Origin of the sequence: Paenibacillus sp. GYB006 (genome assembly GCF_036577645.1) — a bacterium.
In the GTDB taxonomy this organism is placed as follows: domain Bacteria; phylum Bacillota; class Bacilli; order Paenibacillales; family Paenibacillaceae; genus Paenibacillus.
Genome location: NZ_JARBDA010000009.1, coordinates 1 through 57,671, shown reverse-complemented (window position 1 = coordinate 57,671; position 57,671 = coordinate 1). Strand labels below are relative to the sequence as shown.

Genomic DNA, 57,671 nt, shown 5'->3' with positions numbered 1-57,671 from the left:
ACTTTGAGATCTTTAAATTCAAGTGCATCTCCGTTTGCAAGTGCAAACTTCGTATCTTCACTCACATGAAGAACGATTCCTTTTGCACCATTTCCATTGATATGAACGGATTGTCTGCCTTCTTCGGATGATAAGGATGTGATAATTCCGCTTGCTTCTGTTACTTCTTGCTCTGAAGCATTAGCTTGATCTGTAGTAATTATAATTTGACTCCCTTCTACCGCTACGTTACCGTACAGAACCTCGCTGACAAAGTTCAAAGGTACATACTGCGTGTTATTTACTATTTCAGGAGCTTGGCCTAAACGAACAAGCATCTTATTTACATTATAAGCATCTTCCCCTGTCATAATGGAGGTCCACTTAATTCCTTTGGTAAGCTCACTTGCTTTAGTGTCTGGTACCCACTTTACTTCCATTCCAAGTGCTTCTGCCAGAGAACGGACAGGAATCATCGGTTGATCGGCTGTTGATAATTGGTAACCATCTTCGATTGCTTGTCCATTTACCGTGATAGTGTATGCCTGTTTAAGGTTGCTTGAGATCGGCACTGGAGCGCTGGCGTCGGCGTATGCGTAGAGGGAACTACCTCCTAGAGCAATAGTTAAAGCTGCAGCAGCTACACCGGTTTTCATTCGTTTGTTCATGTGTCTTCTCTCCTTCACTGATGTTTTTGTCATAAGATGATGACATCTTCTAGACGGAAAATATGGAGCAAGGTTGCATGGAGTAAGTGATCCTATACATGAAGTTGGTCCTTTGGATACTTAGTATATAATTAACCTGTTCAGAAATAATGAACAGTAATTCAGATAACAATCTAAATGAAAAACTCGGCCTGTATGAGGGGAAGCGGGAAAGAGGGACTTTATTGGAATAACATTACCATTTTTAGACAAAAAAATAAAAAATTCATATGTTTCTTTCGGTACGAAGAATATGACCGTTAATATTGTGACAGAAGAGTAGTGTTAGTATGGTATTCTTTAACCTTATTCACCAGTGTATCTGATGAGTGAGGTTGTTTATTTCTCCAAAAACGACTTTAACCCTGTGTATTCCAAAGGACCAATCGAAGAGAAACTGGCTCCTATAGAGGTAGTTTCTTCCCAAGAAAAAACCTTGAACTTTAGGGTTCAATTTTCACATTCGTAGCATACCAATGCCCATTCGTAAGCTTCAAATCCATGGTCAGCGGTTCCTTAAATCCGAAGTCAGGCTGATCGTATTCGTGAGTTACAAATACTTTAGAAACAAAAAAGAAATGGAGCGGAAACACGATACCTACTTTGTGTTTGGAAGAGTCATAGGAAAAGTCAGCAGTAGTCGCACCACTTGTAATCGGATTTATTCTATTTAAGACAGACGGATCCATATATTCTTGATCATTACGATCTGCTGCCATGGCTTTATCCAGAATAATGTTAGTATCTTTCGCAATCCAAAAACCAAATATGATGTACAGTAGTGCAAATGAAGCGATAAAAGCTGTGATCCACACTTTTTTATTCATATTTTTTCCTCCTTAACAATTGGTAGATATTATAAACTACACCAACTTTTCGATCGAATTATATACTGTTATATAAAAATATGGGTATAAGGATTTATAAACCAACTTGCGAGAAATAGATGAATGCCACAAAGAAAGGAACATAAAGGAGCCCGGGCTTTACAGCTCCAGGCTCCCTTATTTATTTTACCATCATAGAACGCTATGGCTCCCAAACTACCGTGGTATAAGGAAGTGTGTCATAACTGCTGGCCCAATAATACCCAGGTGCCATAATCCGGCGAGGCTGGAATCCAATCTCTCCGGAAGGAGCACTTACCGTTTCGGAAGAGGATTGGAATACCCCGTTTGATGTAGTCTTGGCAGTAACGTATTTTCCAGCCATCTGAGTGAATCGGCCGCTAACCTCTGCACTAAGCGGTGTCCCGGTTTCAAGATCCACGACTCGTAAGGTTACGATAGCCTTGCCTCCTGTGTATTCAAATGTCATTTCATCAATAATCATCGGTTTCAGCGTAGAAGACGCCGTTGTCGCAGAGATAGCTTCGCTAGGGGAACCTTCATTTCCCTGCAAATCGACCGCTGTGATTTTGTAATAATAAGTGGTATCTGCAAGCAGTCCTTTATCTTTGTAAGATAATCCTTTGGCTGTTCCTGCATAAGTAAGAGGTCCCGTTGTAAAATCAGGTTCTGTGCTCCGGTAGATCCGGTAGTCATTCACTGCGGAGTTGTCGAATGCCATACCATAACGCACATCAATCCGTTCGTGATCAAAAGTTATCGCGGAGAGGTTACCGCTGACTGTGCTTGGGGGTTCCGAATCCGATGGAGGAGACCACTTGATTCCTCCCGGTCCCCACTTACTTGGGAAGTCGATGAACGAGGTGTAGTGGTGAATGGCGATTCCGCCAAACGCCGGGCTCTCTTGCATAGCCGCATACACTTTATTCAGCTCATCCTCCATAAAGGTTCTGCCTTCCTCATGGAAGCTGATCGTTTCGGGATCTCCGCCATCGGCAATATCTTTGGTTTCTACACCGATGATGACGGAGTTTGGCTTGCCTATGGATTCCGCGTATGCAATTTCCCCAAGTGCTTGTTGGATAATACCTGCACTTCCGTCTGCCTGATCACGGTAATTCATAATAGAAATATAATCAGCTGTATCCTGAATGTGTTCGGACAGCCATTTTGTTGATCCCTTCCACGGAATCGCACTGGCATCAGCTGAACTGTCATACCATCTTGGAATGGCTGCGCCCACTGGGAAAGTGATACCCGCAGCATGTTTCCGTTCCATCAGTGCAGCGAGCATATCAAGATACTGGATCTGGACAGAAGGTTTTTCCGTCTTAAAATCAGGCAGGATATACGGCTCGGTATCGAGATTAATGCCATCAAACTTAGCGGAAGCTTCAGAAGCCATATTATAGTTCAGTACTTTTTCAAATTCCCGAACCGCTTGGGTGCGATATCTCTCGTAAGCTCCATAGTAGGGTGGTGTTGTGCCGCCAGCAATCAGCGCCTGTACTTTATACCCGTTATCATGTGCCCAAGTGACAAACTGCTGTACTTCTTCACGGTAATCTTCTAGCATCGAAGCTCCATTATAACGGTCAACGCCTAGATAGAGTGTGGTGATGGGACGGTCACTAAAAGTAGTAGTATCGGAAGTGAATTCAGCAAAAGTATCCCAGGAATTTGGATTCAGTATCAGATGATAGGATGCCGTTTCCCAGATCCAGATCGCTCGATCTTGAATGGGAAGAGGCTCGGTTTCTCCAGAATTAGAGGAGGAGTTACCTTGACCGATGGCTTGTGGATTGGGCGCTAGATAGGTAGTGAGACTGTATCCTGTGTTCCCGTTCTGATCTGTTGCCCTTGCCTCCAGGCTATACTTTTGTTTTTTGTTTAGATGTGCAACTTCCCAAGCATATTTATAAAATCCTTCTCCTTCCTTGTAAGCAGCAGGTTCCCAAGGACCTCCATTAACCCGAAGTTCAACCTGAGTGATCGTATTTTTGCCTTCTGCAGAAATATGAATGGGAATGGCACCTTTGTCACGAGGTAGGGGAGCATCTGTTTCGCCCGGACTTACAATACGTACTTCGGGTACACTCGCGGCTGGATTATCTACGTTGAGATGAATAAAAGGGGACCAAATCCCGTATCTCGTTCCGATATCTTTGGATTTGAGCGCAATCTCAATAGAGCCGTCTAATGAGGACGTATCTAATGAATAAGACCATGTTCCCCTGTTATCAGCATCAGGATCATCCATGTGAACGTCATTTACCAATTGACCATTGACCACAATTTCGACGTCGAATACATCTGTGTACGTACCATGAAGTTCCAGGGCTCCTGGGGAAACGTTCTGTTCATCCTGATGAGAATCAAAGGTCAAACGGGCGGCAGCTTTTACGGGAAGAGAGGGGAGGAGCATCGTAACGAGGAAGAACACCAAACAAAGTAATCCACATTTTCGCGAAAATGAAGTCATGTTCATCTCACATCCTTGTCAGTATGATGTAAATCTTATTGACGACATCTACTGGATAAATCACGAATACGACGAAGATGCGAATCCAAGTGTCAGCTTAAAGCGGTTACTTTTAATTATTACAAGAAAATAGGGATTAGAACCGACTGGGAGATTCATGGCAGGTTATTTTTGCGGAAACATGAAAAAGCCCGATTCATAATCATGAACCGGACCTCATTATTCTTCTAATTTATTTCCCTACTTATTAAGGGGGGAATCTTCATAACCCGTATCCTTGTAATCTGTGTGATCTAGCTTATTCAGCACCTTTTGCTGACGAATCATTGCCTTCGTTTGCTCCGTTCCCGTGTCATAAATAAGTTGATACAGTTCTTGAATGCGGTCCGTAAATTGCTCATTTGCATCATCATGATCTGCAGATTTGTATGGAACCGGTGTGCGCTGAAACGTATATTCGTCCTCTTTGCTAATCGATAACATCAGATCCTGCATTTGGGCAAGTTCATCTTGAGTCAGCTTTACCTCATAGTCACCCGATTCAATCGGTTCTTGATGAATGAGCTGCTGTGTGATGGAAACGTAATAAGTGTCCATTGGCTCTTTCCCCTTTCTATCTCATATATCCAGATAAAAGACAATTTACCTGTTTTATACACTAATAGGACAGGGGATGAATCATCCGCATAGATAGATTACTTCAGATGTCTCGGTAAAGCAGGTACTTCCCGCATCGTTTTTTTCATTTTTGATTTACAGAGCGGGCAAGGGGGCGCTTCCTCCTTCGGTTTACCGGAGTGCTGACGAATCCAGGCAGGACAGGTATCTGATGTGCATGACCATACCGGAACGGTTTCCATCCGCTGCGAGCTTCCTTTCATAAGGGAGGAAGAAGAGCTGTGTACCTTGCTTTTCGAGTGGAAGCGGTCTTTATCCGTATTTAAACGTTCTTTGGCACTCTGTTTCTTGTGGCCTGTATCTTTAACACCGAAGGCTTCCAGTAGAAATCTGGAGACAGGAGCCGGCTTACCATGCTGACTAGCAGGAGAGGTAATGAACAAGCGCTGCTTCGCGCGCGTGACAGCAACATAAGCAAGTCTGCGTTCCTCTTCAAGCAGAGCTTCGTCCACTTCTTTGGCAGCTGCGCCCGTCAGTGCCGCTTTTCGGTCTTCGGGCACTTCTTTGGTCAGAGCGGAACTATGCGGCAGAATCCCTTCACTAGCACCAATCCAGTATACACAAGGGAATTCAAGTCCTTTGGCCCGGTGAATCGTCATCAGCTGTACTGCATCCTCATTGGCTGCTTGAAGAGCTTCCATCTCTTTATGTCTTCTCGATAGTTCGTCTGCAAAAGTGATAAAACTCTCCACGGTCTCAAACCGTTTTACAGATGCCTCGAGCTCATCCAGTGTTTCCATAATCGTTTCTTTATAGTGCGTGTAGATACTTGGATCGCCGCTCTCAAGATACGAATCGTAGAACTGTCTGCGCATTTCCTGAATCGCCGCAAGCGGAGTCATCGTCTGCAGCTGCTTAATCAGTTTAATTCGTTCTTTAACCTGTTCTTGCTGAAAAGGTTTCAGACGATCCCATCTCGAAAAATGAATGAGCGGATATTTTTTAGGCTGCAGCTTCTCTTGTCCTGCCAAGTATTCGAGACCTGCTTCGCGCGAGATATATAAAGGCCCGAGTGTACTTGGAATCGCATCAAAATTACGCGGGTGAAGAGATAACCTTAGGTGATCCATCAGCGGCTTCACTAAAGTCTGATCATAGAAGACAGGGGTAGCCCCATATTGTACAAATGGAATCTCTTTTAGGACAAGCTGTTCAAAAATAGCACGGCTGCTGCTTGCTGTCCGGTGCAGAATCGCAATATCTTGGTACGAAAGCTGTGCTTCTTCTATAATCTCCTGAATATGATTGACGACCATCGCCGCCTCTTCTTCCACTCCAGAAGGAGTGGCAAACAATGGCTGATACCCAGGCTTACCAGCGGACACTAATTTCTTATACCGGCGTTTTTTGTTATAACGTACAATCTCTGTGCCAAGACCAAGAATGCGAGCATCGGAACGGTAATTAATATCCAGCGTAACGATGGATGCCCGAGGATAGACTTTATCAAAATCAAGGATCGCTTCTTGTCTTGCTCCATTAAAGGTGTATATCGTCTGGTCGTCATCTCCGACTACCATCAGGTTCCGGTGGGAAGCTGCAAGTTTACGTACAATCTCGTACTGAAGACTGTTGGTATCTTGAAATTCATCCACCATAATATATTGGAATCGTTTCTGAAGCGGACGCAGAATGGCAGGATCGTTTAACAGTTCCGCAGCCCGCAGCAAAATATCATCAAAGTCCATCTTGTGACGTTCTTTTTTCCATGCTTCATACCCGGTAAGAATCTGTTTAACGTCTCTTTCTTCTTGGGACGTCTCCGGAAGATCTTCGGTCCGTTTTCCTTCCATCTTCCAGGAAGAGAGGGAGGAGAGCAGGCTTTCCGGCTGAAATGCATCGCTTAATCCATGTTTACGCTGAATCATTTTAATGACGGTATGCTGTGCTCTCATGTCACCAAAAATATCTTCCGTTACCCCGTAGTGACGCAGCAGCATCAAGGCAAAAGAGTGGAAGGTTCTCGCTTGTACCGCTCGCGCAGCAGCAGAGCGAATGCCAGGGAGCGTCGAAATACGAGATTTCATCTCGGAGGCTGCCTTGCTGGTAAAAGTAACGAGCAGAATACTGCCTGCAGGTACGTTTCGAACTTTAATAAGATAGCCGGCTCTTGCAGCAAGCACGGTCGTTTTACCGCAACCAGCTCCTGCTAAAGTTAAAATAGGACCGTCGCCATGCCTTACGGCTTTAATCTGTGGACCATTCAGTAGAATACCGGCCTCTTCCAAAGATCGGAAGTATTCGGCATCCGGGTCCGTATCACGAACGAGTTCCAGGCTTGTTTGTTCGGGCGCTTCTTTCGCCTTAGGCATTCGGGCACTCGATGGGACCCCTAAAGGGCGAGGATAAAATATAGGATTTGTGCTATACATAAATGGTGTACACCTCATCTAAAATCAAAGTAAAACATTGCCCTTTTCACAAGAGGGTTGTAAATTTGGTATGATAGAGTCATAAAAACATCTGATGATTGATAAACTTTAGGGTGATTACATATAAGATGGTTACTTGTCTGCATGTAACAGACTGTTCTCTATTATACCGAAACTATCAATTCAAGCGAAGTATACGGTATAATTTGACGGTAAAGTTTAGCATAGGGTGTTATTGCTGTAATAAGGTACTGAAAGCTATAAGCTGCAATGTTTGCAAAGTGCAACTTGTTACATGGAATGAGGAGGAATTAATCGCATGAACTTTTTACAACGAATTAAAGACGGGGCAGGGCGTGCGACTGAAAAGGCGCAGCATGCTGTAGAGATTAACAAAATCAATTCGCAAATTGCGAACATCAAGCACGACATGTCCGTGAACTATACAGAAATGGGCCGCATCTTCTACGAAGGGTATCGTGCACAAGATATGTCTTTAGCAGAAGAAAGAATGATGGAACTTTCGGCAGATTGCGACACGCTTCAGGATGAGATTGATGAATTGCGCGAGAAGATTGCTCTACTCAAAAACGAGCGGGTTTGCGTCTGTGGTCATGTATCGGATCTGGATGCTAATTTCTGCCCAAAATGCGGCCGTGCTTTAACAGGAAACGAGAAGTCAGCTCCGGTAGCGCATGCACAAGCTAAACCGGAAGCAGCAGCTACCGTTGCTGAAGAAGAGATAGAAGAGGAAGAGCTTTTCCCGGATCTGCTTTTGTCTGAGGAAGAGATTCCTAGTGAAAATTACGATCTAGGAGACTTCCTGCCGGAAGAAAAAGAAGAGTTTGACGCAGAGTGGGAACGCAGACGCTTGGAAGAGATGCAACGCGAAAGCGAAAGGCAGCAGGAACTGGATGAGCGTATAAGGTACTGGAAAGAAAACAATCAGCACCAAGAAAAGGTAGAAACGGAACTTCCGCGAGAAACCGTAAAGTGTCAGATTTGTGCTGCGGAGCTGCCAAAAGGCTCTAAATGGTGTCCGCATTGCGGAGCGGAACAGATCTAATCTGCGGGGTGACCCTATAAACATAAGCATCAACGTTCCTGAACAGCATGGGAGGACTAAGGAATATGGACCAGTTGCTGCAGCATCTAAGAAGTCTTGGATTTACAGAGATGGAATCAAAAATCATGGTGCACTTGTCAAAGGAAGGAGCTTCTTCCGGATACGAAGTGTCCAAACGGCTTGGGGCATCTCGCTCTAATGTATACGCAGTGCTGCAGCGGCTGCATGCGCGCGGAATTCTCTGTTGCAGTGACAGTGAACCTGCGAAGTATACCATGCTGCCTGCAGAGGAGTTCGCACATATCATTTCTAATCATGTACAAGAATCGCTTGGGTATGTTGTGCAGGCAATGCCAAAACAGAAGACCGGCTCCCCTGGGTTTATTACGCTGCAAGGAGACCGCCAGATCATGGAGATACTTGCCAAGGAAATGGCCAGGGCCGAATATGAAATTATTATTGATCTGTGTTCGGAGGAAGCTTCCTTATTTCACGATGTGCTGAAGGATGCTGAAGAGCGAGGGGTTAGGCTGCTATGGTCCTGTGATGCAGGGAATGCAGAAAACAATCCCTTCTTTGGATGGCATCCATTTACAGATCAAGAGACTCCGTCTCTATTTGAAGGTCGAACCTTTTCATTTATTATCGACCGGAAGTGGAGCCTGCTTGGCAGCCGCGGCGATGAAATAGAACCCATAGGGCTTGTAACGGAACATCCCGTTATGATTCGCCTTCTTCTCGGATATTTTGCCCAGGAACTCATTATGTATGAATTGGAACAAGATTTAGGTCCGGAGATTCAAAGTAGATATGGTCCTCATTATGAACAGATTTGGAATAAGTATAGGTAACGTCTAAAAAACCCTTCTTTTCTATCCGAATAAGGATAAAGAAGGGTTTTACCTGTTTTGTGTTAACTTTTCATTTCCTTTAGTTTCTCAAATATGGTGAGGTAGTAACTAGGCTGCCTTGTCACAAACTGTTCTGCTCTAATGGTTTCCATGAAGAGTGCTTCTGGATTACCTTCGTTCTGACTAAGAATTCCAATTGCTTGCACTTCTGATACTTTATTCTCGAACAACTCCATCAGATCGGATAGAAGAGCTTCGTAAAGTCCTTGTACTTCACTTTGCTGCAGATGATATTGATATAGCGGCTGAGTATGAAGATAACCAAATACGGAGCTGATTTCTAGGTCTTTGAAGGGTATCCCGTTTACTTCACCATATAACTCCTCTTTTATCTCAAGCAGAGGTGTAAGCTGAGAGTAGGGAACAGCAAGTCCTAGTTCTTCCTCTAGTTCTCTTGCGGCATCTTGTACCGTTTCGCCTGCAGAGAGGTGCCCTGCAGCGGTAATATCATAGCAGGAAGGAAAGGTATCCTTACTGCTCACCCTTTTTTGAAAAAGCAGTTTACGCCCTTCTTCTGTATCTCGGATGAGCCAGCAGTGAAACGATTTATGCCAGTATCCTTTTGCGTGTACTTCAGAACGGGGGGAGGTGCCGATCCATTCTCCATCTTCATTGTAGATATCAAATTGCTCTTCTATTATCATAAGTTTGGTACCTCCCGTGTAATAATAACGTCTTACTACAGATTTACTGAGTTTTCTGTTAGCATGATTACATACAGTTTGGGGAAATGTAGTTATCATATAGGTTTAAACGAATAAGGGGGAGATAAAGAATGGAATGCATCGTTCGTTTTCAAGTTATCTACAAAAATGAAGAGACCAAGCACTTAAGAGGTCTTATTATCCTCGGAGATAAACAGGAAGCATCTACAGAACAATTGATCCCAATGTTTAAAAAAATAGGATTTGATGTCATGGTTGAAAATAAAGATGATCTTACTTTTAAACCGGTTCGTCCGGATGAACCGTATACTCGAATTCGTGTCACAGAACTCGATACCGGGGAAGAAGTCTACCGGGAAGATGCAAATCTAAGACAAATCCTCGAAAATCTCATTCCTAGATCCCCAGGGCTTTAAGCTTTTGCCTTTTCTGTTTCATGAATTGGCTCAACGAGGGATGTGCAGTATGAACAGCGTGTCGCTTCAAGCGGTATATCAGATATACAATAAGGGCATGCCCGTGTCGTTTTCTTCGGCTCGGGTTGTTCTTCTTTACGTTTAAATCGGTTAATCGCCTTGACGAACATAAAGATGCAGAACGCCACAATCATAAAATCGAGAACAATATTAATGAACTGACCGTACCGGAGTACGGGAATAGCGGCTTCTTCTGCCATTGCAAGTGTTGTATATTTGCTTCCTTCAAGGGTGAAAATCCCTTTTTCCAGCGGTAAAAACAGCTGTTCAAAACTGCGATTTCCTAGAATTAGTCCGATCGGCGGCATGAGTATATCGTTAACGAAAGACGTTATAATTTTTCCAAATGCCCCGCCAATAATGACACCAACTGCCAAATCAATGACATTCCCTCGTACGGCAAATTCTTTAAATTCACTTATGATTCCTTTCAAGCAGATGCACTCCTAACATCGTATTATCGCTACCTTCATCTATTTAATCATCTGATAGACTCTCTTGGAAAGCGAAAAGTGAAAAAAATACTGAAAATAACACTTTCTTTTGCAGTATCAATTCGGTATACTTCTACCATCGACCTAACATAAGCTGTCTGTACCTGGATTCAGGTAGATAAAGAGACGCTTTACATTATTTACAAAATACACTTACGTTATCTCGTATATGTGCTGGAATAGGCCAGCATGTCTCTACCCGATCACCGCAAATGATTGGACTACGGGAGAATTAATATAAGGTTACGATAGATAGAAGAGACTTATCCCTAATGTACCGTCAGTTCTGACGATAGTTAGGGATGGAATTTTGCTTGTATCAGATACCTATGTTCTTCTCCCTTGCTTTTCTGCCGGTTGGGACGGTGGAAGAGAAGGGACTTTTTTGCGTTTAGAGATAACAAACACGATAGCACCAAGGAGGAACAGATGATGAAGCTGTTAAAAGAGAAAGTATTAAATGAAGGAATTGTATTGTCGGATCAAGTATTAAAGGTGGATTCTTTCCTGAACCATCAGATGGATCCGATCTTGATGAAAGAGGTAGGCCGTGAGTTTACGCGAAGATTTGAAGGAGAAGAAATCACTCGTGTACTGACAATTGAATCCTCTGGTATAGCACCGGGCATTATGACAGCACTGGAGCTTGAAGTACCGCTTATTTTTGCACGCAAACAAAAATCACTGACTCTTCGTGAAGATATTCTGGTTGAGAAGGTGTACTCTTTTACAAAACAGGAATCCAATGAAATTACCGTTGCCAAAAAATTTATGAAGCCAGGGGATCGTGTGCTTATTATTGATGATTTCCTAGCGAACGGCGAAGCCGCTTTTGGACTTGCTCGGATCGTGGAACAGGCGGGAGCAGAGGTAGTCGGCATTGGTATCGTGATCGAGAAGGCATTCCAGCCGGGGGGTAAACTTTTGAAAGAGAAAGGGTACCGTGTAGAGTCACTTGTTCGTCTTGCTGCACTTAAGGATGGACAGGTTACTTTTGCCGAAGATGAGGTTCAAGTCTAATGACCCGTGAACGAATATTCGATCGTCATCGTCATCCAGCGAAGACATTTTCACTTGGTCTTCAGCACGTTTTGGCTATGTATGCCGGGGCCGTTATTGTTCCACTGATCGTGGGCAGTGCGCTTGAATTATCTTCGTCCGAACTAACTTACCTCATTGCAATTGACCTGCTGGCCTGTGGTCTTGCTACGTTATTGCAGGTCTGGGGAGGTAAATATTTTGGTATCGGACTGCCGGTTATGCTCGGTTGTGCATTTCAAGCCGTGGCTCCCATGATTCTAATTGGAAAAAACTTTGGCATGTCCTATATTTACGGAGCGATTATCGCATCGGGAATATTCGTTATGATTTTTGGCGGATTCTTCAGTAAACTGATCCGGTTTTTTCCGCCTGTTGTAACGGGGTCGGTAGTAACGATCATTGGCCTTACCTTGATTCCAACCGCTTTGAACGATCTTGGGGGAGGTCAAAATGAGGCCGATTTCGGGAGCATTCTGAATTTGTGTATCGGTTTTGGTGTTCTTATTTTTATCATTCTCATGAATCGTTTCACAAAAGGTTTCCTGCAATCTATTTCTATTCTGCTTGGTCTTGTTGTAGGTACCATCGTGGCCGGCTTCTTTGGTAAGGTAGACTTGACGCCAATGCTAGAAGCAAGCTGGTTCCGTGCACCAGAGCCGTTTCACTTCGGCACACCCAAATTTAATATCTCTGCGGTTCTGACGATGATCCTGGTTGCGATTGTCAGTATCGCAGAATCCACAGGTGTGTTTATGGCTCTGGGTAAGATCTTGGACAAAGATCTGAACTCGAAAGATCTAGCCCGCGGATATCGTGCAGAAGGTCTTGCGATTGTTGTCGGCGGTATTTTTAATTCATTCCCTTATACAACGTATTCTCAGAATGTAGGGCTTCTGCAAATGAGCCGCGTAAAGACGCGCGACGTCATCGCGGTGGCAGGCGGACTGCTTATTATCATTGGTTTTGTACCGAAGATTGCAGCTACCGCACAGATGATTCCTCATTCGGTACTCGGCGGCGCTACGGTAGCTTTATTCGGTATGGTGGTATCATCCGGTATTCGTATGCTTGCTGAACAGGTGGACTTTAATCGATATGAGAATCTGCTGATTATCGCTTGTTCTGTGGGAATGGGACTTGGTGTTACGGTCGTTCCTGATTTATTCGCACAGCTGCCAGAAGAGGCTGGGATTCTATTAAACAACGGAATTGTAGTCGGCAGCTTTACGGCAATTTTCATGAATCTCATCTTTAACGGGCTGGGTCCGGCAAAAGAAGCCCCTGGAACCAAGTCTACTGGTGAAGAAGCAGCTTAATGCATATGTAAAAAGCAAAAGCCGGTTACGTGATCTCTTTTTAGATCATGTAACCGGCTTTTTAATTACATTACACATTTTTTGATAAAAGACTAAGGTGTTTAATGAGATGATACATCCTCTATTACAGTTTACGCATTTGTTTATCAGCTAAATCCCCAACAATAGGCAGTTTTAGCCACTTTCCTTGCAGTGTCGTCACTAACATTACAATCCAAATAACAAAGCCGAGAAGAGATAACAGAGCTGCGAGCAGCGGACCAAATAAGGGAACAAGCCCGCTTAGAATGTGTCCAACTACGATAAAGCCAAAAGCAAACAAAGATTGCAGAGCATGAAACATGACAAATCGGCTTCGTTTCTCCAGTGCAAGCATCACAATTGCTCCTATAAAGGTGAACAGGTAGCATATTGCAGCAGCAATATTCTCATCAAGACCTGTAGATGATTTGAATGGAGACATTGTTCTTCCTCCCTTTGTACAAGGTGCTATAAGTTAGCATATGACGGGGGAGGAGATATTTGAACAGATACAGGAAAATTAATCGCCGATACAAAAATTAGAAAAAAATAAATTAGGGTACCCCGTGAACCGGCAAAGCGGCTTAAGTGGATACCCTAATTTCTATAGAAGTAAACTTACCTCACCTAATAAAAGTAAATTAGGAAGGATCTCCGCCTTGTTGCTGACGTCTTGGATTCGTGATTTTTCCTTGTTTATCTGTGTCATTTTCCTTAGGAACCAGTCTAGGATCGGTGATCCCCTCATGATGATTCTCAAACATAAACTCAGTTAATTCCCATTCTGTAGCACCCAATACTGGATCCGATGGGAAATGTTGACCTCTGTAAAGATGCTCTGTAAGTCCTCGTTCATTTGTATAAACTCCGTCAACCTCAACTGTTTCCTTGGATATCGGGAGCATCTCCTTATCTTTTCCGCTCATGATTGGAATGCCTCCTTGAAAGAAATAGTAACCATTATTTCATAAAAATCGTGAAGCGCCAGGCTTCTGGCTTTAAGGTAACCTGATTCAGACATAATTATTCCAAGTAGAGAGACAATAACCATAAAGGAAAGCCATCCGAGGCAAAAATTCGAACTTTGGTAGATAAAATGTAAATTAATTACTTTTTATAAAGTTGTAAAGCTGTACGACTGCTTTGAATATGATACAATGGAAGTGTGATTCAAAAGGAATCATATCGGGTAATTATAGTGTCAGGTACCTGTCTTCTCAGGAGTCCCGGCCTAAAGCTGAATATTGCCGCGCACACTTCTTCATGGTATCAATTTAGATCTTTCTTTTTGCATTCTCTAAACGGAGCATTCACTTTCAACGTTTTGGGAGGGAGTTATCATGACAACAAAAGGTCATAATGAGGTCAAAGAAAGTTTACGGGAAATGACTCGTATATTCAGGCCGAAGGATCCTAAAAAATTCGTGAAGGAGTATGTGAAAAAATACCGGATAACAGGAGGGTATGAAGAGGAACTGACGCTTGTAGTTGAGCGTGAATTAACCAGACTGAATTCCTCAGTCTCCTGATTCGTTTTTTTGTAAGGCATTCCCGTTGTATTTGCTGATTATATTGCTTTGTTGTTTATAGAACCGCCACCCTGATGAATTTGAAACAGAGAGGCGGTTTTTTTTGCGTCTTTCTCAGCATATATATGGTAAAGATTCCATAAATATAGAGGGGGACGGCCATATGTCGGTAAAGCTTAAAACAAAAGAAGAGATCGGTTACATGCGTGAGGCCGGACGAATCTTAAAAGAATGCCATCGTGAAATTGAGAGAAAACTTGCCCCAGATACGACAACCCAAGAGATTGATGAATTCGTAGAAACCTTTCTCGCTCGAAATGGAGCGGTTCCTGAGCAAAAAGGCTACAAAGGTTATCCCTATGCAACCTGCGCGTCGGTTAATGATATCGTGTGTCACGGATTTCCGAGTGAAAAGCCGCTGAAATCAGGTGACGTTGTCACCATTGATATGGTTGTTAACAAGGATGGATGGCTCGCAGACTCTGCGTGGACCTATGCCATCGGAAAAATCGATTCAAAAACCCAGCGTTTTCTTCGTCGAACCGAGAAAGCTATGTTACTCGGTATTGAAGAAGCGAGGCCGGGTAAAACGATAGGGGACATAGGATACGCCATTGAGAAAAATGTAAAACTATGGCGTTACGGCATTGTTAAACCGCTTGTAGGACATGGTATTGGCAGGTTAATGCACGAGCAGCCAGATGTGTTTCCTTACGGAAAAAAGGGAACAGGGATGAAGCTGGTTGAGGGTATGGTGATTACCGTCGAACCTGTTCTGACCATGGGAAGAACAGGCGCTGTTTATTGGGAAGAGGATGGCTGGACCGTTAGATCAGCAGATGGAAGTATTGGTGCTCAATATGAGCACACGGTAGCGATTACGAAGGATGGTCCGTTGCTTCTAACGATCTAGACTACCAAGTTGCAGGGAAGTGGTTAGGAATCCCGCTCTATCACAAAGCGGGTTTTCTTTTTTGTGGTAAATGATGGATAAAAATACAATAAAGCTCCGTGATAAATGCACATGACAGCATAGAATAGGGATTAGACTCTATAAAATGATACTAGGTTTAATATCTATTTATTTGCACTAATATACATAAATTAACCTATTGGAAAAATAGCTCGAATCCTCCCGTTTTATCCGTATATTGGAAGAAAACAATGGACAAACTCCGGTTTATATCAAACTGAAATCGTTCACAAATCGGGCAGTGGCGCGGTTTTTTTGACTTGGTGAACAATTTGTGAACATGTGTCTAAAGATTGACAAAAAGTTGACGTCAACTTATATTTAATAAGTGATTGTATTAATTGACAGGATTACAACAAAGGTACTAGAACAGGTAGAATAATCGCTTTCTGGAACCAGATGGTAATCAGCGAAAACGGGAAAAGTGGGGTAGATAGGTGATGAAAAGGTGGCAGTACGGAAAACGGATCCTCCTTTTACTGACAGCATTCTCTTTATTATTGTTGTCCGCTTGTGGTCGAGAGGATTTATCTGTAATGAACCCGCAAGGTCCTGTAGCACAAGGTCAGCTTGATTTGATGAAACTTGCTATAACGATCATGGTCGTCGTATTGCTTGTGGTATTTGCCATCTCAGCTTACGTATTGGTCAAGTTCAGACGCAAAAAAGGACAGACTGAAGTACCGGAACAAGTTGAAGGCAATTTCAAGCTTGAGGTGATCTGGACTGTGATTCCGCTCATTCTTGTTGTTGTACTCGCTATTCCTACGGTTGGACAGCTCTCCGCACTCGGTAAAGATTACACCAAAGACAAAAATGCCCTTCAGGTTAGAGTAACGGCTCACCAATACTGGTGGGAATTTAGTTATCCTGATTTGGGTGTGACGACCGCACAAGATCTTATTATTCCAACGAACAAGACGATTTCTTTTGTCCTTGACAGTCAAGACGTAATTCATTCCTTCTGGGTCCCATCCCTTTCCGGTAAGATTGATACCAACTTTGCAGGGGATGACGATACAAAAGGGACAACAAACAAGTTCCATTTTTCCGCACCGAATGAAGGCGTTTACCGGGGGAAGTGCGCAGAGTTATGCGGACCATCTCATGCTTTCATGGAATTCAAAGTCAAATCAGTAAGCCCGGAAGAATTCGATAGCTGGGTTGCTTCTATGAAAGCACCGGCCGTTCTTCCCGAAGATGAACAGCTTGCAGAGAAATTCAGATCTGCCTGCCTAACATGTCACGCTGTGGGAGATCAAGGGACTCCAGTCGGTCCGAATCTCACAGGAATCGGCAGCAGAGAATCAGTAGCCAGTATGCTTCTGAACGAACGTGAAGGCCAAGAGGGAGCTTCTGTTGAAGATAACATGAAACAGTGGCTTCATGATCCGCAAGAAGTGAAACCAGGCAACGAAATGCCGAATCCTAGTGATCTAGGACTCACGACAGAAGAAATTGATGCCCTTGCTGAATACTTGGCGAGTTATAAGCTTGAATATGAAACGAACAGTGCGGATTGAGAAGGAGGTACACAACGTTGGCTCACGCTCATACGGTTAAACGGTATACCGGACTGATGGATTGGATTACGACGGTTGACCATAAGAAAATTGCAATACTTTATTTGATGGCAGGCGCTCTGTTTTTTGGTATCGGCGGTATCGAAGCGATTTTGATCCGTCTCCAGCTGATGGAACCATATAGCAAGATTGTTAGTACACAGCTATTTAATGAACTGATTACGATGCACGGTACAACGATGATCTTCCTAGGCGTTATGCCGATTATCTTTGCTTTTATGAATGCAATCCTCCCTCTTCAAATTGGGGCGCGGGACGTAGCATTTCCATTCCTTAATGCACTGGGTTTCTGGACGTTTCTCTTCGGAGGAATCCTGCTGAACCTGAGCTGGGTGATGGGCGGAGCTCCGGATGCCGGATGGACTTCTTATGTGCCGCTGGCAAGTTCCGCATACAGTGAGACACATGGGGTTGATTTTTACACCATTGGACTGCAGATTGCGGGTCTCGGTACGCTGATCGGGGGGATTAACTTCCTCGCTACGATTATTACGATGCGTGCACCAGGGATGTCCTTTATGCGCATGCCGATGTTTGCTTGGACGACATTTATTACATCCGCTATGATTCTATTTGCTTTTCCAGCGATTACGGTTGGGCTTGTCCTGTTAACTTTTGACCGGATTCTGGGTGCAAACTTCTTTAGTATAGAAGGCGGCGGTAACCCTGTATTATGGCAGCATATATTCTGGATCTTCGGGCATCCCGAAGTATATATCTTGATCTTGCCGGCCTTCGGTATTATTTCAGAAGTTATTCCTACCTTCTCAAGAAAAAGATTGTTTGGATACAGCTCGATGGTATTTGCAACGATCCTGATTGCATTTTTGGGATTCATGGTATGGGCGCATCACATGTTTACGACCGGTCTCGGTACGATTGCTAATGCACTATTCTCTATTTCTACCATGCTGATTGCCGTACCAACCGGGATCAAAATATTCAACTGGCTCTTTACGATGTGGGGAGGACAGATTCGCTTTACAACAGCGAACTTGTATGCGATCGGTTTCTTACCTACCTTTGTAATGGGCGGGGTGACGGGTGTTATGCTCGCATCAGCACCTGCGGACTTTCAGTTCCATGATACATACTTCGTTGTAGCACACTTTCACTATGTTATTGTGGGTGGTCTCGTACTGGGCATATTTGCAGGACTCACCTACTGGTGGCCAAAAATGTTTGGACGTCTTCTTAATGAGACGCTTGGCAAAATTACGTTTTGGTTCTTTATTATTGGGTTCCATCTCACCTTCTTCGTTCAGCATTTCCTCGGTCTTTTGGGAATGCAGCGCCGGGTTGCAACCTATGCGCCGGATCAAGGGTTTGATGAACTGAACTATATTAGTACCATCGGAGCATTTTTGATGACTATCGGCGTTATTTTGTTCTTAATTAATGTGGTTATTACTTTCAGAAAACCAGCGGATGCACCTAATGATCCTTGGGAAGATGGCCGTACACTGGAATGGTCCATTCCATCTCCGCCTCCAGAACACAACTTTACGCAAATTCCGTTGGTACGTGGTCTTGATGCTTGGTGGAAAGAAAAAATGGCAGGCAACACAGAAATGACACCTGCAGAGCCGCTTGGTCCTATTCACATGCCTTCTGCCACACCGCTTCCATTCCTGATGTCTGTAGGGATTTTCATTGCAGGTCTGGGTTTTATGTTCTCAAACGACGAGTTTGGCAACGGATTTATGAACTTCCTATTCAATAATTATATCGTGGTTATCATTGGTCTTCTCATTACATTCGGATCTATGGCCGCACGTTCCTTGTTCGATGATCATGGATGGCATATTGATCCCGAGGAACTGGAAGATAAGGGGGCTAAGCTATGACATCACCACATACAGAAGCTGTAAACGGTCAGCTGCCTCACGAACCTGAAAAAGCAACACTGGAAGGACGCAACAAGGTCCTTGGTTTCTGGCTTTTCCTTGGAGGAGAGGCGGTACTGTTCGGTACTTTGTTTGCTACATTCCTTGCGCTTCGTAATCAGACAGTAGAGGGTCCTACAGCAAATGAACTGTTCCATCTGCCCCTTGTGGGAGCTGCCACATTCATTCTGTTAGTGAGTAGTTTAACGAGTGTTTTCGCTATTCAAGCCATGCACAAACATGATGTTAAAAAGCTGATTTTCTGGCTTATTGTTACGGTTATCCTTGGACTTGGCTTTCTTAGTTTAGAGATCTATGAATTCTATGAATACATTGTTCACAAGAACTTTGGTATGACAACAAGTGCTTTTAGTTCCGCCTTCTATACGCTTGTTGGATTCCACGGTGCTCACGTCGCATTTGGTATTGCCTGGATTGGCATACTAATAGGGCAACTGTACAAAAAAGGGTTGACGGTCGTCACCGCACCCAAGATCTATGTGTCTGCGATTTATTGGCACTTTATCGATGTGGTATGGGTATTCATCTTTACGGTCGTTTATCTACTGGGAAAGGTGGTTTAATCCATGGCAAGTCATGAACAGGCTGGCAATAACAGTGTCAAGCATCGTCATCGCCCGGAAGGGCCAGAAAAGCATGTGGTTGCCTTTATTTTCTCCATAGGTTTAACTTTGATCGCTTTTGGAGCAGTGGCTGCAGGCGGAGTGAACACAACCTTTACGATCATTCTCTTGCTCACAATGGCGGTTCTACAAGTGGTTATCCAGATGGCTTACTGGATGCACATGAAGGACAAAGGACATTTTATTCCTCTCATCTTTATGGCATTCGGATTTTTCGTGGCCTTTACGGCCATTATTACCGCGTTATTTTGGGTATGGTGGTAACAACAGTAGAAGGCGGCGAATCTTTTTCGCTGCCTTTTCTCCTTTTCATAAATCCATTTATTTACTGTCATGAAGCAAGGCAGGAGGGAAATTATGCTTGGACTAGAATACTTTAGTTTTGGGGACGTATGGAGTCCATTATTTTTGGCTTTGATGCTTATACTGACAGCACTTTATTTTGTAATGGTTGGCCCGCTTGCTTATGGTGCAGGAATAACGGAGAAGACGACCTCACGGCAGAAAATTATGTTTGTATGCGGGATGTTTATTCTCTATATGGCACAAGGAGGCCCGATTAGCCTACTGGGACATACCATGTTCACCTTTCACATGATTAGTATGGCGCTGTCTTATATCGCTGCACCGCCGCTGCTTATGAGAGGGATTCCATCCTGGGTTTGGCGTAAAGTTCTTGACTATCCATTAATAAAATCTTTTTCCTTCTTAGGAAAACCTATTGTGGCGGCACTTTTATTTAACGGACTATTTTCGATCTATCATATACCGATCGTGCATGACTACGTCATGCTGAACTTTGCAGTACATAGACTTTATTACATCGTTCTATTCATTGCGTCGCTCCTGATGTGGGGATCCTTAGTTCATCCTGTTCCAGAGCGGGACAGGGGATCAAGCCTTGCTAAGATCGGGTTTATTTTTCTAAACATGGTACTGCTTACGCCGGCCTGCGGGCTTATTATCTTTGCTTCAGAACCATTGTTTGCAACTTATAGTGATCCAAACGTTTGGGCGACTGCGATGGGGTACTGTTACTCGGGTGATCCTCAGATCCTCTTGCAATCTGTCGGCGGACCCTCTTACTTTAATTTGTTACCGAATGCACAGCAGGATCAGCAGGTAGGCGGAGTGATCATGAAGATGATCCAAGAATTGATTTTTGGAATTATGCTCGCGTATGTCTTTTTTCAGTGGTACAAGAAAGAGCGGAGTGAAGAGGAAGAGATTATTCCAAACGTATCTAAGCAGGTAGACGAGATATAGGGTATTACGTAAGATTCACCAGCATGAAGGACACGGGGGGAAGGAACATGGATTTATATTTTTGGCTGCCTACACTAAGTACGGCTTTTATCGTGATAAGTGCAGTACTGGTGGGGATCGGATGGGTACTTATTATCCGGGGGCAACGAGAAGCGCATAAGAAAATGATGCTTGCCGGTGCCTGGGCAGCAATTCTGTTCTTCATTATCTACAGTTCGCGCACAATCATTGTAGGAAATACGGCTTGGGGCGGGCCAGATCATTTAAAGTTATTCTATCAAGTGTTTCTTATTTTCCATATTGTAATGGCTACCGTGGGAGCGATATTCGGAATTACAACCCTCCTATGGGGCTACAAAGAAAAATATGCAAAACACAGGCGGCTCGGCAGAGTAACTTCTATGATCTGGTTCTTCACTGCCACAACAGGGGTCCTTGTGTATACACTGCTCTATATCCTTTATCCAGGAGGACATACGAAGCCTGTCTGGGAAGTTATTATAGGTGCTTAAAGATATAAGGCATGAATGATTCATGATGTGAACGATCAAGCAAAAAAATAATGAAATACGAGCAAAGGAGACGAGCGTCTCCTTTTTTTGTGCGGAAAATGCCCTCTAATCTGTAACTGTGCTTCCGAACAATGCTCTCTGAACTGTGCTCTCCGAACTTGTGCTCTCCGAACTTGTGCTCTCCGAACTGTACTCTCTTAACTGTACCCTCCTAACAGTGTCCTCCCAACAGCTCTCCTTACCACTGTTCTTACTAGGTGTTCATAGGCTTTATCGTTATTTTTTATTTCATGGAAGAAAAAGGTTGACATGGACAAGCTATGGTTTATATACTGTGTATAAAGATATATACAGTAATCACACCTAGATCGGTGGAGGGGATGGAATCATGACGGTAACAATATGGAAGCAAGCTTGGTGGATGACGAAAACGGAACTTAAGCGAGACCGACTTAATTGGATCTGGACAATTCTCTTTACTCTATATACAGCGGCAATTACGGGAGGCTTTCTTACCGGTACGGGGTTAAGAGGTATGGAAGCTCAGGTACACACGCTTTTAGTAGATAATATATTCCTGCTTTTTATCCCGTTCTTGGGCTTCTTTTTCTCGAGAAGATCATTCCGTTATTTACAGGATGACTCCTATACCCAAATGTTATCGTATATGCGAAGATTACCGATACCTGCATCTACCATCATATGGAGCCGTATATTTCAGATGCTGGTTGCCTTTGCCGTTAACGGTGTCATCTATTTCACTGTAATCTATTTTCTTGCCCTGCGGTTTGAACATTTTAGGTTTGATCAAGTTCTCGCTTTTTCACTACTATGGATCGGGTATGGAGTTATCTGGAACACATTTTTTATCTACTGGGAATTGCTAGTGAGCGGGAAAGCTTATTTTGCATATACGACGTTAGCTTTTGTTGTATTCTTTTTCATCGCGCTCACAGCAGCCATACTTGATTGGAACCTGATTCAGTTTTCGATAGAGCATAGTCAGCAGTGGGGGTTACTTGCTCCAGGGATGTGGATTATGCTTGTATCTGGAATCGTGCTGATGATATTTTCTTTTAAGCGTACGAAGAAAAAAATGTTATTAAGAGATGTAAGCTAATATCGTCCATTTTGTTCGGGGCAGTTAGTGAACAGAGCGAAGAAATACCAATCATTTTATAGTAAAGGGGGAGGCAACCGCGTGAACATACCTATACAGATCAATGAGAGTAGCGCTGAACCCTTATATTCCCAGATAGAGAGTCAATTGCGATCGCTTATTATTACTGGTCAAATCAAGGAGGGGACATTATTGCCCTCAATACGTGAATTTGCTAGCAATCTTAGATGCAGTGTCATTACTGTCCGAAGAGTATATCAAGACCTAGAGAATGAAGGTTTGCTTCGTACGAAGCAAGGTACAGGAACCTTTGTTGCTCAGGTAGGGATAGATAAAAAAGAAGATTACAAACAGGCTGCAGTAAAAGAGGCCCTGATTCAGGCGGCAAAAGTAGGCAGATCGGTCGGCAGCACTCGTGAAGAACTGGATCACTGGTTCTCTGAAGTGATGAATGAGTTCTATAGGGAGAAGGAGGAGACAGAGAAATGACCGAACACTCAGTAATCTCCATGCAAGGGGTGTATAAATCAAGAAAAGACAGAACAATCGGACCCATTCACCTAGAACTGCTTGAAGGATATATTTATGCACTTGTCGGGCCGAATGGTTCGGGAAAAACAACGCTTCTGAGTATGCTGCAAAAAGTGGTGATTCCTGAAGCAGGACACATTTTGTGGTTTGGTGAGCAATATGATAAGGAGGAACTTCCGCTTGAGCTCCGCCAGAGAATAGGATCCGTCACTGAGTATTCAAGCCCAGAGGAGGATCGACTTACCGTAGAAGAAGCAGCCGAATTCCGAGCATTCTGGTATCCCCGCTTCGATGCCGCTTTATTCGAAGAACTGCTTACCAAGTTTGAGGTACCCCGAGGCAGCAGATTAAAGAAAATGTCCAAGGGAGAACGGCGCAAGTTTGAGTTAGCCGCCGCGCTGGCTGTTCGGCCTAAACTGCTGATTTTGGATGAACCCTCTTCGGGGCTGGACCCTTTCGCATGGAAGCAGATGCTAACAGAGCTCCAGCTGTATATGCAGCAAGGGGATACTACCATTATTATTGCGACTCATATTGTTGATGAGATCAGAAAGCTGGCAGATTACATTATCCTGATGCACAAAGGACAGACGCTCGGCATGGTGGAGAAGGATCTTTTGCTTGATAGCTGGCGAGAGATTTGGTACGAAGGGGAGATCAAACCTGCTCATTTGCCTGGAGTTTTGGAATGGTCAGAGGAAACGGAACGGATTCGTAGAATAGTAACAACGCGTGCAGCAGATGTACTTGAAGTGTTAGAGGAAGCGGGTCTGCTGCCGCTGAAAGCAAGAGTACTGGAGCTGGAGGAAATTTTAATGTACTGGATTCAGGGGCATGGACCTGCAGGCTGGGAAATGAAAAAGGGGGAGCATATCAAATGAATCGACTCGAACTGAACCAAGTAATGAAGCAGTATGGAGACAAACTTGCTGTAAATGGGGTCACTCTTTCGGTGAAAGAAGGAGAAATCTATGGATTGCTTGGTGCCAATGGGGCAGGGAAAACGACAACGATGCGTATGGTGCTTGGACTTATTTATCCTGATGGGGGACAGATCAGCTACAACGGCAAATCATTCAGTCCTGAACTTCAGCATCTGATGGGTTACTTGCCTGAAGAACGTGGAATGTATCCGAAGGTGAAGGTAAGTGAACAGATCAATTACTTAGGTCGTCTACGCGGAATGTCAGCAAAAGAGGCGGACGAGAGCTTAAAATACTGGCTTGAAAAATTTGAGGTGCCCGAGTATTACGACAAACGAATTGAAGAACTTTCTAAGGGGAATCAGCAGAAAATGGGATTCATCGCAGCTGTTGTCCATCGCCCGCAAATCCTGATTTTAGATGAAGCATTTAGTGGTCTTGATCCCGTGAATGTGGAGCTGCTGAAATCAACGGTAAAAGAAATGCGAGATGAAGGGACTTCCATCTTGTTCTCGACACACCGAATGGAGCACGTCGAAGAGCTGTGTCAGAATATCACCATACTTCACCGCGGTAATTCCGTAGTAGAGGGAAGCATTAGAGAGATTAAATCTAGATACCCGCGGGAACAGGTACGTCTGATCACTTCAGAAGAAGTGAGTGGACTGGAGCTGCTTCCGGGTGTTACGAAGGTGGAACGAATGGAGCGAGGCTATCTGATTACGATTCGTTCCATGGAGGCGGCTCAGCTTGTGCTGCAAAAAGCATTACAAACCGCCACAGTGGAGCATTTTGAGATCAAAGAACCGACACTGAATCAAATCTTTATCAAGGAGGTAGGAACAGGTAATGAATAAACTTGGGACGATTATCGGATTTACCTACAAGCAGAAGGCGAAGACGAAAGCTTTTAAAGTGACGACCCTCATCCTTGTCATTCTCATGACGATTGGTATGAATCTTCCCTATATTATTTCCTCTTTTACAGGTGAAGAGAAAGAGAACAGCAGCGCTACACGTGCGGAGGTTCCATCCATTGGTCTTGTGATATCGGATCCTGAGCAGCAAGCTGTTGGGGATGAACTAAAGCTCTATACCGACGGTCTCCTTACTCCTGTATTTAATCTTGTATCCTACGAATCAGCAGACGAATCGAAGTTAAGCCAGGATATAAATGATGAGATTATTGATGGATACGTAACTCTTGAGAATATGGAAGGATCTGCTTCACCTTTGGCTACCTACTATTCTCCAGACGGGGATGTATCTTCCGAAGTGGCAACGTGGCTGCAACTTGCCATTCAAAATGCGAAAACAAAAGTGATCGCACAGAACTCGCTTACCGAACAACAGATTGCAGATATCAGCACACCGGTATCTCTGATTACGAAAGAAATTAATGTAGAAAACAGTTCACCTACCGCAGATACAGAGGATGCCGCTTCACAAGGTGTGAACTATGCTTTTGTCTATGTGCTCATGATTCTATTCTTCTTCTCTACCGTAATGACAGGGAATATGATTGCTTCCGAAATTACCGCAGAGAAAAGCTCACGGATTATGGAAATTCTGATCACCAGTGTGTCTCCACTGACACAAATGTTTGGTAAAATCATCGGTATTTTCTTGCTGAGTTTGACACAGATTGGGATCTTTGGACTTACGATCTTCGCAAATCTCATGCTGCCTCATAATAAAGAAATGCTCAGTTCCATGAACATTGATTTAACTTTACTTAATCTGGATGTACTCTTTTACGGACTATTATTCTATATCTTTGGTTATTTCTTGTATGCGGTTCTGTTTGCTGCGATTGGTTCCATTGTCAGTCGTACAGAAGATTTAGGTCAGGCGCTTACACCAATGACGATGCTGTCTCTGGCTGCTTTCTATATCGGGATCTTCAGTATGGGAACGCCGAACAGCTTACTTGTTCAAATCTCAAGTTATGTGCCGTTCACTGCTCCAACGGTGATGATCCTTCGGGTCGGAATGGGAGAGATCGCAGTTTGGCAGATTTGGGTATCGTTAGTCATTTTGATTGCAGCGATCTTAGGTTTCGGATGGCTGTCCGCGAAGATTTATCGTACGGGCGTACTGATGTACGGTAAACGTCCGAGCGTAGCGGAACTTCGTAAGGCGATGAAGGCTTTTAAAATGTAATTAAAATATAATTGCACACACAGCAGCCCAGCCACAGCAGCACGTTTATAATGAGTTGATTTTTATTTAAGGTACTACTGGATTACATTCTATTATTCATAAATAAGGAGAATCTAACATGAACCATTGGAAAAAATCGCTCTTATCGCTCATTATTTCAGCAGGTATGCTCGCCTCAGCCGCCCCTGCATTAGCTGCACCACAGCAACCGGTACTAAAGATAAACGATCAAAAAGTTGAATTTGCAACAAGTACACCTATAGTTGACCAGGGCACAACGATGGTGCCGCTGAGAACAACACTCGAGGCTCTAAATGTTAAGCTGTCCCATGTCCAGAATGGAACCATTCAAGCGGTTGTTGACGGCAAGCAGATCACGCTGAAAAGTAAGACGAAACTGATTAACGGTGTAACCTATGTTCCAATTCGTACGGTGGGTGAAGCCGCAGGTTACGAAGTTCACTGGGATCGAAATTCCCGCACTGTACTTTTGGTTTCCAAGACATCGGGTGAAGCTGCTCGCGGTTTCATGTGGGAAGTGGAGAACAACGGGAATACCGTATATCTCGTTGGATCGATGCATGTTGCAGATGATAGTTTCTACCCACTGCGTTCAGAGTATGAGGAAGCTTTTGCTGAAGCGGATTATTTAGGTGTAGAGATCGATATTAGCAAAGCCGTAGATGAAGAGCAACAAAAATTGATTACGAATATGGGAATGTACCAGGATGGAACTACGCTGAAGGACCATGTGTCCAAGGAAACTTATGCGAAGCTTGAAGAAATTCTGAAGCAAAATGGAATGGAAAAGAATGCACTAGATGCATATAAGCCTTGGGTGGTCGAGACAACGATCAGTACTCTGAAAACAATGACAGCAGGGTACGAAGCAGCTGCAGGTATTGATCTGTATTTCATCCAGAAAGCGATGGAGCGCAAAATACCAGTTCTGGAGCTAGAATCCTATGAGTCCCAACTTGGCATGTTTGATGATTTCTCCAAGGAGCTGCAGGAGCGGAATTTGAAGACTGCGCTAGACGATTTTGATACCCTTGATGATAGTGTGGACCAAATGGCCGATATGTGGAAATCAGGGAATGATGAAATGTTACTTGAATTCACCAACAGCATGGCTGTCGAACCTGAGTTTTATAAAGCGATGCTGGTCGATCGAAATATCGGGATGGCAGATAAAATCGACGGTTACCTGAAAAGCGACAAGAAAGAAGAATATTTCATCGTTGTTGGCGCAGGACACTATTTGGGTGAACATGGCGTTATAAAGCTGCTTCAGGATAAAGGGTACACAGTGGTACGTAAATAAAGGATTAATTTTAAAACAGTGGTTTGTGTGATTGAATTTATTAGATCATGCCTCCTTAGGACTGACGGTACACCTGTTTGGGTGAGCCGATGAGTTCAAGGGGGCATTTTTTAAAAAAACAAGATCATGACTTTGATCATAGTAGATCTTTTGTTTTTGCCAACTTAACAGTGAGGAGTCCTGATAATGGTTTTCCATTTTTAGCGGCGATGCTGATCCAGTGAGTACCTGTTGACCAAGGTTTAATACCCTTTTTAGCCAACTGTTCGCCAGGAGCTAAGGTAAAAAAACATCTTTTCTTTTCCTGTAAGTGTATTCTGGGTAACCCTGACAGTGACAGTATCAGATGATGTGTTGTGAATCCAGATCTTTGCCCAGCCGTAATATGGTTCGATATAGAAATTATTTTTATAGGTAGTGCCTAAAAAGGACTCGTTTTTATACTCATAATCAACATCAAGAGTTTGGATGTCTTGGGATCGGGTCACTGTTTCGTTTGAGGCAAACACAGGAATTACGCTCAGAACGGTGACACTAGCTAAAGTGAATGCCATCACTATCTTGGTTACATGGTTCATTTGTTTCATAGTAATAATATTCCTCCAAGCTTGTAATGTAGTAAATATTATCCAATAAAACGTATAAGAGAGCAACTTTTTCGCTATGCGTTCTTTAACTGATCGGAATAAAACGCATAACAAAAACATGATGGGGGCTGAATGCAGCCCACTTCATTAATTGAAACCGTTCCCCTAAAATTCATTTATTTAAACCAGCTCATTTTATGGGTTGGTTTTTTTATTTTGGAAAAAAACTCTTTACTTTTCTAAAGAAATTTGGTTTTGTGTATAAAGAAAATCATAAGGAAAGAGGTAAGCCATGAAAAGAATGAACGTCGAAGGGTATCTATTAAAGATGAAAGGAGCAGGCAGCAGTCCGCTGCAAATTGATGTAAAAGATTCACTAACTGGACTGATCGGGGGATTCTTAACCATCTCGATTCTAGCATTTCTCACAAGTATGACCTCTTCTGAATGGTTAATGGCTCCATTTGGAGCAAGCTGTGTACTCGCATTTAGTGTATGGAATGCTCCTTTATCACAGCCCCGTAATATTATCGGCGGTCACTTTGTATCGGCACTCGTTGGGTTAGCAGCCTACCATCTCATTGGAGCTAAACCTTGGGCGATCGGACTTGCTGTGGGCTTAGCAATTTCACTGATGATGTTAACGAAGACGACCCATCCGCCAGCTGGAGCAGACCCCATCATTATTATGCTGGGCGGATATGGGTGGAGTTATCTTGTTTCACCTGTACTTATTGGTTCTCTGATCATCGTGCTCATCGCACTCATCATCAACAACATACGGAGTAATCGTGCATATCCGACTTTTTGGATCTAGTTATAAGAAGATATAGATGAAGAGGAAGTAAGTAACTCAATTAGTTTTTGAGCGGACTTGCTGAGATAATGCTGTTTTAGCCAGATCACGGCAGAACTAGAGGTGGCTTGAGGACCATTAATTTCATATGTCTGAATATCACGGTTATCATATCGGTGTAATGAGGAACGCGGGAGTATAGATGCCCCAAAACCGGAAGCTACAAGTTCTACCAATATCCCAATATCGGAACATTCCCCGACAATAGCAGGGGAGAGTCCTCGAGCATGAAATTGATCCAAAATTAAGTGATAGAGTCCAAGTCCCTCCGTGCTAGGGAGGATAAGTGGATATTCCGAAATGGCCTCATAGGAAATAGCACCGTTTGCTGTGACCGGTTGAGGCGGGGAATCCTCTTTTCCTGTGACAAAGTATAAAGGTTCTGCGCCTACAATCGCGTAATCATAATCTTCAAGTGAAATGGGGAGGCGCACAATCGCTACATCAAGGATCTTTTCTTTTACTAGCTTAGCAAGTGTGTTTGTCTCATTCTGCTGAATTTTGAAGGTTACTTTGGGATAAAGGGTGCGAAACGTACTCAAAATCTCAGGGAGCCGCTCATCAGATAGTGTATTAATTCCAATAGAAAGTTTACCTCGTACACCAATTCCCGATTCTTTCACTTCGGCTTTCGCTTCTTCCATCATCCGTGTGATGCTGAGTGCATGCTCATACAGTGTTTTACCTGCAGAGGTAATCTCAAGGTGACGTCCATTACGATGAAACAGCGGTACACCGAGTTCCGTTTCCATCATCTTGAGCTGCTGACTAAGCGGAGGCTGAGACATGTGGAGTCTCTGTGCAGCGGAAGTCACCTGCAGTTCTTCTGCAAGCGCGATAAAATAACGTAATTGCTTAATATCCATAGGTAAGCTCTCCTTGTCGATATCTATATGAATTCCATATACTTTTGCAAGGTATTAAATATTTTTAATATAGTTATGCTCATGATACCATACAAACATAGCATAGCGATGGAGGGATAATGTGAGGTTGCCTGGAGCAGGAATCATTTGTGTACTTGTACTCATGCTTTTAGGTTGTAATCATCCTTCGAATGAACCATCCAGGGAAGAAGTAAACAAGGAAGGTGGAGAAGTGATGCCAACAGAACTAATCAAGGCAGCTGAACGTGGTGAAACAGACCGAGTCTTAGCATTAGTGGAATCAGGTGTAGATATAAATACAACAGATGCCAAAGGACGAACAGCGATCCTGGCAGCGACTCATAACGATAAGCAAGATACGGTAAAAGCATTGATTGATGCAGGGGCCGATCTCAATCTCCAGGATCAACGGAATGACAATCCACTGCTCTATGCAGGTGCCGAGGGCAAGTTAGAGATCGTGAAGCTAATGGTGGAAGCTGGAGCGGATACCCGCATAACGAATCGTTTTGGCGGCACTGCCCTTATTCCTGCTGCTGACCCAGGTCATGTGGAGATTGTAGAGTATTTACTTCAGCATTCGGATGTAGATATTGATCATGTTAACAATTTAGGATGGACTGCTCTGCTTGAAGCTGTCATTCTTGGCGATGGCGGGGTAAACCATACCCAAATTGTGAAACTGCTTGTCTCTCATGGAGTGGATGTTAATCTGGCCGACAGTGATGGGGTTACGCCTTTACAGCATGCCAAGAGGCATGGTTACACCGAAATGATTTCCATTTTAGAACAGGCAGGGGCTAAATAAAGATATACAAAGATTATGTAATTATGATGGTGAAAGATGGGAAATAGAAATGATGGAACAGTTGAAATCAAGATATTCATTTAGTGTGCTGCTTGCCGGTGTGCAGTGGCTTTTCTTTTTGTTTACAAACACAGTTATGGTACCCCTATCCATTGGTCATGCACTTGGGCTTGCGCCGGGTGAGATTGCGGGGTCGATGCAGCGTTCCTTCATACTGACCGGAATTCTCTGTATCATACAAGTGATATGGGGGCATCGTTATGCTCTCATGGATGGGCCAGCTGGCGTATGGTGGGGACTTGTTCTCAGTATATGCGCGTCTGCACCGGCGATGGGGCTTTCTCTCGCATCGGTCGCAGCAAGTCTAACCAGCGGTTTTGTCTTATCAAGTATACTCGTAATTATCCTTACGCTGTGCGGATTTTTAAAAGTACTTCAGCGTATTTTTACGCCAATTGTTATGGGTGTATATTTGCTTCTGCTCACATTTCAGCTGGCCAACACCTTTTTTAAAGGCATGATCGGATATGATCAGACAGGGAAGTGGGATTTGTCGCTTGCTGGTCTGTCACTCTTCATTATTGTGGTTGTCGCCATTATTCATATTAAAGGGAAAGGTAAATTCGGACAGTTTTCTTTGCTGAGCGGAATTGTTGTAGGCTGGATTGCTTATGCGATTTTGTTCGGGGGCGGAGAGAGTGCGCGCTCTGTTGCGGAAGGAGCAAATGGAGTGTGGCACTGGTTTCCATGGGGAACACCACAGCTTGAGCCGGGGATTATCTTAGTTGGTCTGATCGCGGGCCTTGTGAATATGACGAATACCTTAACGAGCTTAATCGCAGCAAGTAAAATGTATCAGAGAGAGACAACAGAGAAACAGTACAGAAGATCATTTTTGTTTACGAATTTCTTTTCCATTCTGGGCGGTTGTCTCGGGCTCATTCCCTTTGGTACGTTTGCTTCCTCTATTGGTTTTCTTGAAAATACAAAGGTACTGCGGCGAGCTGCTCTATTTGCAGGCTCCGTCATGTTTATCTTGGTAGGGGTATTTCCTTCTCTTAGCGGATGGTTAGCGCAGCTTCCTTTATCCGTAGGAAATGCAGTGCTTTTTGCAGCTTACTTACAGATGTTTGGTACAGCGATTCGGACGTTCCAAGGGGCAGTTTTCAATCCCAAAACGATCTATCGTGTGGCTCTTCCGGTACTCATAGGAATCAGCATCATGAATATACCTTCTTCTGCGTTTACCGAGTTTCCACCGCTCTTAACCCCGATTCTGTCTAATGGACTTGTGATTGGGGTTGTCATGGTAATTATCCTAGAGAATTTTGTGCGCTGGGATAAATATGAGACGAAAGCACCTCAAAAAGAAATGAATGCTGCAGCTGAGTCTGCTGTTAAAGAGAAGGTTGCGACAGCGACTTCTGTTAATTAATTATTCGAAATGTTCGTATGCACTATAAATAAAAGAATTTTGTTCTAAAGTATTCATTAGATATGAAGACCAGCCTGCTCGATCCTTACCATGGGTCGGGCAGTTTTTTTGTTGATGAAAATACGGTGTAACGGTTGGCTTTAGGAAAACTTCTGATAGTGCAGCATAGGCCGAGTTGTGGTTCGTATTCAGAGAAGGTGAGATTGGAGAGAGTAAGTCTTCGATCTGATGTGAGGGATCTGCACTGTGACTTATCGATATAATTAATAAATGTTACTATATTTCGTCCTAGGGTAATAGAGAGTAGGGATTGATTCTATTTACATAAACATAGAGAGGAGTTGCATACAATGATAAACCAAAATTACAAAGAGTGTATTGAAGCGTGTTTAAAATGTATGGCTGCTTGTAACCACTGTTATTCATCTTGCTTGGATGAGGAACACGTTGAAATGATGAAAGAATGCATCCGACTGGACCGGGAATGTGCTGATCTATGCGAGTTTGCAGCGCATGCCATGTCAATGAACAGTAGTTATGCGAAAGCCATTTGTCTAGCTTGTGCAGAGGCTTGCGAAGCATGCGGTAACGAATGTAAAAAACATGACCACGACCATTGTCAGCAATGTGCAGAAGCATGTTTTGCTTGTGCAAAAATTTGCCGTGAAATGGCAGCTTAATGGATCAGGTTATAAAGAAGTAAAGAAAGATGGGCTCTGTATGAACAGGGTTCATCTTTTTTGATTTTTTTCCTATAGTTATTGTAGCAGCAGATCATATAGTCTTTAATTTTTGTCTTTTCAAAATGGTGATTTTTAAAGAATATATGATACAATGCAATAGCTTGGGAGGTGAAAGAAATGAAGAATAAAGTGGTAGCCGGTGTACTAGCTATTCTGCTTGGATCATTAGGTATACATAAATTTTATTTAGGAAGAATTGGTTGGGGCATAGCGTACCTTCTTTTATCATGGACGGCCATTCCAGGATTTCTGGGGCTGATTGAGGGGATTATTTATCTCGTGAAATCGGATGAAGATTTTAACGCCAAATATAATAGCAAGTATGTATAATACATGATGCAACAGCCATTACCCCGTAGGAATACCGGGTAATGGCTGTTTTTTAATAGGTTGAAATTACTTCTGTATCTTCTTTATTTTCCACATCTTCTTCATGATCTGCGGAATCTTGTCCGGAGCCGAGTACTTCTTGAACGTATGCTTTTAGTTCATCTGGATCTTTGACGGTAAGAACAGCTGCACCGCCAATCTTTGTCTCTTTAATCAAATTCATAGGAGGTATTTGCTCAGTAGCTTGGAGATTGCTTTGAACCCCAAGAGCGGCAAGCTTCCAGATATCATTAAATGTAAGGTTCGTATCAATATATGGGTTGACTCCCTTCAGGATCGAAGGAAGCCTTGCCATGGATGACGTGGTTTTCAGTTTCTCAGCAATGGCTCCCAGCAGTTTACGTTGCCTTTCTGTTCTAGAAAAATCCGACATCGCATCATGTCTAAAACGGACATACATTAATGCTTTTTCTCCATCAAGGTGCTGAAATCCCTGCTTTAAATCGATATCGTATTCATGGTTATCTGCCTTGCTCACATAATATAAATCTTTTTCTACTTCGATATCTACGCCGTCCACTGCATCCACGAGTTTGATGAAGCCTTGGAAGTCGGTGTACACATAATACGGAATGGGAATTCCTAAAAGGTCACTTGCCGCTTGCATTGCTATGTCTGGACCATGGGTAATAGCCGTATTAATTCGATTGTTTCCATAGTTCGGTATTGCGGTATATGTATCACGTAACAGAGAGAACAAGGAGATTTTCTTTGTAACTGGATCTATTGAAGCCACTAGCATCGTATCAGACCGCGGGATCTCACCCTCAGAGAAACCTCTCGCATCCACACCCATAAGAAGCACGTTTACAGGCTCGTCGCCTTCCCAAACCGGGGGCTCTATGGCAGAGTCCTGATCTACCTTTTCAATATTGTAAAAAGGCGAGTCTTCTCCTGTTTTTTGCAAGTCTCCAAGTTCATTTGCGATAGAAATAAAATAGTAACCCCCCGCGAGTAAAGCAGCCAGCGCAATCAATGTGATAACAGTAATCAGGGCTTGTTTTGTTTTCTTGGTCATCAGGTTTTATCCTTTCAAATCAAGTGAGATGAAGTTTCTTAGCTTAAGGGTCATTTACCAAGTTTAATTATAAATAAATGTAAAGATGACGTGCTAATCTTTTAACTTACAGTTCTCTTACGAAATTGTAATATAGGTAAGTTTAGAGATTTTTAGATTATATGGTATCGTTGAAACAAGCAAACCGTTACGTTGAGCTGTATGGTTTTCTTATTTTAATCCATATGGATTACGAAAAAGGAGGTAGAACTCATTGGGAAGGCGTTTTTGCATTTTTATCAAATTGCGGATGTAAACCGATTCAAAAATGGGCTGTGGAATCATTTATATGCATCCACATTCCAGGCGGGTAGTCTTCTTTATGCTGCCGACAGTCCAAAAAGGATAATGAACTCACTTAGAATGAAACTATTTTTGGAGGTGAATCCCTCAGCTGAGGGAAGTCATTGGACATTGTAACCATTACGAATTTATTAATACTTCTTATATTAATTGGACTCACTGCTTTTTTCGTTGCATCCGAATTTGCTGTTGTTAAAATACGTATGTCTCAGATCGACCAACTCATTGCCGAAGGCAATAAAAAAGCAGTCTTGGCGAAGAAGGTCGTCGCAGATCTAGATTATTATCTTTCAGCCTGTCAATTAGGTATTACGGTTACGGCGCTCGGACTTGGGGCTCTAGGAAAACCGACGGTGGAACGCTTATTATATCCATTATTTGATTACTTGTATGTACCAGAATCGATTGCTTCTGCTGCTTCTTATGCGATTGCTTTTATTTTCGTAACCTTTCTGCATGTGGTAGTGGGAGAGATGGCACCGAAGACAGTAGCGATTCAATACGCTGAGAAGATAACCATGCTGCTTGCTGCACCCCTTTATTGGTTTGGTAAGGTGATGTATCCATTCATTTGGGCATTAAATGGGGCGTCACGTGTCCTACTTCGTGCTTTTGGTGTTAAGCCTGCGGGGCATGATCAGGCCTATTCGGAAGATGAGCTGCGAATTATTATGAATCAAAGTTATGAAGGCGGCGAGATTAACCAGACGAAACTTGCCTACATGGAAAATGTTTTTTCTTTCGACGAGCGCGTTGCCAAAGACATCATGGTCCCTAGGACAGAACTGATTACTATAGATCAGGATATGGAGTATGTAGATATCATTCCTATTTTAGATCAATACAATTATTCCCGTTATCCTGTCATTGAGGCAGGGGACAAAGATCGGATTGTTGGGGTAGTGAATGTGAAGAAAATGCTGCCCTATATTGTTGCTAAAAAAGAAAGCAAGCTCTCTGATTTCATTCGGGAACTTCCCTATGTTGTTGAAAATACAAGGATTCAGGATGCCATGATTAAAATGCAACAGCAACAAGTGCATATGGCCGTCGTTATTGATGAATACGGAGGTACATCCGGCATCCTTACCATGGAAGATATATTAGAAGAAATTGTAGGCGAAATTCGTGATGAATTTGATGCGGATGAAGTAGCGGATATACAAAAAACAGGGGAACATGAGTATTTGATTAACGGTCGTGTCCTCCTGAACGAACTGGAGAAGCAGTTTGGTTTCATTTTTGAGGGCGATGAAGAGATGGACACCATTGGAGGTTGGATTCAATATCATAAAGGTACAACGGTTGAGACCGGTGATGTGATTGAACATGGAGAATTTACATGGACTGTCGCAGAGATGGATAACTATCAGATTAAGCAAGTTATTCTTCAGCGTGTTCATCATAAATAGAGGGATTCTCTTTTGATGAAAGAAAGTAAGATCAATTTCTTGGAGGTGAATCCCTCAGCCTGAGGGAATGAATTGGACGGAATAATTGCGTTAAACTTAGTTTTGGTCGCTGTATTTATTGGACTCACCGCTTTCTTTGTCGGAGCGGAATTTGCAATTCTTAAAGTACGGATGTCCAGGATCGAACAACTGATTGCGGATGGGAATAAGAAGGCGATAACTGCCAAAAAAGTAGCACATGATCTTGATTATTATCTATCAGCCTGTCAGCTCGGTATTACCATTACTGCGCTTGTACTTGGTGCGTTGGGTGAACCGACGGTTGAAAAAATACTGCATCCGATTTTTGATCATTTTGATGTACCAGCAGCTCTAGCAACGGTGCTGTCATACACCATTGCCCTCGCTATTATTACATTTTTACATGTGGTTATCGGTGAATTAGCACCTAAGACACTAGCTATTCAGTTTGCAGAAAAGATGACATTACTACTTGCTACACCGCTTTATTGGTTCGGTAAAGTCATGTATCCGTTTATTTATGCACTGAATGGTTCAGCTCGGATCTTGCTTCGTATATTTGGGGTGAAACCTGCCGGCCACGATACCGTGTATTCGGAAGAGGAGCTCAAGCTGATTGTGAATCATAGCTATGAACGTGGAGAGATCAATCAGATAGAACTGGATTACCTGGAGAACATTTTTGCATTTGATGAGCGATTGCTTAAAGAAATTATGATCGAACGCGAGCAGATCGTTACTTTAAGTAGCGGAATGTCCCTTCATGAGATGATGGAAGTTCTAAACCAGAATGAATACACGCGGTATCCTGTTATCGAAGAGAGAAATAAACATCGATTTATTGGATTTATTAACACGAAAGAAATGCTGACAAGTATGGCTGCAGGAAGAGAATGTAGAATGGGTGAATTTATCCATGATATGCCTCGCTTCTCGCAGAACGCTTCAATTAAAGATGTTCTCATAAAAATGCAGCAAAGTCGTGTTCATATCGCGGCTGTAACGAATGAAGAAGGAATTACGATAGGGCTTGTTACGATGGAAGATATCTTAGAAGAAATTGTAGGGGATATTCGTGACGAAGCTGTGTTGACCTAATAATGGCCTGCCTGGATCTTTTGATGATCGGGCAGGCTTATTTTTATGAATTAGAACGTTTATCTTTAATTTAAGATAAAAAGCTTGCATATTTATCAATTGAGTAGTAAAGTGATAGTAGAAACAATGACTTGAGGGGATGCCAATGGAGAAAAACACACTAGGTTCATTAATATGGTTACGTCTAGTGCGCTTTACTCACCAGAGCAATCAATTATCCAATGAATTTTTGAAGCAGTTTGATCTAACGACCGCTCAATTTGATGTTCTTATGCAAATATCGGTCTACCAACCACTGACTCAATCGGAACTCGCTGAGAAAGTAACCGTAACACAAGGCGGTATTTCTCGTATGTTAGCTAGGCTTGAGAGAGAGAAGTATATCGAGCGTCAGCAACACTGGAAGACGAAAACAATTCGTTTGACTGAAAAAGGGGAAGAAGCACTTACCCAAGCAATGACACACCAAATTAAATTTCAATCTTCCTTTTTTGATGAAGTACTAGATGAAGAAGAGAAGAAAACATTATATCGATTAATGACACGCGTTCATAAACATAGCCAAACGAAAAAATTGCCATAGCGGTAATTTTTTTAACTATCACTTGATTAGTCAATTAATAAAGGAGAGATTATTATGTATACCATTTCAGGCCATCATCATATTTCTATGCTCACGAAAGATGCGAAAGAAAATAATCAGTTTTATACAAAGGTATTAGGTTTACGCAGAGTGAAAAAGACCGTAAATCAAGATAACCCTAGTATGTATCATCTGTTTTACGGTGATGTAACAGGAAGCGCAGGAACAGAACTATCCTTTTTCGAAATGCCTCGTGTTGGGAGCACGATTCGTGGAACGAATAGCATTAGCCAGATTGGACTACTTGTCCCGTCCTATGAGAGTTTAGTTTTTTGGAAAAACAGATTCGAGGTACTTGATGTACAGCACGGAGAAATCACCCAATATGCGGGGAAAGATGCGCTGTATTTTGAGGATAACGAAGGTCTCCGAATGGTGCTGCTGAACAATGATGGATTAGAAACTCCTGAATACTGGTCAGCATGGAAAGATTCTGTGGTGCCTGTAGAGCATCGTATATTGGGGCTTGGTGCGATTGAATTAACCGTACGTTATGCAGATCGATTAGACAAAACCTTAAAGGAGCTCCTCGGTTATGTAGAGGCATCTCGTTCGGAGCATGAAGTAGTGTATCAATCCGTAGCCGGACAGTCCTTTGGAGAAATTGTAGTGAAACAGCAAGAAGGACCTATAGAAAAACCGGGAAAAGGCAGCATTCATCATATTGCGATCCGTGTGAAGGACGAGGAAGAATTGCGCTATTGGGATAAGGTTATTAACGAACAGGGATTCCGCACTTCAGGGATCGTAGACCGCTTCTACTTCCAAAGTTTATATTTCCGTGAATCGAATGGGATTTTATTCGAAATGGCGACAGATGGTCCTGGATTTACAGCAGATGCAAGTGTAGAGTCGCTTGGAGAAGGACTGGATCTTCCTCCTTTCTTAGAAGAGAGACGTGCCGAGATTGAAGCGAACTTGCAGCCAATCGATTGATTACGAAGGAGAGATATAGAGATGGAACAATACCGGATAGACACAAATAAAGGCATTGAATTTGGATTATATTCTATTGGTGAGCACTTAATTGATCCTATGACAGGGAAACGTATTCCTGCGCAGCAACGTATTCATGAATTGATTGAAGCGAGCCAATTGGCGGATGAAGCGGGACTGGATGTTTTTGCCGTAGGGGAAAGTCACCAGAACTATTTTACGACACAAGCACATACCGTAATTTTGGGAGCAATTGCACAAGCTACGAAACATATTAAAATAGCGAGTTCAGCAACGGTACTCAGTACCTCAGATCCTGTTCGTGTGTACGAAGATTTTGCAACGCTCGATCTAATATCAGGCGGTCGTGCTGAGATTGTTGCAGGGCGCGGATCAAGAGTGGGAGCGTATAGCTTACTTGGGTATGATGTTCAGGACTATGAAGAATTGTTTGAAGAGAAGATGGAACTGCTTATGAAACTGAACAAGGAAGAGTTCGTTACATGGGAAGGTCAGTTCAGAGCACCGCTGAAACATGCAGGGATCTTACCACAACCACTCCATGGTCAAATGCCGATATGGCGGGCAGTAGGCGGACCTCCAGCGAGTGCAATAAAAGCGGGACGTGCAGGAGTTCCGATGATGCTGACCACGCTTGGTGGACCTGCGATAAACTTCAAGCAATCTGTAGATGCCTACCGTATGGCTGCAGAGGAAAGTGGTTTTGATCCTGAAACCTTACCTGTAGCAACGACAAGCTTGTTCTATACTGCAAAGGATTCACAGGATGCCCTTCGTGATTATTACCCTTACCTTAATGCAGGGATGAGAGCACTGAAAGGGAGTGGCTATCCGAAGCAACAATTCACACAAGCAATAGATTACCGTGATGCACTAATGGTGGGCAGCCCAGAGCAAATCATTGAAAAAATGCTGTATCAACATGAATTATATAATCAACAACGTTTTATGGCTGAAATTGATTTTGGTGGAATGCCAATGGATAAAGTAATGAAAAACATTGAACTGATCGCAACCGTAATTATGCCGGCAGTTAAGAAATATACAGCAAAATGAGCAGGGAATAGAGATAGAACTTGCTAGATCGATCGTGGGTTTAAAAGTGAGAAGAGCCAAGTCTAAATAGACTTGGCTCTTCTTTGAATGGTACTGAGGTTGCGGTGTTATATTTTAATTAGGACTGTTCTCGGATCCAAACCTGCATCTCACCTGGTGTACGGTTGCCCCATAACGTGTATGGAACAGCCAGCAGCCGCTGGGCTTCCTGCTTCGGCGATGCAGTAGAGTAGAGAGTGTCTTTCTGTTCTGTATCTTCTTCTTGACGGATACCGTCTATTTCAAGGAATACAATTTCATCATTCCATATGCCGGTTACTTCGCGAATCTCAGCATCTGCCGGCAGACGAACGGATGTCAGTGGAGAGACGTTATCCATTTCTTCCAGACAATAAACGAGCGGACCGCGCTGAAGGGCTACACGGCCTGCGTTTGCTCTCACGTTTGAATGAGAATAGAGGCGCCGTGCTTGCATATCAAAATGAATGGACAACTGATCGCCTTGCTTCCATGTGCGTTTGAAGTAGGCATATCCATCTCGAATTTCAGCCGTAATTTCTTCTCCATTCACGCGGAAGGAGGTGTCCTGAGACCAGGATGGTACACGTACCGCTAGAGTGAATATTCCATCGCCTTCTACTTCTTGGACTTGTAAACTTGCTAGTCCTTTCCAAGGTAATTCACTTGTAAGCTCAATTGTCGCTTTACTAGAGCCGAGCGTGACCTGTGTTTCATTACCGATATATAGATGGGTATAAAGCGTATCCTCGCTTGCAGTAAAGATGTATGAGCCAAGGGAAGATAACAAACGGGCAACGTTAGGAGGACAGCAAGCACAGCCATACCATTTTTGGCGAACTGCTTTCACATGATGTTTGCCTGGATTTCCTTTGCTCGCTTCCGGCCATACTTCCATCGGATTTACATAGAAATAATGTTTTCCATCCTCAGCGATTCCGGCGGTTACCGTATTGTAGAGTGCGCGCTCCATCACATCTGCGTATTCACCTTTCATCTCTGCTTGAAGCATGCGTCTAGCAAAGAAAATAAGGCCAATGGATGCACAGGTTTCGGAGTAATTCGTATCATTAGGCAGGTCATAGTCAAAAGTAAAGGCTTCCCCGTGATGAGTTGAACCGATGCTGCCATTAACATACATTTGCTTATGGACAATGTTATTCCATAATCTTTTGCAAGCATTCAGGAGTTCCTGATCCCCTTTAAGGATGGCTAAATCCGCCATTGCCGTATACATGTAGACCGCACGTACCGCATGGCCTACGGCTACTTCTTGCTCCCGAACGGGTTTGTGCGCCTGCCAGTATTCGAGGCTAGGGAATTCTTTCTGTACAACATCTCCTGTCCAGAATGACTTCCGTCCCCGGCGTTCCCATTCTTCGTGGAAGAAACTTGGTTGTTGACCTCTTTCATCAATAAAGAAAGAGCTGAGATTTAGGTATTTTGTATCGCCAGTTACTTGGTACAGTTTAATGAGAGCAAGCTCAATCTCCTGATGACCATCATATCCTCGAATTTGACCGGGCTCTGGTCCATATGTAAGGCAGATGAAGTCAGCGAATTTCTTTGCTACATCCAAAAGTTTGGTTTTACCTGTACCTTCGTAATAGGCAACAGCCGCTTCAATTAAATGACCCGCCGTATAAAATTCATGACAGTCATGCAGATTGGTCAGTCGTTTATCCGGTGCAGCAACCATGAAATAGGTATTGATGTAACCGTCCTCATCTTGTGCAGCGGCAATCAGGTCAATGGCTTCATCCGCGATCTTGGCAAGGTCAGGGTCTGGGGAATTGGATAGGGAGAAGCCAACGGCTTCGAGCCATTTGTACAGGTCAGTATCCTGAAATACAAAACCATGGAACTCACCTTCCTCAAGTCCGGCAGCAATGCGGAAATTACGAATAGCTCTGCTTGGTTCAGCGTCAGGGATCGCATCATTGAGTGCATCCCATTGGTAAGGGATAACGGTATTTTTAACAAGTTCAACATAAGGAGTCCAATAGGAATCGTTAATGGCTATATTTTTTAGCGGTAAAGGCTGAGATTGAAACGCACTGGATACTTTATTCATGATCTCACTCTCCATTTCATGATCTTTTATTACATCATAGTGCAGAATGCTGCCCTTTGTCGGTAGAAGGTAAGGTATAATAGGTGTCAAAAACTGACCTCATAATGAGAGGGAAGGAGGAAATGAATTTGTTATCCCTTTATTTGCAGCAACCGTATACTTTTGTGATGGGCGGACGCTTCCTATCGGATGAATCTTGGTCTCATATGGACCGGACGATCGAAGATTATGAACTGATTATTGGCGTATCCGGGGTGATTTTTATCGAAGTAAATGGGTTAATGTATGAAGTGAAAGAAGGGGATGTTCTGCTGCTTGAACCTGGAGAAAGACACCGTGGGTACAAGCTTTCCCAGCCTGGAGTTTCATTTTACTGGTTTCATTTTTTATTACCTGAACAAGCACCCTCTGATGTAGCAGAATCATACGGACAAATTCCAAGGTATGCAAGATGCCCAAATCCAAACCGAGTACATATTTTAGCACGTCAGCTTCTGCATGCAGGGAGCGGCGGGTATCGAATAGGGAGAGCAGGAGACTATTTTCTGACCACTCTTCTCATTGAACTCGCAGAACAGCTTCAAGATGCAGATGAGTATTCGGCACTGAATCCGCAGCTCCCCGAACTTCTCGAATGGATTCGTCTGCATGCACAAAGTGAAGATATTTCAGTAGAGAAAATAGCAGATCAAATGGGATATAACAAAGATTATTTATCTCGTATGTTTAAGAAAAGGTTTGGTGTTGGCGTGCTGGGTTACATTCACCGATTAAAGCTCGATGCAGCCAAAGAAGCACTGACAGGTACAAACTTACATATTAAAGAAGTTGCCGCGCTCGTTGGTATAAAGGATGATAAACAGTTTGCCAAATGGTTCAAGCGCTTGGCCGGTGTGACGCCTACATCATACCGAAGGGAATTCCGTCTGACCAAACTGAATAAGGAGTAAGTGAATAAAGCTGCAATCATGAATAGAAACAAATGGACCCGTAATGTGTTAAAATGAATGAAAACCTAGAGTTATACACGGTATTGAAAGGGAAGATAAAGAATGTCATATACAGCTGAACAGGTAGCCGAATGGATGGTAGAGGAAATTCGTTTTAAGGGGAATTTATATCAAGAAGATGCCATTCGCTATGTACGGGAACATTTTGGAGAGGAATTCGTATTTGTTAATGAGAATGGAAATGCCTCACTAGAGAAAGAAGTGAAGAAAGCTTTCCGTAAACTTCATAAGGGACGAATCGCCTGGGATCGAGATGGATTTATGTGGGGCTGGACCTAAGAGAAATACAAACACGATCCGTGTAATGGGTCGTGTTTTTTACTTGCATCAATGAATAGAGGCGGTAGTAATCGCTCGGCAAGCTTTTCTTGAAATATAATCCTTATAAAGGTTTATCAACAGGTAATATCTATAAATATAGTGTATACTTTGGGTAGGTTTCATCGCGTCGTATGAAATAGAGGTGAACTATGATCAAGGACAAATCACGTTTCTTTCAAAATTTTGAAGAGGCTGCAAGTCATATTATTGATGTGTTGAAGTCTCTGATCCAAGCAGAGACTATTTTTATAGCTACGAATGATGGTGTAACGAATAAGATATTGAAAGCTTTTAACAGAGCAGAGATCCTCGTACAGGAAGGGGTTTCGCTTCCTTACAAGCAATCGTATTGCAGTTTGGTTGGCAGAGAACCGGTTGTTATCTCGAGTACTCTGGAGCATCCAATAACGAAGGAATTAGATATTACAGAGCAGATAGGGAATCACTCCTTTGTTGGAGTGCCGATTAGTTATAAGAGCGGAAGATTATTTGGAACGTTATGCGTGCTTGATAGCAGCTCAGCGGTAATTAAAGATGAGGATATTCAGACGCTATCTTCCATGGCGATGTTCTTGTCTTACATTATTGAACTGGAAAGAATTATCGATCTTGAAGTGAAGCGGAATGAAATGCTATATCGAGATAAGAAAGAATTTGAATTGAAAGTCCAGAAGTTACGTAATGAAGTACAAATGGCTGATCAGATGACACAACATAAATCAGAATTTCTGGCCATGATCACTCACGAACTTCGTAATTCAATAAATGGAACGATAGGCATGTCCGATCTACTAGAAACAACGGAGCTTTCGGAGCAGCAACAGGAGTATATGGATCTATTGAAGTCAAGCAACAATTCGCTGTTGTCACTTGTAAATAATATTTTAGACTATAGTAAGATTGAAGCTGGCAAAGCTGTACTGGAAGAAGATCCGTTTGATCTTGTTGCTACAGTAGAAGATTCCATTTATACAGTGGCTCCTAGGACATTAGGCAAGCCCGTTGAAGTTATTCTTGATGTAGCTCCAGACATCCCCACATATCTCCTCGGTGATGCTGAGAAAATAAGGCAGATTCTGCTTAATTTTCTGAGTAACGCAGTGAAATTTACGCATGAAGGTGAAATCCTTGTATGTCTGCGTCTTTTGAATTCTTCGGATGAGGATCAGGTGTATATTCAAATTACCATTCAGGATAGCGGCGTAGGTATAGCAGAAGAGAAAATATCTCAGTTGTTTCAGTATTATTACCAGGCTCATGAAAACGACCATATTCATCACTACGGTGGAACAGGGCTTGGTCTTGCTATCGCACAAAATTTAGTGAACATGATGGATGGATCTATTGAAGTAGAGAGTAAGGTTTCTGAGGGGACAAAAATCAGTATTATTCTTGGGTTTAAAGAATATGCCGGTTATGATAATCTACCATTCTCCTCATCTGTTCTGAAACAGATGAAGATCCTGATTATTGATGATAACGAAACAAGCAGGCAATCCCTGGGTAGACTCTTGAAAAGCTGGGGGATTGAACAGACAGAAGTAGCATCTACAGCGGAAGCGATGATCCACATCCAGTCGGGGTTAACTTATGATTTGCTATTAATGGATATCAGTATAGAAGAATCATCCGATATTAGAGCATACCTCGGTGAGGATGTGCCCATTGGACTTCTAGCCCCCATTGGAACGACATTGAATGCCGAGCAGAAGAAGAGGTATGAGTTCTTAACATTTAAACCTTTCCGAAGATTGCAACTATATAATGCGCTGATTGCCTTCCAAACAAAAAAATTAACAGCAAACATATAGATTAAATAGAGACATCAATGCTCTGAGTTTTCCGTAATGGAAGGCTCAGAGTTTTTTTGTATTACTAATAAATAATAGATTGACAGTAAATAATGACCTCTATACAATAATAAAGTCTGAAAATAAGTAGACCAGTCACTATATTTTATGAGAAATGGGGGAAAAGATTGAATTCAAAGAATGACTCCAGAGATAATATCCTTGCTGCAGCAACACGTCTTTTTCACTTGCAGGGTTATCATGCAACGGGTCTAAATCAGATTCTGAAAGAAAGTGGAGCACCGAAAGGTTCCTTGTACTATCATTTTCCGAATGGAAAGGAACAACTGGCTATAGAAGCTGTACATAGGATGGCTGAATTTGTAGAAGCGGATATCCTGAAAAGTCTGAATAAAGAAGTCAGTGCGGTAACCGGAATTCAGAATCATATTTTAAAAATGGTAGATTGCTTTAACGAGGTAGATACACTCGAAGGGATTCCCATCGGTATCGTTGCTGCTGAAACGTCGCTGATCAGTGAACCGTTGCGACTCGCTTGTCAGGCAGCTTTTGAAAAGTGGGAAGAAACATATCGCATATGTTTAATAAAAGAGGGATTTGAACTTGAGCATGCTACGAAGTTATCCATGCTCATTAACAGTATGATCGAAGGAGCCATTACGCGCTGTCTTACGAATAAAAATGGACAGCCGCTGCAGGTGGTCGCCGAATATTTACCCACTTTACTTAAAAAATAGAGCCGATATCTCTCATGTATTGCAGACATATTATATAGACTGGTCTAAATATAGATAAATAGTGATAAGAGGAGTGTTTTTTTGAGTCAGCATACGATGTCATCTTTAGAAAAACCGGCAATTAGGCCGGTTCCCATTACCATTGCACTGATGATTGGTGCTTTTATTGGTTTACTTAGTGAAACAGCACTTAACATGGCATTTACCGAAATCATGAGTGATTATGGTATTGAAACCCACGCGGTTCAGTGGTTAACTACAGGCTATCTGCTTGTGCTCGGAATTCTTGTTCCTGTCTCTGCCCTATTACTGCAGTGGTTCTCTACAAGACAACTGTTTAGTGCATCATTACTATTCTCGATTCTGGGTACACTTGTGGCTGCTATGGCACCTAGTTTTGCCGTACTGCTCGTTGCTCGTGTAATTCAGGCCATCGGAACAGGACTATTGTTACCGCTGATGACTACGGTAATTCTTGTTATTTTCCCGGCACACAAACGCGGAACCGTAATGGGAACCATGGGTCTTGTTATTACGTTTGCTCCGGCTGTAGGTCCGACATTGTCTGGTCTTGTCGTTGATAAACTCAGCTGGCACTGGATCTTCTGGTTCTGTCTGCCGCTGCTTATTTTAACTTTCTTCTTTGGCTTGAAATTCATGCAAAATGTATCTACCATTACAAAACCGAAGATTGATATTCTATCTGTGTTGCTTTCAACCATTGGATTTGGCGGTATTGTATATGGATTCAGTAATGCAGGAGAAGGGGCAGGTTCATGGGGCGATTCACTCGTCATTGTTCCGCTGCTTCTGGGAGTCATCGGACTTACCTTGTTCGCAATAAGACAATTCCGTATGGAAAAACCTATGCTTAACCTGCGTGTATTTAAATTCAAGATGTTTACCTTTGGCGTTATCATTGTATTTATTTGTATGATGCTTATCTTGTCGGCTTCCATCTTGCTGCCACTGTACTTAAAAGGTGGACTATTGTTAGCTGCTTTCTCTGCCGGTCTAATGCTGCTGCCAGGGGGAATCGTGAATGGACTGATGTCACCCTTTACAGGCCGACTGTTTGACAAGTTTGGACCAAGAGTACTTGTATTCCCTGGATTCATCATTACTACGCTATTCACATTCTTGTTCACAAATGTAACAACCGACACTTCGACAATTGCTGTTATTCTGATGCATACCGGTCTCTTTATCGGGGTGGCGATGATTATGATGCCTGGTCAAACCAATGGTCTTAATCAATTGCCGAAAGAGTATTATCCAGATGGAGCCGCTGTAATGAATACGCTGCAGCAGATTGCAGGTGCGATCGGTACAGCAATTGCGATTAGTATTATGTCTGCGGGTCAGATGACATATATGGCTGATCATGCAGGTGATGTGAATGATCCGATCTTTATGTCAGGAGCTCTGACAGCAGGCGTACAAAATGCATTCATGTTCGCTTTTATTGCTTCTATTATTGGACTCATCGTCTCTTTGTTTGTACGAAGAGTGAAGGTGTAAATAAAGTTGAGAGAACCTGTTGGCTTACAAGCCAGCAGGTTTTTTTGTGCTTTAGTTAATGTAGAGGAGAACTAGTAAACTATTGACACTTACCGATTACAAGTGTAAACTTCAACCAAACACTATCGATTACAAATGTAATTATATAGAATGGAGACGGTGATAAATGAATGATGTTCCACGAATTTCAGAAGCGGAGTGGGAAGTGATGAAGGTCTTTTGGAAGCAATCACCTGCTACTGCAAGTGACGTGATGAATGAACTGCGTAATGATAAAGAGTGGAAGCCCGCTACAGTGAAATCACTGATTAATCGGCTGTTGAAGAAGAAGGCACTTGAATTTCATAAAGAAGGTAAAACGTATTTATACTCTCCGCTAGTAAGTGAGGAGGAGTGTGTAAAGGCCGAAAGCAAGTCGTTTTTACGGCGGTTATATGGCGGGGCACTGAAACCGATGTTTGTGCAATTCTTGAAAGATGAGAAATTAACAGAAGAAGAAATTAAGGAACTGAAATATTTATTGGATAAAAAATCAGGTGAGAAATGAGCATCGTTCATCTGCTTACGGAAGGGGTGCCTTCCTTCTTATTATGGCTTGGTAAGACGTCACTCATGGCTTCTGTGGTGGTCATTGTCATACTAGGGATAAAAACACTGCTACGGGACCGGCTCCCTGTAAAATGGCAATATGCTTTATGGTTGGTTCTGATTATGAGACTTATACTGCCATGGGCTCCAGAAAGTTCTTTTAGCTTATACAACCTATTTCCGAAAACAACAAACTCCTCCACAGAAACCATGTTTACAGATGTGGGTGATTACGAAATCACTTCTTCATCCTTGTTGACTGAAGATGAGGAGATGAACGGGAGAAACCATAGTACTGGAGACGTTGCTCCAGTGGAGGACATGGTAGGTGAGGATACGGTAGGCGTTGAAAATGCTGGAGTTCGGCAGCAGCAAGCTCTACTTTTGTCAGAAATTCCATGGCTATATGTGAGCGTTTTCCTGGTTTGGGTGTTGGGTGTTAGTATACTAGCGTTCCAACTATGGAAGATGAATCGAAAGTTTATTAGGGCTCACATTCAGAATGGCATTAAAGAGGATGCACATACGCTGCAGTACCTAAAGGAATGTAAGAAATCCATGGGTATCAAAAGAGCAGTTAAGCTGAAAGTTACAGATGCAGTAGAAGGACCTGCCTTGATTGGGGTTTTTCGGCCTCAAATATTACTTCCTGCATCTGTTGAAGAGGAGTTTTCAGAGAAAGAATTAAAGTACATTTTCCTTCATGAACTTGTGCATTACAAGCGTAAGGACATTCTAGTGAATTGGGTTATGTTATTTCTACTCGTAGTGCACTGGTTCAACCCCGTTCTCTGGTATGCCTATCGCAGAATGCGGGAAGATCAGGAGCTGTCATGTGATCACAAAGCGATTTCATATGTTAAGGGCAGCGAAGTGAAGGAGTATGGATACACGATCATTAAGTTACTGACAAAGAGGTCAAATATACCAAACTCGCATCTGCTTTTTACTGCTAATTTCTCATCAGACAAGCTGCAGATCAAAAGGAGAATCATGATGATAACCAAGTTTCGGAGAAAATCAATCTTATGGTCTGCCCTGGGATTAGTAGTCGTTGCGACTTTCATGTTAGTAGCTCTAACGAACGCGAAAGCAGATAGTAAATATGCCGGTTTAGAGAGAGAAATCATAGAGATGACGAAGCAAAATGCTTCTCTTTTAGATAACGTAGATTCATCCATTCGAGCTACAGCTGAGGAATCAATCCATGAGATGATGAGACATTTGGGAAAGCCGCTTCCTTTAATTAAAGTAGAGACGGTTTCAGAAACGAATCAAGTTTTCTTCGAATTCAAAGGAGACGGGACAGGTAGGAACTATATATGGGTGAATGAAGATACTGGAAATCTGGAAAGAGCCATTATGAGTCTCGATCTTCCCATAGAACGTCTTGAGCCGGGGTTGGTTGAAAGAGCTGAACATACCTTGCAAGAAAAAGGATATGAAAGTGTTGCGGAGTTCGATATCCCAGTGCATCGTCATATAAAATACGACATTAAAGGTTTGGAACACTATACAGGAGGGGAGACATTAGGAATACAAACTGTTTTAAAACAGGGTAAATCCACTGAAGTTATTTTTACGAATGGTGAGGTCTATCGGATTTCATTTAAACTGCCTGTTAACAAGGTTTCAGACGTAAAGATAGAAGCGGCTAGGCAAGCATTATCTTTATTAAATGAAGATGTACTTCAGACCGATGTAACAGATGTTTTCTTTTCCTATGACAACTTTGGTGCAAATCAGAGTCTAATGTTGAGGTTCGGTGAAGCAGGAGATGTATTCATGCATCCAGATCGGAATGAAATTCAGGGAATCCGGGATGGTTCCATACCTGTTACAGGAACGGTAGGATACTCTAAGCCAAGACTTAGTTACGGTGATGAACAGTTTCGAAGAGAGTTCTCCTACCTTGCTGAACAATTATTTCATATAGACTTGAAGGGATACGATTTAAGCAGAGTAACAAAGTCTCCCGGTTCTTTCACGTTTGAGAAGAGTGGGGAGCGTACTGTTCATATGACTATTAACCCCTATGGTGAGATTATTGGTGTGAGCAGAGATGAAGGCTGAGTAAATTCATTTAAAGGGATGTTCTACATTTTTCGTCATGTCTGGAGAATAAGTGATTCGTATGAGCAATAGACTGAAAGAAGTGATGCCGAATGTATCGGATGAATTCTTGATTCGGAGTTAATCATTTCTGGAGGGATAAATAATGGCGGTGTCTTATATGGATTTTACATCTCCGGGTGTACAGTATTTTTACGATTTGAGAAATAACAGAAGCTTCACCAAGGACAGAGGTAACTATATCAATGCACTTGGTGTTAAGCAGCTGAATACACTCGGTGACAATTCTTTGCTCGATATTTATTTGACGCGTGGCAATATTGTGGAACCTCATATTCATCAGAATGCTTCAGAGCTTGTATACTGTATTTCCGGTGCAGCCGTGATTTCCATAATTAATCCTTTCACAAAAGAAGTCATTCAAGTGCCGGTCTCTCCAGGTCAGGTCGGAAACGTGCCGCAAGGATGGTTCCACTGGGAGATGGCGACTGAAGATAACACTCACTTGCTGGCTATCTTTGATGCACCAACACCGGAATTCATTGCTGTATCGGATTTCTTACGACTCGCGCCACCGGAAGCCGTTGCACATACGTATTGCTTGGATGAAGCTACGTATAAAGCTGCCATTGCTCCAATTAGTGATACGGTTGTAATTGGTCCTCCTGCAAATTGTACAAAGTATCACCAGCCCCAGCCTAAGCCTCAGCTGTATGCCCAAAGTAACGGTACAGTTTATCCCAATTATGGTCAAAGGCAAGGAAATTACCCGCAGCAGGGAAACACACCGATACCTCATGGATATACGAATCATGGGCCAAACTACGGTGGACCTAGCCCTTATAGGCATCCTCAAGGTAATAAGGATGGAATCTGACCGTGTCCCCCGGACGCGGTTTTTTACGTAGTCGCAAGTTAGAAATGGGCTCCCGCTTTTGTATATCTTGCCTCAGATGACTCAAGTTAAGTTACTGGGCAGGTTATGCATGTAAATGGAGGCACGAACGTGGGCTTTCAAATCACAGTAATAAACGATTTAGAAACATTTTTTCTCTTTAGAAGCAAACTGGATTCGGATACAATTAGTCCAGAACTAGAAGCATGGAATCATACATAGAGAAGGGAATGAAGAAAGAGATCATGGAAGAGAACTTTATACCCAAAGTGTTACAAGGAAAGAAAGTATATCTTAAACCCTTAAATGCAAGCGATGCGAAAGCATATTATAAGCAGCTTTTTAATGTAGAAACAAGAAGACTGACCGGCACGAAGGCGATTTTTAATTATGAGCAGATCGTAGAATATATAGATAGAAAGCGGGGGGATGACTCTTCCGTAATCTTGCTGATTGCCTTGCAGGAGACAGATGAACTCATCGGAGATATTGTACTGCAAGACCTGGATTATACGAACCGGAGTGCAAACCTAAGAGTTGCGATTGACCAAACAGAACACCAGGGGCAGGGCTATGGCACTGAAGCACTGCGTCTTATGCTGGATTATGGGTTTGGTATATTACAGCTGCACCGGATCGAGCTGAATGTATATGATTTTAATGAACGGGCTGCGCATGTCTATGAGAAGGTTGGTTTTAAGGTAGAAGGGCGCCAGCGTGAAGCTTTATTTTACGATCATGAATATCATGATGCGATTCTCATGAGCATGCTCGAAGGTGAGTACCGGGAGAAATATCGGAATGTAGAATAAAAAACGGCACGATTTGATAAGCCCTAACGCTTATCGAACGTGCCGTTTTCTATATGTGATTATTTTTAAGCTGAAACAGCAGTCTGTGCCGAACGACTTGAATCCTGCTGTTGATTATGATGATTCTTATTTGCTTGATTTCTTTTCCATAGGAATACAATGACGATGATTGCGGAAAAGAGAAGGAAGAAAGTAGGAACGATTAGTAACGCCTTTCCAAGACCAGCTTCCATATTACCGCCGTAATAGAGCAATGAACGCATGCCATCAAGCATGTAGCGAATAGGCATCATATTGCCAACGATCCGATGGAAATCGGGAAGGTTTGTAACCGGAATCGCTCCGCCGCTAGCAAAGATTCCTAAAATATTGACAGGAAATGCTGCCAGCATGGCCCATTTTCCGAATAACATTCCGATCATTTTGAACATAGCAAACATCGTCATCGTGCATAGCAGAGTAAATAAGAAAATTTGAATGATGCCTGACGAGTGGAAGCTTCCATAGAGTCCAAACACCGCTAATGGAATTACAGCTGCAACAGCGATCATTAAGATAGCACTCAGCAGAATCTCCGTTGCAAACACCTTTGAATAGGTGAGAGGAACGCCATGGCTCTTCAGATTATCGCTAATACCACCTAAATACCCATGAATCATCTGTGTTCCCATAAGCCCGGTAATGGATGCGATTAAGACAATCATAAACGGGGTCATTCCTTTATTGGTATCTGAAGGAAGCCCGAGCACGCTTGTCACCCTGTATTCGATAGGATGGTCAAGCTGAGATGCGGCCATGGGTGATAGAAGTGCTTGTTGTTTTGTCATATCTGCTTTTATTCCGCTGCTAACCATATCAGAAATCGATGAGGCTAGGGTTTGTAATACAGTTGTTGAGACGCTGGAAGCCATCTGTGAAGCTCCATCATTTAATAAAATTTCAACGGGGACAGCGGTAATATCAGCTTCTCCTGATAAGAACGATTGCTGTAAGGCAGAAGTCCGTTCACTAAAATTAGCGGGAATAATCAAAGCCCCGTTTGCTTTGTTTTCTTTTATCGCCTGTATAGCGGTTTCCTTGGAACTTTCAATTTGCCACTCAAATGAGTGTCCATCCTGCTGTTTCACAAGGTTAGAGATGATCGCCTTACCTTCCGGTGAGTCTGCAAACTCGGAGTCTTCGCTGACCAGGATGAGCGGGAAATCGTGCATCCGCTGATCGGCACCGCTAAATACGGGCAAGTAAATCAGGATCATGCTCAGCATTAACACAGCTACAGACCAGACTGGAAACCACGCAAATTTAATCTTTAATAAGTTTTTCAATTGATGCAAGCTCCTTTAATTACTTCAGTTTACGATTTAGTAAACGAATACTCAGGTATACCATTTCTTTATCCTCTTCATCCAATTGCTCAAATTGTTCCTTGACTGACTGATCCATTTCCGGAATAAAAAGAACGTCATTGCCTTTATCCGTCAGCGTAATTCGGTGACTTCGTCGATCCTCTGGATTATCTAGGCGGGTGACATAACCTCTTTGTTCAAGTGAGTCTACCAAATAAGTGATCGAAGCCGCTTTGATTTCTAGATATTGGGCCAAATGTACAGATAGACAAGGTCCTTCACGTTGAACTTTTGTTAAAATGGCAAATTGATTCAATGTTAAATCGTATTTTCGCAAATGATCTACGAAAGCTTTGATTCGGTAATTCGTCAATTTTTGTTCCAACTGATTATAAGTGTCCATTAGCATGTCTAGAGAAATTTGATGATCCAAAAGTATTGCTCCTATTCGTAAAAATAGTATTAGTGAAGAAGTATTATACTTAGAATGTCCTAAATAGTAAACCGAATTACTAACAATTTAGTTAAAAAAATCGAAATTAATGAAATTAAATATCTTTTTTGTGAACATTATCATTGTTATTAGGGATGAAGTAGTGAGGGGATAAACCCATATAATGGTTAGGTGGAGCTAATAGTATGAGGTAATATAAAGGGGAATATCCTAATTTTATTGTAATTATTAATATTTTTCGCTTAGGATATAGACGAAAGTGAATGGTGGTGAGCTTTTGGGAAAAACAGTTTCAATGTGGACTATCACAGGGTCCATATGTCTGATCATCTTGTTTACCGTACTTATTGGGAGAGAATACGATATTCAGGAGCGGCAACAAAATAACGGCAAGGCTTTTACGTACTCCTATGGCCTCACTGCATCTTCATTACGTGCGTCTACCTATTATACGGACACTATCTTGAACAGAGCAGGGGCACTAAATCAGGATGACGCAAGAGAGTTATTTTTAGAGTACACTCGTTTAATCAGAGCGGCAGAAGAGGTTAGACAACTCCGTAGTAATCATTCTGAAGGAGAAGAACTGAGTACGGAAGCTTTAGAGAACAAGCTTAATGAGCTCGGAGCAGAACTTTTGTCACATTCCTCGAAAATACTTGAAGGGACAGGCGACCGTAGGGAATTAAAGAAAACGAGTATCGTTATTCACGAACTGCAGGAGCAAATTCCTGACCTGCCGAGTGATACAAATTATAAAGATTTTCCTGAAGAGCAGAAACGGCAACTTATTCATCTTCTGAATCGCATTTCGGCACAACTGGAGAAAGGGCAGGGTGATACTTAAGTGAGGGGCTTCTTAACAAAATACATAAAAGGAATAGCCATTATAACGTTAACCTGTGCTCTGGTAGTAGGGGGATGGTACGTATTTTTACTGGTGGATGGAAAGTCTCTCATCTCGGATGGGATGAAGGAAAAACAAGTGTACGATCAGTTTCGTACAGAGCTTGCACGTACGAATGAGCTGCTGAGGGAATTCAATGAGAGCGAGCAAACGAAGGTGGATGTCCCTGTACTGCTGCAAGCGAACGATCACTTTAAACAAGCGGAAGTTCATTTGAATCAATTCTATTCTTATTTTTCATATCGACTCACGGACTTTCAAGTCCTATATGAAATACAGTACAAAGAAGAACTACATGTATTCACTATACCTATCGATTATATAATGGGAAGAGGAAGAGAGAGTGATATTCTGTACCTTATGGAGTATTCAAGTTTATTACTAGATGTATTCCCCTTAGAGTATTCGAAGAATGATCGAACTGATTTCTTTATCCAATTTAATGATGTAAATGATCAAGTAAATAAGCACGATTTTAAAAACGAATTTATTTGGTCGTAAAAATAAATTGAAAGGAATCTCTGTAAAACGGGTTAACCGTTTACTCCAGAGGTTCCTTTTCTTTTTGGGAGAGGTCATAGATCACATCAGCGATGGAGACACTCGCAAGCTGATCTTCCATTGCTTTTTGAGCAGAAATAAAGATAGGGGAGATCGCATTCTGAATATTACGCCCTACAACACAGGCAGGATTCGGAGAATCATGTACAGAAAATAGGGCATCTTCTTCCACCGCATTTACCGCCCGGTACACGTCGAGTAGAGTGATGTCTGCTGCCTCTTTTTTGAGCTTCGCCCCTGCAACGCCCGGTTTCACATCAACAAGCCCTGCTTTACTCAGCATGCCTGTAATTCGGCGAATGACCACGGGATTGGTGCCCACGCTGCCCGCGAGAAAGTCTGAGGTGTTGACGGTATCTTTGTTAATCTCAAGCAGTGACAAAATATGAATGCCAACAGCAAATCGGCTAGTAACCATCTTTACGTTAACTCCTTTATTCTTCCGCTCATAGCAGAGTGATTCTTCTATTAAATACGTATATACGTCTCTAATAGTGTAATCTATTGTACCCTGAGTGAACAGTTGTAAACAAAAAGATCCTCCGGGTGGCGGCCCAGAGGATCTGAAACAACAAGGAGATTATTTTTGCTCGCCAACGACAGTGAAACGTTCACCGATATGTGCTGGGTTTTCGATTTCATCCACAATCGCAATGGCATAGTCCGCGTAGCTGATGTAGCTGTCACCTTTAGAGTTCACGATCAAATTATCTTTTCCTTTTTGATAAGAACCACTGCGTGCCCCTTCTGCATCAAACATCGCCGCTGGGCTTACGAAAGTCCATTTTAAGTCTGTAGAAGCATTCAGGTCCTCCAGGTTTTTTCCTTGATTGCTTGCGGTTGGTTTGTAGAGGTCAGGGAATTCTGGTGTGTCGATCAGTTTTGTCGTTTTCGCTTCATCAACGTACAAACTTCCTGCACCGCCGACAACGATCAGCCGAGTGCCTTCCACACCGCTCAGTGCCTTAATGAGTGTTTGGCCTGCTTCTACGTGTTTATGCTCTTCACCTGGTGCTGCACCAAAGGCGTTTACAACAACATCATATTTATTCAGATCTTCCGTCGTTAGTGCAGAGATATCTTTCTGGGTAGCAGGAACCCCGCTAACCTTAGACGCATTTCTTACAATCGCTGTGACTTCATGTCCGCGTTTTCCTGCTTCATCCATAATGAATTTTCCTGCTTTACCACTAGCGCCAATAATTGCAATCTTCATTTTTATTCCTCCAATGTTGTTTATCAAATAAATTCGTTTCTTCAACCTGTAACCATTGTAGTTACAAGTGAGGTGGTTTGTCAACTGTACCCATGATATAAGGGTAATATCGCTGTAAGGAAAGATACGGTTCACGCTTACCGGATGTAACATCCAGGAGAGAATGACTGAGGTTGGAATTAGGTTCAGTTGTATAATAAAATGAAGTGTAATCAATTTGCATTATTAAGGAGCGAGGCAGGAACCAATGAAGTTTCCCTTTCGAATGATACTGAACACTTTACTTGTACTGCTTATATTTATTGGATTACAGCTGTATATCGGCTGGAACATGTACTTGTTTCTTTCTTATTATGTTTCTGATATTTCTATTTTCATATTAGGTATCTCTCTGACTGTGGTATCGCTAGGGTATGCGATCGGACGGATCAAGTGGCTTGGACCCGTAGGGCGCTTCATAAAAGTGATCGGTTCGTACTATTTTGCACTGCTCGAGTTCTTCATCCTTGCACTTCCGGTGATGGATCTGATCGGATGGATATGCCATCTTGCGGGAGCTGATTCTAAGGCATATATTCCGATACTTGGCTGGGCAACGGTAGTGCTTCTAGGGATCTTCCTACTGCGCGGGTCTTATAATGCGTGGAGTCCTGTCGTAAGAAAATATGAAATAGCAGTAGCCAAGAAGCCAGAACCAGGTGCTCCCAGAAAGTACACTATCGCAGTAGCTTCCGATATCCATCTTGGAAACATTGTGGGTAATCGATATTTAGCAAAGCTGACCGGACTCCTGAATGGATTAAAGCCTGATCTGACCTTGCTGGTAGGGGATGTGCTTGATGATTCGATTGAACCTTTTTTGCGAAATAAGATGTCAAACGAGATGAAGAAATTATCTGCCAAATACGGTGTTTTTGCAGTGCTTGGTAACCACGAGTACTACGGAGGTCACGTTGATCGTTACGTGAAGGAAATGAGCGAGATTGGAATTCCCGTACTTCGGGACGAGGTAGTCAGCGTAGCAGGCGGAGCTATCTACATTGCGGGACGTAAAGATCTGACTGCAGTACGTATGGATCCAGAGGGACGTTTATCTGTATCAGATCTGCTTACTCCACTGGACCATACAAAACCGATTGTTTTGCTGGATCATCAGCCTTATGCATTTGATAAAGCTCAGGAGGGCGGCGCCGACCTGTTGTTATGCGGACATACGCATAGGGGACAGTTTGCGCCCAATCATTTCATTACAAAGCGACTATTTGAACTGGATTGGGGCTATATGCTGAAAGAACAAATGCATGTTATTGTGTCCTCTGGTTTTGGTTCATGGGGACCGCCGATCCGCCTGGCAAGCAGATCAGAAGTCATTCATATCGAATTGACACTCACCGAAGAATAAGAAAGCGATTTGAAAAAAAGACATTTCCTTTTTATGGAGGCCACTGAAAAAGTTGCGCTTTTAAATTAGTAATTGTTTCTCAAAACAAAATAGATCACTTCCTGTTTAGTTTTTGAATAGGAAGTGATCTATTTCTTTTATATTGACTTACTTCTCTGCTTT

General features: G+C 42.7%; 59 protein-coding genes and 1 riboswitch (1 of these 60 running past the window's edge). Of the genes, 41 read left to right on the top strand and 18 right to left on the bottom strand.

What is annotated here, in order from left to right; translation table 11 throughout:
- The 5 genes from PV403_RS18125 to PV403_RS18105 form a co-directional block, all read right to left on the bottom strand.
- Window positions 1-647: the 5' portion of a copper amine oxidase N-terminal domain-containing protein gene (locus tag PV403_RS18125; RefSeq protein WP_332085519.1), read on the bottom strand. It extends 385 nt beyond the left edge of the window; 647 of the gene's 1,032 nt are visible here — the first part of the coding sequence; the start codon lies at window positions 645-647; the stop codon falls past the left edge of the window.
- Window positions 648-1,129: 482 nt separating this feature from the next.
- Complete coding sequence (locus PV403_RS18120; RefSeq protein ID WP_332085518.1) at window positions 1,130-1,513, bottom strand: hypothetical protein; 384 nt, start codon at window positions 1,511-1,513, stop codon at window positions 1,130-1,132.
- Between the two features lie 202 nt (window positions 1,514-1,715).
- Complete coding sequence (locus tag PV403_RS18115; protein ID WP_332085517.1) at window positions 1,716-4,016, bottom strand: fibronectin type III domain-containing protein; 2,301 nt, start codon at window positions 4,014-4,016, stop codon at window positions 1,716-1,718.
- Between the two features lie 240 nt (window positions 4,017-4,256).
- Complete coding sequence (locus PV403_RS18110) at window positions 4,257-4,613, bottom strand: hypothetical protein (protein WP_332085516.1); 357 nt, start codon at window positions 4,611-4,613, stop codon at window positions 4,257-4,259.
- A gap of 98 nt (window positions 4,614-4,711) precedes the next feature.
- A complete protein-coding gene (locus PV403_RS18105) occupies window positions 4,712-7,066 on the bottom strand; it encodes a UvrD-helicase domain-containing protein (protein WP_332085515.1) in 2,355 nt (784 codons plus the stop codon).
- 319 nt (window positions 7,067-7,385) lie between these two features.
- Here PV403_RS18105 and PV403_RS18100 point away from each other — a divergent pair, with 319 nt between their 5' ends.
- Both PV403_RS18100 and PV403_RS18095 read left to right on the top strand, forming a co-directional pair.
- Window positions 7,386-8,132 (top strand): zinc ribbon domain-containing protein, encoded by a 747-nt coding sequence (locus PV403_RS18100; protein ID WP_332085514.1) that lies wholly within the window; start codon window positions 7,386-7,388, stop codon window positions 8,130-8,132.
- A 65-nt stretch (window positions 8,133-8,197) separates the two neighbouring features.
- Window positions 8,198-8,983 carry a TrmB family transcriptional regulator gene (locus tag PV403_RS18095; RefSeq protein ID WP_332085513.1) on the top strand — a complete coding sequence of 262 codons (786 nt, stop codon included), beginning with the start codon at window positions 8,198-8,200 and terminating at the stop codon, window positions 8,981-8,983.
- A 62-nt stretch (window positions 8,984-9,045) separates the two neighbouring features.
- Here PV403_RS18095 and PV403_RS18090 read toward each other — a convergent pair whose 3' ends face one another.
- The gene (locus PV403_RS18090) at window positions 9,046-9,687 is read right to left on the bottom strand and encodes an NUDIX hydrolase (protein WP_332085512.1); all 642 of its coding nucleotides are present in this window, start codon (window positions 9,685-9,687) and stop codon (window positions 9,046-9,048) included.
- 131 nt (window positions 9,688-9,818) lie between these two features.
- On the opposite strand from PV403_RS18090, the gene PV403_RS18085 reads away from it, so the two are divergent.
- On the top strand, window positions 9,819-10,124 hold the full coding sequence (locus PV403_RS18085) for a hypothetical protein (protein ID WP_332085511.1): 306 nt from the start codon (window positions 9,819-9,821) through the stop codon (window positions 10,122-10,124).
- Here PV403_RS18085 and mscL read toward each other — a convergent pair.
- Window positions 10,121-10,624: a large conductance mechanosensitive channel protein MscL gene (gene mscL / locus PV403_RS18080; RefSeq protein WP_332085571.1), complete on the bottom strand. Its 504-nt coding sequence runs from the start codon at window positions 10,622-10,624 to the stop codon at window positions 10,121-10,123. The two genes, PV403_RS18085 and mscL, sit on opposite strands and share 4 nt — an antisense overlap.
- Before the next feature lie 197 nt (window positions 10,625-10,821).
- A riboswitch (purine riboswitch) is annotated at window positions 10,822-10,922 on the top strand.
- Window positions 10,923-11,110: 188 nt separating this feature from the next.
- Between mscL and PV403_RS18075 the strand changes: the two genes are divergently transcribed.
- Complete coding sequence (locus PV403_RS18075; protein ID WP_213534974.1) at window positions 11,111-11,698, top strand: xanthine phosphoribosyltransferase; 588 nt, start codon at window positions 11,111-11,113, stop codon at window positions 11,696-11,698.
- Entirely contained in the window at window positions 11,698-13,035 is a 1,338-nt protein-coding gene (locus PV403_RS18070) for a nucleobase:cation symporter-2 family protein (RefSeq protein ID WP_332085510.1), read from the top strand. Before PV403_RS18075 ends, PV403_RS18070 begins: the two co-directional genes overlap by 1 nt.
- A gap of 124 nt (window positions 13,036-13,159) precedes the next feature.
- On the opposite strand, the gene PV403_RS18065 is transcribed toward PV403_RS18070, so the two are convergent.
- Complete coding sequence (locus PV403_RS18065) at window positions 13,160-13,498, bottom strand: DUF4870 domain-containing protein (RefSeq protein ID WP_213534970.1); 339 nt, start codon at window positions 13,496-13,498, stop codon at window positions 13,160-13,162.
- 199 nt (window positions 13,499-13,697) lie between these two features.
- On the bottom strand, window positions 13,698-13,982 hold the full coding sequence (locus PV403_RS18060) for a transposase (RefSeq protein ID WP_213534968.1): 285 nt from the start codon (window positions 13,980-13,982) through the stop codon (window positions 13,698-13,700).
- A 414-nt stretch (window positions 13,983-14,396) separates the two neighbouring features.
- Here PV403_RS18060 and PV403_RS18055 point away from each other — a divergent pair, with 414 nt between their 5' ends.
- The 14 genes from PV403_RS18055 (at window position 14,397) to PV403_RS17990 (ending at window position 27,510) form a co-directional block, all read left to right on the top strand.
- Window positions 14,397-14,585, top strand: a complete 189-nt coding sequence (locus tag PV403_RS18055; RefSeq protein ID WP_332085509.1) for a hypothetical protein — start codon at window positions 14,397-14,399, stop codon at window positions 14,583-14,585.
- A 163-nt stretch (window positions 14,586-14,748) separates the two neighbouring features.
- Window positions 14,749-15,498 (top strand): type I methionyl aminopeptidase, encoded by a 750-nt coding sequence (gene map / locus PV403_RS18050; RefSeq protein ID WP_213534966.1) that lies wholly within the window; start codon window positions 14,749-14,751, stop codon window positions 15,496-15,498.
- A 497-nt stretch (window positions 15,499-15,995) separates the two neighbouring features.
- Entirely contained in the window at window positions 15,996-17,081 is a 1,086-nt protein-coding gene (coxB, locus tag PV403_RS18045; protein ID WP_213534965.1) for a cytochrome c oxidase subunit II, read from the top strand.
- Window positions 17,082-17,137: 56 nt separating this feature from the next.
- Window positions 17,138-18,988 carry a cytochrome c oxidase subunit I gene (gene ctaD / locus PV403_RS18040; RefSeq protein ID WP_213534996.1) on the top strand — a complete coding sequence of 617 codons (1,851 nt, stop codon included), beginning with the start codon at window positions 17,138-17,140 and terminating at the stop codon, window positions 18,986-18,988.
- Complete coding sequence (locus PV403_RS18035; protein WP_213534963.1) at window positions 18,985-19,611, top strand: cytochrome (ubi)quinol oxidase subunit III; 627 nt, start codon at window positions 18,985-18,987, stop codon at window positions 19,609-19,611. The genes ctaD and PV403_RS18035 overlap by 4 nt, the downstream gene beginning before the upstream one ends.
- A 3-nt stretch (window positions 19,612-19,614) precedes the next feature.
- The gene (locus PV403_RS18030; protein ID WP_213534961.1) at window positions 19,615-19,935 is read left to right on the top strand and encodes a cytochrome C oxidase subunit IV family protein; all 321 of its coding nucleotides are present in this window, start codon (window positions 19,615-19,617) and stop codon (window positions 19,933-19,935) included.
- 93 nt (window positions 19,936-20,028) lie between these two features.
- Window positions 20,029-20,937 carry a cytochrome c oxidase assembly factor CtaG gene (gene ctaG, locus PV403_RS18025; RefSeq protein WP_213534959.1) on the top strand — a complete coding sequence of 303 codons (909 nt, stop codon included), beginning with the start codon at window positions 20,029-20,031 and terminating at the stop codon, window positions 20,935-20,937.
- Window positions 20,938-20,984: 47 nt separating this feature from the next.
- Window positions 20,985-21,449 (top strand): DUF420 domain-containing protein, encoded by a 465-nt coding sequence (locus tag PV403_RS18020; RefSeq protein WP_213534957.1) that lies wholly within the window; start codon window positions 20,985-20,987, stop codon window positions 21,447-21,449.
- A gap of 388 nt (window positions 21,450-21,837) precedes the next feature.
- A complete protein-coding gene (locus PV403_RS18015; protein WP_213534955.1) occupies window positions 21,838-22,569 on the top strand; it encodes an ABC-2 transporter permease in 732 nt (243 codons plus the stop codon).
- An 81-nt stretch (window positions 22,570-22,650) separates the two neighbouring features.
- Window positions 22,651-23,058 (top strand): GntR family transcriptional regulator, encoded by a 408-nt coding sequence (locus PV403_RS18010; RefSeq protein ID WP_213534953.1) that lies wholly within the window; start codon window positions 22,651-22,653, stop codon window positions 23,056-23,058.
- Complete coding sequence (locus tag PV403_RS18005; RefSeq protein WP_213534951.1) at window positions 23,055-23,981, top strand: ATP-binding cassette domain-containing protein; 927 nt, start codon at window positions 23,055-23,057, stop codon at window positions 23,979-23,981. The genes PV403_RS18010 and PV403_RS18005 overlap by 4 nt, the downstream gene beginning before the upstream one ends.
- Window positions 23,978-24,880, top strand: a complete 903-nt coding sequence (locus PV403_RS18000) for an ABC transporter ATP-binding protein (protein ID WP_213534949.1) — start codon at window positions 23,978-23,980, stop codon at window positions 24,878-24,880. Before PV403_RS18005 ends, PV403_RS18000 begins: the two co-directional genes overlap by 4 nt.
- Window positions 24,873-26,186 carry an ABC transporter permease gene (locus tag PV403_RS17995; RefSeq protein ID WP_213534947.1) on the top strand — a complete coding sequence of 438 codons (1,314 nt, stop codon included), beginning with the start codon at window positions 24,873-24,875 and terminating at the stop codon, window positions 26,184-26,186. The genes PV403_RS18000 and PV403_RS17995 overlap by 8 nt, the downstream gene beginning before the upstream one ends.
- Before the next feature lie 118 nt (window positions 26,187-26,304).
- Window positions 26,305-27,510, top strand: a complete 1,206-nt coding sequence (locus PV403_RS17990) for a TraB/GumN family protein (protein ID WP_213534945.1) — start codon at window positions 26,305-26,307, stop codon at window positions 27,508-27,510.
- 254 nt (window positions 27,511-27,764) lie between these two features.
- Here PV403_RS17990 and PV403_RS17985 read toward each other — a convergent pair whose 3' ends face one another.
- Window positions 27,765-28,097 (bottom strand): hypothetical protein, encoded by a 333-nt coding sequence (locus tag PV403_RS17985; RefSeq protein ID WP_213534938.1) that lies wholly within the window; start codon window positions 28,095-28,097, stop codon window positions 27,765-27,767.
- A 292-nt stretch (window positions 28,098-28,389) separates the two neighbouring features.
- Between PV403_RS17985 and PV403_RS17980 the strand changes: the two genes are divergently transcribed.
- Window positions 28,390-28,914, top strand: a complete 525-nt coding sequence (locus PV403_RS17980; RefSeq protein ID WP_332085508.1) for an HPP family protein — start codon at window positions 28,390-28,392, stop codon at window positions 28,912-28,914.
- On the opposite strand, the gene PV403_RS17975 is transcribed toward PV403_RS17980, so the two are convergent.
- Window positions 28,911-29,819, bottom strand: a complete 909-nt coding sequence (locus PV403_RS17975) for a LysR family transcriptional regulator (RefSeq protein ID WP_213534936.1) — start codon at window positions 29,817-29,819, stop codon at window positions 28,911-28,913. The two genes, PV403_RS17980 and PV403_RS17975, sit on opposite strands and share 4 nt — an antisense overlap.
- Window positions 29,820-29,940: 121 nt before the next feature.
- On the opposite strand from PV403_RS17975, the gene PV403_RS17970 reads away from it, so the two are divergent.
- The 3 genes from PV403_RS17970 to PV403_RS17960 all read left to right on the top strand — a co-directional run bounded on the left by PV403_RS17970 (window position 29,941) and on the right by PV403_RS17960 (window position 32,763).
- Entirely contained in the window at window positions 29,941-30,648 is a 708-nt protein-coding gene (locus tag PV403_RS17970; RefSeq protein WP_332085506.1) for an ankyrin repeat domain-containing protein, read from the top strand.
- Window positions 30,649-30,697: 49 nt separating this feature from the next.
- Window positions 30,698-32,083, top strand: coding sequence for a uracil/xanthine transporter (locus PV403_RS17965; RefSeq protein WP_213534934.1), 1,386 nt, complete (start codon window positions 30,698-30,700; stop codon window positions 32,081-32,083).
- Window positions 32,084-32,433: 350 nt separating this feature from the next.
- On the top strand, window positions 32,434-32,763 hold the full coding sequence (locus tag PV403_RS17960; protein WP_213534932.1) for a four-helix bundle copper-binding protein: 330 nt from the start codon (window positions 32,434-32,436) through the stop codon (window positions 32,761-32,763).
- Here PV403_RS17960 and PV403_RS25325 read toward each other — a convergent pair.
- Window positions 32,760-32,918, bottom strand: a complete 159-nt coding sequence (locus PV403_RS25325; RefSeq protein WP_374705835.1) for an IS3 family transposase — start codon at window positions 32,916-32,918, stop codon at window positions 32,760-32,762. The two genes, PV403_RS17960 and PV403_RS25325, sit on opposite strands and share 4 nt — an antisense overlap.
- Window positions 32,919-32,943: 25 nt before the next feature.
- On the opposite strand from PV403_RS25325, the gene PV403_RS17955 reads away from it, so the two are divergent.
- The gene (locus tag PV403_RS17955; RefSeq protein WP_213534925.1) at window positions 32,944-33,156 is read left to right on the top strand and encodes a TM2 domain-containing protein; all 213 of its coding nucleotides are present in this window, start codon (window positions 32,944-32,946) and stop codon (window positions 33,154-33,156) included.
- A gap of 52 nt (window positions 33,157-33,208) precedes the next feature.
- Here PV403_RS17955 and PV403_RS17950 read toward each other — a convergent pair whose 3' ends face one another.
- Entirely contained in the window at window positions 33,209-34,234 is a 1,026-nt protein-coding gene (locus PV403_RS17950; RefSeq protein WP_213534924.1) for an LCP family protein, read from the bottom strand.
- A gap of 446 nt (window positions 34,235-34,680) precedes the next feature.
- On the opposite strand from PV403_RS17950, the gene PV403_RS17945 reads away from it, so the two are divergent.
- The 5 genes from PV403_RS17945 (at window position 34,681) to PV403_RS17925 (ending at window position 39,763) form a co-directional block, all read left to right on the top strand.
- Window positions 34,681-35,988 carry a hemolysin family protein gene (locus PV403_RS17945; protein ID WP_332085504.1) on the top strand — a complete coding sequence of 436 codons (1,308 nt, stop codon included), beginning with the start codon at window positions 34,681-34,683 and terminating at the stop codon, window positions 35,986-35,988.
- A 72-nt stretch (window positions 35,989-36,060) separates the two neighbouring features.
- Window positions 36,061-37,107, top strand: a complete 1,047-nt coding sequence (locus tag PV403_RS17940; RefSeq protein WP_213534920.1) for a hemolysin family protein — start codon at window positions 36,061-36,063, stop codon at window positions 37,105-37,107.
- Window positions 37,108-37,252: 145 nt separating this feature from the next.
- Complete coding sequence (locus tag PV403_RS17935; RefSeq protein WP_213534919.1) at window positions 37,253-37,690, top strand: MarR family winged helix-turn-helix transcriptional regulator; 438 nt, start codon at window positions 37,253-37,255, stop codon at window positions 37,688-37,690.
- Window positions 37,691-37,744: 54 nt separating this feature from the next.
- Window positions 37,745-38,686: a ring-cleaving dioxygenase gene (locus tag PV403_RS17930; protein WP_213534917.1), complete on the top strand. Its 942-nt coding sequence runs from the start codon at window positions 37,745-37,747 to the stop codon at window positions 38,684-38,686.
- A 21-nt stretch (window positions 38,687-38,707) separates the two neighbouring features.
- Window positions 38,708-39,763 carry an LLM class flavin-dependent oxidoreductase gene (locus tag PV403_RS17925; protein ID WP_213534915.1) on the top strand — a complete coding sequence of 352 codons (1,056 nt, stop codon included), beginning with the start codon at window positions 38,708-38,710 and terminating at the stop codon, window positions 39,761-39,763.
- Window positions 39,764-39,881: 118 nt separating this feature from the next.
- On the opposite strand, the gene PV403_RS17920 is transcribed toward PV403_RS17925, so the two are convergent.
- Window positions 39,882-41,855 carry a glycoside hydrolase family 127 protein gene (locus tag PV403_RS17920; RefSeq protein WP_213534993.1) on the bottom strand — a complete coding sequence of 658 codons (1,974 nt, stop codon included), beginning with the start codon at window positions 41,853-41,855 and terminating at the stop codon, window positions 39,882-39,884.
- Window positions 41,856-41,977: 122 nt separating this feature from the next.
- On the opposite strand from PV403_RS17920, the gene PV403_RS17915 reads away from it, so the two are divergent.
- The 9 genes from PV403_RS17915 (at window position 41,978) to PV403_RS17875 (ending at window position 51,623) form a co-directional block, all read left to right on the top strand.
- Window positions 41,978-42,805, top strand: coding sequence for a helix-turn-helix domain-containing protein (locus tag PV403_RS17915; protein WP_213534913.1), 828 nt, complete (start codon window positions 41,978-41,980; stop codon window positions 42,803-42,805).
- A 102-nt stretch (window positions 42,806-42,907) separates the two neighbouring features.
- Window positions 42,908-43,144, top strand: a complete 237-nt coding sequence (locus PV403_RS17910; RefSeq protein ID WP_160035186.1) for a DUF6953 family protein — start codon at window positions 42,908-42,910, stop codon at window positions 43,142-43,144.
- A gap of 191 nt (window positions 43,145-43,335) precedes the next feature.
- Window positions 43,336-44,997, top strand: a complete 1,662-nt coding sequence (locus PV403_RS17905) for a hybrid sensor histidine kinase/response regulator (protein WP_213534911.1) — start codon at window positions 43,336-43,338, stop codon at window positions 44,995-44,997.
- Between the two features lie 167 nt (window positions 44,998-45,164).
- Entirely contained in the window at window positions 45,165-45,734 is a 570-nt protein-coding gene (locus PV403_RS17900; RefSeq protein ID WP_213534909.1) for a TetR/AcrR family transcriptional regulator, read from the top strand.
- Between the two features lie 96 nt (window positions 45,735-45,830).
- On the top strand, window positions 45,831-47,255 hold the full coding sequence (locus PV403_RS17895) for a DHA2 family efflux MFS transporter permease subunit (RefSeq protein WP_213534991.1): 1,425 nt from the start codon (window positions 45,831-45,833) through the stop codon (window positions 47,253-47,255).
- A gap of 166 nt (window positions 47,256-47,421) precedes the next feature.
- A complete protein-coding gene (locus PV403_RS17890; RefSeq protein WP_213534907.1) occupies window positions 47,422-47,802 on the top strand; it encodes a BlaI/MecI/CopY family transcriptional regulator in 381 nt (126 codons plus the stop codon).
- A complete protein-coding gene (locus PV403_RS17885; RefSeq protein WP_332085503.1) occupies window positions 47,799-49,916 on the top strand; it encodes a M56 family metallopeptidase in 2,118 nt (705 codons plus the stop codon). The genes PV403_RS17890 and PV403_RS17885 overlap by 4 nt, the downstream gene beginning before the upstream one ends.
- Before the next feature lie 145 nt (window positions 49,917-50,061).
- Window positions 50,062-50,793 (top strand): cupin domain-containing protein, encoded by a 732-nt coding sequence (locus PV403_RS17880; protein ID WP_213534903.1) that lies wholly within the window; start codon window positions 50,062-50,064, stop codon window positions 50,791-50,793.
- Between the two features lie 248 nt (window positions 50,794-51,041).
- Entirely contained in the window at window positions 51,042-51,623 is a 582-nt protein-coding gene (locus PV403_RS17875; RefSeq protein ID WP_332085501.1) for a GNAT family N-acetyltransferase, read from the top strand.
- Window positions 51,624-51,688: 65 nt separating this feature from the next.
- On the opposite strand, the gene PV403_RS17870 is transcribed toward PV403_RS17875, so the two are convergent.
- Together PV403_RS17870 and PV403_RS17865 are read right to left on the bottom strand one after the other, a co-directional pair.
- Window positions 51,689-52,948, bottom strand: a complete 1,260-nt coding sequence (locus PV403_RS17870; RefSeq protein ID WP_332085500.1) for an ABC transporter permease — start codon at window positions 52,946-52,948, stop codon at window positions 51,689-51,691.
- A 19-nt stretch (window positions 52,949-52,967) separates the two neighbouring features.
- Complete coding sequence (locus PV403_RS17865) at window positions 52,968-53,402, bottom strand: MarR family winged helix-turn-helix transcriptional regulator (protein WP_191800194.1); 435 nt, start codon at window positions 53,400-53,402, stop codon at window positions 52,968-52,970.
- 316 nt (window positions 53,403-53,718) lie between these two features.
- On the opposite strand from PV403_RS17865, the gene PV403_RS17860 reads away from it, so the two are divergent.
- Both PV403_RS17860 and PV403_RS17855 read left to right on the top strand, forming a co-directional pair.
- Entirely contained in the window at window positions 53,719-54,270 is a 552-nt protein-coding gene (locus PV403_RS17860; RefSeq protein WP_332085499.1) for a hypothetical protein, read from the top strand.
- Window positions 54,271-54,831 carry a hypothetical protein gene (locus tag PV403_RS17855; RefSeq protein ID WP_332085498.1) on the top strand — a complete coding sequence of 187 codons (561 nt, stop codon included), beginning with the start codon at window positions 54,271-54,273 and terminating at the stop codon, window positions 54,829-54,831.
- A 40-nt stretch (window positions 54,832-54,871) separates the two neighbouring features.
- On the opposite strand, the gene PV403_RS17850 is transcribed toward PV403_RS17855, so the two are convergent.
- Together PV403_RS17850 and PV403_RS17845 are read right to left on the bottom strand one after the other, a co-directional pair.
- Entirely contained in the window at window positions 54,872-55,309 is a 438-nt protein-coding gene (locus tag PV403_RS17850) for an Rrf2 family transcriptional regulator (RefSeq protein ID WP_213534887.1), read from the bottom strand.
- A gap of 162 nt (window positions 55,310-55,471) precedes the next feature.
- Complete coding sequence (locus tag PV403_RS17845) at window positions 55,472-56,107, bottom strand: NAD(P)-dependent oxidoreductase (RefSeq protein WP_332085497.1); 636 nt, start codon at window positions 56,105-56,107, stop codon at window positions 55,472-55,474.
- Window positions 56,108-56,354: 247 nt separating this feature from the next.
- Here PV403_RS17845 and PV403_RS17840 point away from each other — a divergent pair, with 247 nt between their 5' ends.
- Window positions 56,355-57,509, top strand: coding sequence for a metallophosphoesterase (locus tag PV403_RS17840; RefSeq protein WP_332085496.1), 1,155 nt, complete (start codon window positions 56,355-56,357; stop codon window positions 57,507-57,509).
- The last annotated feature ends 162 nt before the right edge of the window (window positions 57,510-57,671 follow it).

Bases quoted from the DNA above. Each gene is read 5' to 3' on its own strand.
- PV403_RS18120 (WP_332085518.1), bottom strand. From the start codon at position 1,513: ATGAATAAAAAAGTGTGGATCACAGCTTTTATCGCTTCATTTGCACTA.
- PV403_RS18115 (WP_332085517.1), bottom strand. From the start codon at position 4,016: ATGACTTCATTTTCGCGAAAATGTGGATTACTTTGTTTGGTGTTCTTC.
- PV403_RS18110 (WP_332085516.1), bottom strand. From the start codon at position 4,613: ATGGACACTTATTACGTTTCCATCACACAGCAGCTCATTCATCAAGAA.
- PV403_RS18105 (WP_332085515.1), bottom strand. From the start codon at position 7,066: ATGTATAGCACAAATCCTATATTTTATCCTCGCCCTTTAGGGGTCCCA.
- PV403_RS18100 (WP_332085514.1), top strand. From the start codon at position 7,386: ATGAACTTTTTACAACGAATTAAAGACGGGGCAGGGCGTGCGACTGAA.
- PV403_RS18095 (WP_332085513.1), top strand. From the start codon at position 8,198: ATGGACCAGTTGCTGCAGCATCTAAGAAGTCTTGGATTTACAGAGATG.
- PV403_RS18090 (WP_332085512.1), bottom strand. From the start codon at position 9,687: ATGATAATAGAAGAGCAATTTGATATCTACAATGAAGATGGAGAATGG.
- PV403_RS18085 (WP_332085511.1), top strand. From the start codon at position 9,819: ATGGAATGCATCGTTCGTTTTCAAGTTATCTACAAAAATGAAGAGACC.
- PV403_RS18075 (WP_213534974.1), top strand. From the start codon at position 11,111: ATGAAGCTGTTAAAAGAGAAAGTATTAAATGAAGGAATTGTATTGTCG.
- PV403_RS18070 (WP_332085510.1), top strand. From the start codon at position 11,698: ATGACCCGTGAACGAATATTCGATCGTCATCGTCATCCAGCGAAGACA.
- PV403_RS18065 (WP_213534970.1), bottom strand. From the start codon at position 13,498: ATGTCTCCATTCAAATCATCTACAGGTCTTGATGAGAATATTGCTGCT.
- PV403_RS18060 (WP_213534968.1), bottom strand. From the start codon at position 13,982: ATGAGCGGAAAAGATAAGGAGATGCTCCCGATATCCAAGGAAACAGTT.
- PV403_RS18055 (WP_332085509.1), top strand. From the start codon at position 14,397: ATGACAACAAAAGGTCATAATGAGGTCAAAGAAAGTTTACGGGAAATG.
- map (WP_213534966.1), top strand. From the start codon at position 14,749: ATGTCGGTAAAGCTTAAAACAAAAGAAGAGATCGGTTACATGCGTGAG.
- ctaD (WP_213534996.1), top strand. From the start codon at position 17,138: ATGGATTGGATTACGACGGTTGACCATAAGAAAATTGCAATACTTTAT.
- PV403_RS18035 (WP_213534963.1), top strand. From the start codon at position 18,985: ATGACATCACCACATACAGAAGCTGTAAACGGTCAGCTGCCTCACGAA.
- PV403_RS18030 (WP_213534961.1), top strand. From the start codon at position 19,615: ATGGCAAGTCATGAACAGGCTGGCAATAACAGTGTCAAGCATCGTCAT.
- ctaG (WP_213534959.1), top strand. From the start codon at position 20,029: ATGCTTGGACTAGAATACTTTAGTTTTGGGGACGTATGGAGTCCATTA.
- PV403_RS18020 (WP_213534957.1), top strand. From the start codon at position 20,985: ATGGATTTATATTTTTGGCTGCCTACACTAAGTACGGCTTTTATCGTG.
- PV403_RS18015 (WP_213534955.1), top strand. From the start codon at position 21,838: ATGACGGTAACAATATGGAAGCAAGCTTGGTGGATGACGAAAACGGAA.
- PV403_RS18005 (WP_213534951.1), top strand. From the start codon at position 23,055: ATGACCGAACACTCAGTAATCTCCATGCAAGGGGTGTATAAATCAAGA.
- PV403_RS18000 (WP_213534949.1), top strand. From the start codon at position 23,978: ATGAATCGACTCGAACTGAACCAAGTAATGAAGCAGTATGGAGACAAA.
- PV403_RS17995 (WP_213534947.1), top strand. From the start codon at position 24,873: ATGAATAAACTTGGGACGATTATCGGATTTACCTACAAGCAGAAGGCG.
- PV403_RS17990 (WP_213534945.1), top strand. From the start codon at position 26,305: ATGAACCATTGGAAAAAATCGCTCTTATCGCTCATTATTTCAGCAGGT.
- PV403_RS17985 (WP_213534938.1), bottom strand. From the start codon at position 28,097: ATGAAACAAATGAACCATGTAACCAAGATAGTGATGGCATTCACTTTA.
- PV403_RS17980 (WP_332085508.1), top strand. From the start codon at position 28,390: ATGAAAAGAATGAACGTCGAAGGGTATCTATTAAAGATGAAAGGAGCA.
- PV403_RS17975 (WP_213534936.1), bottom strand. From the start codon at position 29,819: ATGGATATTAAGCAATTACGTTATTTTATCGCGCTTGCAGAAGAACTG.
- PV403_RS17965 (WP_213534934.1), top strand. From the start codon at position 30,698: ATGATGGAACAGTTGAAATCAAGATATTCATTTAGTGTGCTGCTTGCC.
- PV403_RS17960 (WP_213534932.1), top strand. From the start codon at position 32,434: ATGATAAACCAAAATTACAAAGAGTGTATTGAAGCGTGTTTAAAATGT.
- PV403_RS17955 (WP_213534925.1), top strand. From the start codon at position 32,944: ATGAAGAATAAAGTGGTAGCCGGTGTACTAGCTATTCTGCTTGGATCA.
- PV403_RS17950 (WP_213534924.1), bottom strand. From the start codon at position 34,234: ATGACCAAGAAAACAAAACAAGCCCTGATTACTGTTATCACATTGATT.
- PV403_RS17935 (WP_213534919.1), top strand. From the start codon at position 37,253: ATGGAGAAAAACACACTAGGTTCATTAATATGGTTACGTCTAGTGCGC.
- PV403_RS17930 (WP_213534917.1), top strand. From the start codon at position 37,745: ATGTATACCATTTCAGGCCATCATCATATTTCTATGCTCACGAAAGAT.
- PV403_RS17925 (WP_213534915.1), top strand. From the start codon at position 38,708: ATGGAACAATACCGGATAGACACAAATAAAGGCATTGAATTTGGATTA.
- PV403_RS17920 (WP_213534993.1), bottom strand. From the start codon at position 41,855: ATGAATAAAGTATCCAGTGCGTTTCAATCTCAGCCTTTACCGCTAAAA.
- PV403_RS17915 (WP_213534913.1), top strand. From the start codon at position 41,978: ATGAATTTGTTATCCCTTTATTTGCAGCAACCGTATACTTTTGTGATG.
- PV403_RS17910 (WP_160035186.1), top strand. From the start codon at position 42,908: ATGTCATATACAGCTGAACAGGTAGCCGAATGGATGGTAGAGGAAATT.
- PV403_RS17905 (WP_213534911.1), top strand. From the start codon at position 43,336: ATGATCAAGGACAAATCACGTTTCTTTCAAAATTTTGAAGAGGCTGCA.
- PV403_RS17895 (WP_213534991.1), top strand. From the start codon at position 45,831: ATGTCATCTTTAGAAAAACCGGCAATTAGGCCGGTTCCCATTACCATT.
- PV403_RS17890 (WP_213534907.1), top strand. From the start codon at position 47,422: ATGAATGATGTTCCACGAATTTCAGAAGCGGAGTGGGAAGTGATGAAG.
- PV403_RS17885 (WP_332085503.1), top strand. From the start codon at position 47,799: ATGAGCATCGTTCATCTGCTTACGGAAGGGGTGCCTTCCTTCTTATTA.
- PV403_RS17880 (WP_213534903.1), top strand. From the start codon at position 50,062: ATGGCGGTGTCTTATATGGATTTTACATCTCCGGGTGTACAGTATTTT.
- PV403_RS17875 (WP_332085501.1), top strand. From the start codon at position 51,042: ATGAAGAAAGAGATCATGGAAGAGAACTTTATACCCAAAGTGTTACAA.
- PV403_RS17860 (WP_332085499.1), top strand. From the start codon at position 53,719: ATGTGGACTATCACAGGGTCCATATGTCTGATCATCTTGTTTACCGTA.
- PV403_RS17850 (WP_213534887.1), bottom strand. From the start codon at position 55,309: ATGGTTACTAGCCGATTTGCTGTTGGCATTCATATTTTGTCACTGCTT.
- PV403_RS17845 (WP_332085497.1), bottom strand. From the start codon at position 56,107: ATGAAGATTGCAATTATTGGCGCTAGTGGTAAAGCAGGAAAATTCATT.
- PV403_RS17840 (WP_332085496.1), top strand. From the start codon at position 56,355: ATGAAGTTTCCCTTTCGAATGATACTGAACACTTTACTTGTACTGCTT.